This is a genomic window from Dyadobacter sp. HNCC25DJ183, assembly GCF_056895175.1.
The window spans coordinates 230,686-288,356 of the sequence record NZ_JBXHAP010000001.1; the positions used below are offsets into that span (position 1 = coordinate 230,686).

Sequence of the window (57,671 nt, forward strand, 5' to 3'; positions counted from 1 at the left end):
TTTACCGACAACAAAATGGCATTTGTAGATCCCAACTTCTTCCAGGTATTTACACTGCCTTTTGCACACGGTAACAGCAAAACGGCATTGGCCGACCCCAATGCGATTGTGATCAGCGAAGCACTTGCCCGGAAATTCTTCGGGGATAAAAATCCGGTCGGTCAGCTGCTTACATTCAAAGGCTCACGCGATAAGGCGAGGATTGCGGGCGTTTTTAAGGATATACCAAGAAACTCCCACTTCCGTTTTGACATATTTGCTTCCCTGATCAACTCCGGCGAGGCGAAATCTACCTCGTGGATGCAATCAGAGTTCTTCACTTACCTTGTTCTCCCCGAAGGCTACGATTACAAAAAGCTGGAAGCCAAATTGCCGGCGACAGTCCGCAAGTACATGGGGCCGCAGGTTGAAAATGCATTCGGAATGAGCTTTGACGAGTTTGAGAAGAAGGGAAACATGATCGGGCTGAAATTGCAGCGGCTCACGGACATTCACCTGCATTCAGACTTCCAGTACGATCTCGGCGACAATGGAGATGTGCGTTACGTGTACATTTTCGGTGCGGTCGCAACGATCATGCTGATCATCGCCTGCATTAATTTCATGAACCTCTCTACCGCAAGCTCATCGAAGCGTGCCAAGGAAATTGGGGTACGGAAAGTAATGGGCTCCGAGAAAAAGGAGTTGATCTGGCAATTTCTGACAGAGTCCACATTGGTGACATTCCTGGCGATGACGATCGCTCTCATAACGGCGATCATCGCATTGCCGCTGTTTAATCAGCTGGCAGATAAAAACCTGCGCATTGACTTACAAACGTTACCTGCATTGTGCCTGTACTTTGTTTTGTTCGGACTTTTCGTCGGGCTCTTTGCGGGAAGTTACCCGGCCTTTTTCCTTTCTTCATTCAAGCCCATCGCTGTTTTGAAGGGAAATATCAGCTCGGGATTTTCGAGGAATTCAGCCAGTTTCAGCATGCGCAGCGCGCTGGTGGTATTTCAGTTCTGCGTTTCCATTGTACTGATTATTGGCACAATGGTCGTATACAATCAGCTCCGGTTTATTCAGAATAAAAAACTGGGTTACGATAAAAGTCAGGTGCTGGTACTGCCGGATACCTGGGCTTTGGGTAAAAATCAGGAGGCCTTCAAAGAGGAAATGCTGGCCGACAGTCGCATTGCGCAGGTAAGCTCATCGGGTTACTTACCTGCTGGCCCCTCCTACAATAACAACTATTCGATATATCCCGAAGCAAAATCGACCGAGCTCGTGAAAACGCTGCGGTACGATGTTGACTTTGACTATATCCCGACGCTGGGCATGCATATCCTGGAAGGACGTAACTTTTCACGCGAGTTCGGGACGGATTCTTCGGCTATCATCATCAATCAAACCGCGGCGCGGATGCTGGGCTGGAAAGAAGGCGCATTGAACCACACGGTCAGCAACAGCGACAATGCAGGAAAACGCTCGACTTACGTGGTGATCGGCGTGGTAGAGGATTTCCACTTCCGCTCTTTTCACGAACCGATCACACCATTGGTGATGGTTTTGGGAAAAGGCTCCGGCACAACGATCGCCAAGATCAAAACCAATGACATACCTGCATTGATTTCGTCTCTCGAAAAGAAATGGAATGCATTCAAACCAGACCTTCCATTTACCTACTCTTTCCTCGACGACCGTTTCAATGAAACCTACAAAGCCGAGCAAAAAACGGGTAAGATACTAGGGCTGTTTGCCGGACTCACCATTTTCGTCGCCTGTCTGGGTCTGTTCGGGCTGGCTACCTTCACTGCCGAGCAGCGGACGAAGGAGATCGGGGTGCGCAAAGTACTCGGTGCATCGGTACCCGGCATTGTGGCACTGCTTTCGAAAGATTTTCTGAAACTGGTTGGCATTGCCCTGGTACTGGCAGGTCCGCTCGCGTGGTGGCTTATGGACAAATGGTTGCAGGATTTTGCTTACCGTGCCGATATCGCCTGGTGGATGTTTGTACTGGCCGGAGCGCTTTCTGTCGTGATCGCACTATTTACGGTTTCTTTCCAGTCTGTAAAAGCCGCACTGATGAACCCGGTGAAATCGCTGAAATCGGAGTAAAAGCTGGAAAATACCTTTGGAATAATTATTTAACGAAAGTCGCCATCACTAAATCAACAACTGCCATGGCGCAAAATGAAGAAGTAATCGAAGCGCTCAACGATCTGATCGTCATTAACAATGACCGGATCGCGGGGTATGAAAAGGCTTACAGCGAAACGAAAGAAATAGAAACGGACCTGCGGTCGATGTTCAATAACCTGGCAGACCAGAGCCGGGCGAATGTAGCGGACCTGAACAATTTAGTAAGAAGTCTGGGCGGAGAGCCTGAAACAGGTACGATGACTTCCGGTAAGCTGTACCGGGTTTGGATGGATATCCGGTCGCTTTTCAGCTGGGATAACAGACGCGCAGTGCTGGAAAATGCAGAGGGCGGCGAAGATGCAGCCAAGAAGGCCTACGACGAGGCTGTCAACGCTGTTGCATTCCCCAAGGAAGTTATGGACCTGCTCGTCAAGCAACAGTCGGCGATCCACAATGCGCATGATACGCTTAAAAGAGAGCGGGACCGGCAAAGGGACCTTCCGCAATATCCTCTTACCACCTGACAAAAGCCGGTTAATAGCCGGCTTTTTTGTGCCCAATGGGGGGATAGAGCTCCACATCAATACTTTTTGAAAAAAACTTTTAATTTCCTGTAACCTTTTCAGCATTTCCCAGTTTCCACGTCAGAATCACCACAAAAAAGAGGCAGTCGCTTGAATACGCTCACAGACAATTCATTGATGCTACGGGTAAAAGCCGGCGATCTGGATAAGATGGGCTTGCTGTTTGAGCGCTATAACCGGCCTCTTTTCGCGTTTTTCTATCACATGACTCACAACGCAGACCGGAGTGAAGACCTGGTACAGAATGTGTTTTACCGGATGCTCAAATACAAGCATAATTTCACCGGCGAAGGCGAGTTCAGGTCGTGGATGTACCACCTGGCAAGAAACGTACTGAACGATTCGATTCGTGAAAACAAGGGGCGGAACAATGTTGATGTAAACGATGTGGCCGATCAGCTTGGCGGAGGTACCTCGGCGGATAGTGGTTTTGAAAAACAGCAGGACAAGGATTTCCTGCACCAGGCAATGGCGGGCCTGAGCACCGAGCACCGCGAAATCCTGATCATGAGCCGCTTTCAGGAGCTAAAATACGAGGAGATAGCCAAAGTGCTGAACATCAATGAAGGGACTGTGAAAGTGCGTGTTCACCGCGCTTTGGGGGAATTAAAGAAAAAGTTTTTTACCAATGAAAGAAGATAAACACATACGTTGCGCGCAGTCCAGGGAACACCTGACCGACTGGCTGCAAAACCGCCTCAGCAAAGCGGAGCAAATGGATATGAACATGCACCTGGCGGAATGCCTGGAGTGTCAGGAAGAGTTTGCGGCAGATAAACAGCTTTGGGATAGTCTGGGTAAAATGTCCGTTCCGGAACCAGGTCCGGCCATGCGGCTGAACTTCTATGACATGCTTGAAGAGTTTAAAGCCGCTGAACAGAAAACACCCCGATTTTCATGGCAGGCGCTGCTGGAAAGGATTCAGGAGCTGGTAGTGCCGCAATGGGCAATACAGCTGGGTTTCAGCCTGCTTTTGGTAGCACTGGGCGCGGCAATCGGGTACAAGGTAACCCAGCGCAACAGCCAGGCTGCCGCTTACCAGCAGCAAATAGAAACCCTGGCCGCGCAGGTACAGGATATGAAAAGCACAATGATGCTTTCATTGATTGAAAATCCGTCGGCAACGGAGCGGCTGCGGGCGGTAAGTTACACCAGCGAGATCGCCCAGGCAGACGAACGCGTGATCGATGCGCTTTTTACCACACTCAATAACGATGACAACGTGAATGTGCGGCTCGTCACGCTCGAAGCGCTTACGCAGTACGCCGACAATCCGCTTGTCCGCAGCGGGTTGGTGAAATCACTTTCTAAACAGGAATCGCCGATGGTACAGGCTGCATTGGCCGACGTGATGGTGAAGCTGCAGGAAAAACGCTCCATCAAAGCATTGAAATCACTGCTCCGGAAAGAGGGGCTCGACAATCTGGTCAAGAATAAAATCGAACAGTCGATCAAGGATTTATCTTAAACATCCATCATCTATTTATCAGCCATGAAACTTTTTGCAATCCCCCTGCTGGCGGGAGCGGTACTCTGCTGTACCCAGGCCCCGGCACAAAACCTGGAATTTAAGGAGCATATCAGCAAGGAATTCGCCGTTCCCACTGCGCCCGGCAGTACGCTCGCTATTTACAACATCAATGGGTTTATCAAAGTGGAGGGATATGCCGGTGATAAGGTGATCCTGGGAGTGGATAAAAAGATTACTGCCAAAACAAGCGAGGTACTGGAACAAGGCAAGAGCCAGTTTAAACTAAGCTATGATCAGAAAGCCGACAGTATCATCGTGTACATCGCCGAACCTTTCGACTCGCGCCCAAACCGCGGACGTAGAAACTGGGAAGGTCCAAAAATCGAGTACAATTATGCGCTGGATTTTACAGTGAAAGTCCCCTACGCAATGAGCCTGCACGTTTCGACGGTTAATGGAGGTGACGTGACGGTGGACAATGTGACCGGTCCGCTAAGTGTCAGTAACGTAAACGGCGCGATCCGCGTCGCCAATGCGAAGGGTACCGCCAGGATGCGGACAGTCAATGGAAATGTTGAGGCCAACTTTCTGACACTGCCGCCCGGGGAGTCCGACTTCAAAACGCTGAATGGGGATATCAGGATCACCTACCCTGCGGCACTTTCGGCCGACTGCCAGTTCAAGAGCTTCCACGGCGAATTCTACACCGACTTCCCCAATGCAGAACAGCTGCCGGCCCGCGTGGTGAAGAATCAGGTTAACGACGGGAACAAAACCGTGTACAAGCTGAATACCGAAACGTATATCCGCATTGGTCAGGGTGGGCCCACTTACAAGTTTGAAACATTTAACGGTAATATCTATCTCAAAAAGCAATCATAAGTAACGATGAAAACCAACCGATTTATAACCCTCGCACTAAGCATTTCACTGGTTATCTCCGGCAATGTGGCTGTTTTCGGACAGGCGAAAGAGACCATTACGGTACCACTATCTGACCCGTCCAAACCCGGCAGCCTGAAAGTAAACCTCCTCAATGGAAGCATCCGGATCAGCGGCTATGCGGGCAAGGAAGTAGTGATTGAAGCCACGGGAAAAGCACCCGAGCAGAACGATAAGCCCAAGGATGAAAACGCAGCAGGAATGCGGCGCATTGTTCCTTCGAGCGGACTCGAACTGACGGCAACGGAAGAGAACAATTCGATTAAAATTACTTCCCGGTTTGTAAACAAACCCATGAACCTGCATATCAAAGTACCCCAGAAATTCACGCTGAAAGCGTCCACTGTAAACGACGGGGATATCATCGTGGAGAATGTAGATGGAGAGCTGGAAGTAGCCAATGTCAATGGGGAAATTTCACTTACGAATGTATCCGGCTCGGCGGTTGCCAACACGATCAACGGGACGCTGAAAGCTACCTTCAAAACAGTCGATGCGAAGTCGCCGATGGCGTTCTCAACACTGAACGGAAACGTGGATGTGACACTTCCGGCAACTGCGAAATTCGATGTAAAACTGAAATCCGACCGGGGTGAAATTTACAGCGACTTCGACGTGGAGGTTGACAAAAGTCAGCCGCAGGCGACGCGCACTTCAAAGGATGGAATGTTCAAAGTTTCGCTTGAAGACTGGGTAAAAGGAAAGGTAAATGGAGGCGGAAGCGAGATCATGATGAAGAATATGAACGGGAATATTTACGTGAGAAAGGCGAAGTAAGCCCGCTGAGATTTTGACGTACGGAAAAGATTTTCTTTCCCGTACGTTTACTCGATCGTAGCGCCCAGCTCGAAGAGCATTTTAGAGAGCTCTTCGAGCTTTTTTGTTTTCACACTGGCCAGTATCTGTTCCGACATTGCCTCGGCAGAAACAGCCGATTCGGTCAGCACTTTCTTACCTGCATTGGCCAGCTTCACATAGCTCACCCGGGCGTCACGGCTGTTGGCCTCCCGGCGTACCATTCCCAGCTTTTCCAGGGGCGACAACATGCGGGTAATTCCCGATGCGGTAAGACCAATTTTCTCCGCCAGATCCGTGCGCCGCAGCTTCTCATCAGGCGCCTCCCCGAGGTGATAGAGGATCATAAATTCATTCAGACTTAGCCCATGTGAACTCAGCTTTGAGTCGAACTTCTTGAAGATCAGCGACTGTACGGTGGTGAGGTTGAGAAAGAATTTCAATGATTGAGAAATTGCCGCCATATACTTGATTTAAACTTGAAATGTACTTGAATAATAATTGATATATACTTGATTACTCAAATATATATCAATTAAATTGAAATCCTATGATCCTATTAAACAATTGATTAAGATTTTGATATTCCAAGAAAATGTTTCACGTGGCACTTCTAGCCTGAATGTGCGCGGAGCAGCTGGCGGTAGCTGTTGAGGATTGCAGATTTGGAAATAAAGCCGACAAATTCGCCGTTTGTCTTCACCACAGGCAGATTCCAGGCGCCCGATTCGTCGAACTTTTTGACGACACTTACCACGCTGTCAAAGTCGCTGATCACGACCTCGGGCTTCTTCATAAGCTGCTTTACTTCGAGCAGATCGTAGGCGCCCGGATTGAAGAAAAGCGGGCGGATATCGTCGAGCGAAATGATACCTGAAAGCTTGTTTTCGGAGTCGGTTACTGCGATGATATTCCGGTGTCCTGAACGCACCATATCGGCCAATTCCTCCCTGCTTGCCTCGCAATGGATGACTTGGATATCCTTATCGATAAGGTCGAGGACGTGGAGCAATGAAAGCAAATTCCGATCGTGCTCACGGGTGAAAATCTTGCCTTGCTGTGCGAGTTTTTCAAGGTCTGGCGACACGGATGAAAACCATTTTGCAATTGAAAAAGAGATCACCGAAACGATCATTAACGGGATAAAAAGATCATAGCCGGAGGTCGATTCTGCAATCAGAAATATGGCTGTCAGCGGCGCATAAAGAACCCCGCTCATTACGCCCGCCATTCCTACGATCACGAGGTTATTTACGGGCACGTCGCTCACTCCCGCCTGCACGCAGAGCAATGCAAATACATAGCCGAGCGAGCCGCCCGCGAAAAGCGACGGCGCAAAATTTCCCCCGTTCCCGCCGCTGAAAATCGTGATGGAAGCAGAGAATGCTTTGAGCAAACAGATCACCGCCACAAACACAATAACGACCCAGTCGCGGTAGCCAATGAACCTGAAAAAACTGTTCTGCATAATGCCCTGCATCTGTCCGTTCGTGATCGCTTTGATGGTATCATAACCCTCACCAAACAGCGGCGGATATAGCACGCAAAGCACCGAAAGAACACCCCCACCAACCATCGCTTTTTGAATGCGCGTCATTTTCAGGTTATGGAAAAATTGGTCGATCGTTTTTGCAATCAACACAAAATACCGGGCGTACAAGCCGCAGAGAATTCCCAGTACGAGGTAGTATGGAATGTTGTGGTAGTCGAAAGGATTTCTGGTCTTGAACTGGAATAATACCTCCTCCTCTAAAAGGATTTTTGACACCAAACTCCCGCAGACAGCAGCCACAACCAGCGGGATAAAATCGGAGAATACAACGCCTGTCAGGAGGATCTCGAATGCGAACATCATCCCGGCAATGGGTGCATTGAATGCAGACGCGATACCGGCTGTTGCACCAGCGGCAAGCAGCAATGTACGCTCGCGGTAATCGAGCTTGTAAGTACGCGCGAAGTTGGAACCAATGGCTGCGCCTGTCACGGCGATCGGGCTCTCCAAACCGGCCGAGCCGCCGAGCCCCACGGTGATCGCGCTTTGCACGATTTGCGAATACATTTTGACGGACGAAACAATGCTGGAATTTTGCGCGATCTCGTAAAGAATGGCGCCGATCCCTTTTCTGTCCTGGCCTTTGAAAAGGAATATAACCACCAGCGTAGTGGTCACAATTCCCAGGAACGGAAACAGTATGTAGAAAAACACCTGCCGCTCGAAGTGGACTTTGTCGGTGATGATGTAGTGTATGTAATGCACCAGCTCTTTCAGCAGCACGCCCGCCAGGCCGCAGGTTACTCCCACCAGGACACCCGACAGGATCAGGAACTGTGTGCGGTTAAGCACGCTTTTTAGCCAGAACAGCAGGATTTCATAACTCTTGGCTTTCCTGAGACTGTACCGGGCAAAATCTCTCCTGTACTTTAAAAAATGATAGAACTTCTTAATGTTGACTTTATTCACTGTTCAATGTTAGGTCTGCGCCCGTGACCTGCGGACAATATGAAGGTGGCATTTAGCCAAAGCAATTACGTGTGTACTTATGCTAGCAAAATATGTTCCTGCAAGCGCCGGATTACAACAAAAAACCCGTCGGGGCTGCCGACGGGCTTTTGCACTTGATAAAGGCTGGTTTAATTAGCTCGTGCAAGCTGCACTTCCAGCCTGATATCTACATTCCTTTCATTGTTGTTATATCGCGAGCCGCCTGTTCCGATACCCACGCCCATTCCGCCGCCCATTCCGATACCGCCGCCCAAACCAATGCCGATCCGCGGACTGAAACCCGACTGGGAAGATTGCCCTTCCACTTTGATGTTTACACCCAGCATGGAAGTTTCCTTTGCATTTACAGCCATCAAACTGAACGGGATCACGATCTGCTCGGTAAGCTCGCCGTTTTTGTCCATCAATATGCGCGACTTAATGCTGCCGTCGGGCACAACCAAGTTGATAAAATGCTGACCGCTTTTGTCTTTCCAGACTGCTTCTTTATTGTATGAATCAAGCAGCAGATCAAGTCCCAGGCTGTTAGGCAGGTCCGTATCAATGCGCTTCAATGCTTTCCTATCTTCTTTCATCACCACCGGAAAAAGCAGCGAATATGCTTCTTTTTTCTGGCCTTCGGGACTGAATGCAATCTTCAGGCCGCTGCTCAGTATATTCTGGATCGTCGAAGGATCTTTTGTTTTAAGGGTAATGTACACGAACTGATCGTCATTGATGATCCCATATTTCAACCTCGATCTCTGATCCTGCTGGTCAGGTTTCACTTCATCCACATACGTAAAAGGTGCATTCCACTTTGACTCGTAGGTCATTGTTTTTGAAGAACTACATCCGAAAAGGGCGGCAAGCAATACGATACTCCAACTGTTCCTGATATTTTTCATTTGTTTGGCTTAATCACGATTTATTTACAATGGATTAACGAAATCCTGCATTTAAACATTACGAAAAAGCGCAACAAATCGTTGCAGATGCGCATTTCAGGAGGCAGGTGAAATGAGCCTGCCGATTTTCTGGTGCAATTTTTCGGGTTCAAATGGCTTCGAAAGCGTGTCGTTCATTCCCGCTTCGAGCGCCTGCTGGATTTCTTCGGGCAATACGGTCGCTGAAAGCGAGAGGATCGGTACAGTTACTTTCAGTTCGCTCCTTACCAGCCGGGCTGCTTCAAATCCATCCATTTCGGGCATTCTGGTATCCATGATCACGAGGTCGAATACCCGCTGCCGGAGCGTCTCCACAGCTTCTTTTCCATTCACCACGAGCGTTGTGTCCAGCTGCCAGGCTTTCAGGTATTTTTTGAGTAAAAGCGCATTGATCGGGTTGTCTTCGGCTACCAGTACTGTTCTGCCGGCAAACGGCGGCAGATTCTGGAATGAAACCACGGGCTTTGCCTCGGCGGCTTTTTCATTCGCATCGGGCAAAATCAATGTAAAAAAGAACTCGCTGCCTTCGTTTGCGCGGCTGTTCACTTCCAGCTCGCTTCCCATCAGCCGCGCGAGCTTTTGGGAGATCGTGAGCCCGAGCCCGGTACCTCCGTACTGGTGGGATATGCTCTCCGAAGCCTGTCCGTATTCGGAAAAAATGTTCGATAGCTGCTCGCCCGACATTCCGATGCCGCTATCCTCTACGCTGAACCGGATCTTGTGCCCGGAACTTGCCTGCGCGACGTGGCTAATTTTCAGCTTAACCCCGCCCTGAACCGTAAACTTCAATGCATTGCCGACCAGATTGAGCAGGATCTGATTGAGCCGCATTCCGTCCACCAGCATGCAGTCAGGCACTGCGTCGTCCACTTCCAGGTCAAGCGAGAGCCCTTTTTCATCGGCCTTGAATTTCATCAGGTCAATGATACCCCTTGCCAATACACGCATATCCGTTGAGGTAGGGATAATGGAGAATTTGCCTTCCTCTATCTTCGAAATATCAAGTATATCGTTCAAAATGTTGAGCAGAGAACCCGAAGATTGCCGCAGCATATCGATCAGTTCCCGCTGCTCTACCGTCAATGCACTTGCGGAAAGCAGGTTACCCAAACCGATAATCCCGTTCAGCGGCGTGCGTATTTCGTGGCTCATATTGGCCAGAAAAGCTTCTTTGCCTTTGCGTGCGCGGTCGGCCTGCTGCTGTGCGTCGATCAATGCGCGTTCGTGGGCCTTTCGCTTTTCGATATCGTGCAGGTTGATAAACAGCAGCCTGTTCTTGAACATAATGCGCAGTTCAAGCCACACAGGCTGGCGCAGGCGACCATAAAAGCGGTCCTCGATCACGATGGTATGTCCGCCGATATAGCTCTTTTCAACCAAAACCTGACGCAGCGCCGACGTATCCGGCTCAACCAGCAGTTCCAGAATAGAAATGCCGACCAGTCCATTTGGTGAAATGCCTAAAATCGTTTCTACTGACGGATTAATCGAGAAGATCTTGCCCGTTTCAGCTTCCACCGTCGCGATGATATCGGGTGAATTGATGACGATCGTCGCGTAGTTTTCAAGCAGCTTGTTCTTATCCCGGATCTCTTTCTGACTCCTCGCCAGGCGTATCAGCGAGTCGACTTTCGCATTGGTGATAAATGGATCCAGCGGCTTGTACAGGTAGTCAATCGCGCCGGTTTTTAATCCGCGTACAGCGTAAGTAGTCTCTTTCGAAATAGCGGTTACAAAAACAATAAGAATTTCCTTTGTTTTCGGATTGGATAAAAGCGTTTCTGCAAACTCAAATCCATCCATTCCCGGCATTTGAACATCTACCAGCGCCACTGCAATATCATTTTCCCAAACCATTCTCAGCGCTTCGTTCGGGGAGGTTGTAGCAAAAATTTCAATGTCGTCCCTGCTGAGGATTGCGCGCAGCGAGATCAGGTTCTCCTCTCTGTCGTCCAGCAGTAATATCTTGGTATCTTCCATGGCTAAGTTGAGTGAGTATGCAGTATTTCTTTGATTGTATTTGAAAAATGACCGCGGGACAGCACCTTATGCCCGCTATATTGTTGCAAAGCCGCTTCCGGCATGCGCTTTGACTCAGCATCGGCAGGATCAAGCACATAGGTTGCGCTGCCTCTTTCAGCTAGTACTTTCAGCCCAAAAGCCCCATCTGCGCTCGAACCGGAAAACAGCATGGCCGCTTTGACAGGAATGCCGGAAAACGCCGCCGATATAAATGTCGCGTCTATCGACGGTCTTGAGAAAAAATCCTTTTCAGAAGAATCATAGTAAAACCGCTTGTCGGGACCAATCAGGAGGTGATAGTCGGGTATGGCGAAATAGATGCTATCGGGCTCGACGGGATCCAGATGCTGCGGTTCACTCATAAATACATTTGTTTTATTTTTAAAAATGCGGGGAAACACAGCTGAGCTGGCTTTTCCCCTGTGCAAAACAAAAACGGCTGCGAAAGACAGCGGGCGTTCAAGGATTTGTAAGATTTCCTCAAAAAGCACCATGCTCCCGGCGGATCCTCCAAAGAGAACCAGGCTCAGCGGGTTTGTTATGCCATGGTTCATTTAATTTTCTGGTAAATATTCAGTGAACTATCTACAACCCTGAAATAATCTTCCAGTCCTGAATATCGCAGCGTTTCCCGCTTTCCGAGACAAAGAAAGCCCAGAACGCTCAAACTTTCATAAAGCAGCCGGAATACGCGCTGCCTCAATTCCAGCGTAAAGTAGATCATTACATTGCGGCAGCTGATAAACTGGAACTCATTGAACACGCCGTCGCCTGTCAGATCGTGTAGCGAAAACACGATATTTTTCCGGATTTCGGGCGAGATCACCGCTTTGTTGTACGATACGTGGTAGTAATCAGATAATGAATGCTGACCGGCTGCCTGCATGTAATTTTCAGAAAAAGTACGCACACTGCTGAGCGTAAAAACACCTTCCCGCGCGGCGGTAAGTACCTTATTGTTTAAATCGGTGGCGTAAATGAGCGAGCGGTCGAGGTACCCTGCCTCTTTCAGCAGGATCGCCATTGAGAAGGCTTCTTCGCCCGACGCGCAGCCTGCAACCCAGAGTCGCAGCGCCGGATAGGATTCCAGGTAGGTGAATACTTCACTTCTCACCTTCACAAAATAGTCAGGATCGCGGAACATCTCCGAGTAGTTGACCGTCATTTCCTGGATCAGATCATATACGATCCCTCCACCGGGTGCAATGTGCGCGAGCAGCTGCTCCATATCCATTCGCTTGCTCGTGAGGTACCTGCTCGCTCTTCTCAAAAGCGACGGACGAGCGTAACCCGAGAAGTCGAACCCGGATATTTTCCTGATTTCCGCAATCAGAATTTCAAGATCTGAATATTCCATTAGTACCATGTTCAACCAGCTTGCAGCCAGACTTTGATCAGCGACAACAACTTGTCAATATCAACCGGCTTGGAAATATAATCGTTTGCACCGGCTGCCATGCATTGCTCCCGGTCGCCCTGCATTGCTTTCGCAGTCACGGCAATAATGGGCAATGTGGCCCAGCGGCTGTTTTTACGTATTATCCGCGTTGCCTCTATCCCGTCCATTTCGGGCATCATCACGTCCATTAGTACCAGCTCGATATCGGAGGAATCTTCCAGCTTCTGAATTGCTTCTTTTCCATTCGCCGCAATCTCAATTTTAAAGCCCGCATCTTCGAGTACCGCGCTTAATGCAAAAATGTTACGCATATCGTCATCGGCCAGCAGAATCTTCCGGCCAATAAATGCATGTTCCGAATAAACCACGCTGCTTTTAAAGGTATCCTGCTTGGGGGCCGCGGGGGTTGGTTTCGCTGGCTGTACCTTTTTGAGGAACAGTTTCACCTCGTCCAGCAGCCGGTCATTAGACTTCTTCGTTTTGATTACCACCGGGTGCGAATACTTCATGACCCGGCTAAGATCAGCCTGCGAAAGGTCTTCGGCTGTATTGACAACCACCGGAATGGATGTGAGCGCAGGGTTCTTCTTGATCTCGTCCAGCAGGTCCAGCCCATTCATATCGGCAAGCCGGATGTCGAGGATAATGCCGTCAACATGTTCGCGGGCCAGAATCGCCAGCGCGTCCGAAGCCGAGTAGGCATAGAGTACGAATATGTTGTTTTCGGCCAGGAACTCGCCCAGATACTTACTCTGATAAGCATCATCTTCAATCAGCAGGATCCGGTGTTTTTCAAGGTCTTTGCCTTCCAGTTTCAACACATTAAAAATACTCAGGGCTGACTTCTGGTCTACCGGCTTTTGCATAAACCCGATCGCACCTTCTTTCAGCACGTCCGAGTCAAGGTAATCGCCTGAGGATATTGTGTGAACAGGAATGAGCCGCGTCTTGGTGTCGGCTTTGAGTTCTCTCAAAACTTCGTCGCCGGACATATCCGGCAGGTGCATATCCAGGATAATGGCTGTTGGGTTGAATGTCTTCACCAGTTCGAGCGCCGTTTTTCCATCGGCGGCAAGCTGCACCTGGAAGCCGCTGTCCTGCGCTTTGGCAGCCATATCGGCAGCAAAAACGGCATCGTCTTCGATCAGCAGCAACCTGTTTTCTTTCAGCTCCCGCGCCACTTCCGGCATCGCAGGTTTGATCTCTACCGCTGGTTCAGCAGGCAGCTTTTCTGCGGCTCCGTTCTGTGCAGCGGGGATTTTTAATGTAAATACCGAACCTTGCCCAGGCTCGCTTCTCAGCGAAATAGAACCTTTGAACAAATTGGCAAGCTCGCGGCTGATGGAAAGTCCGAGTCCCGTGCCGCCATATTTCCGGCTGGTTGAACCATCTGCCTGCTGAAATGCTTCAAAAATCGCCTTCTGCTTTTCTTCCGGTATCCCGATGCCCGAATCCGCTACCTCGAAGTGAATGAAGCCGGCGATCTGCCGGATTTTCAGGGATACAGTTCCTGGTGCGGATGTGAATTTAATGGCATTCGAGAGCAGGTTTCGGATGATTTGCAGCAACCGCACGTGGTCTACAAGCATGACCTCGGGGCAAGATTCTTCTTTTTCCAGGTGTAGGTTCAGTCCCTTGTTCTCGGCTACTTTCTGGAAAGTATTGGCTACCTCCGACAGGATCAGTCCCGTACTTACCTCTTCATGGATTAGTTCAACCTTTCCCGATTCCACCTTTGCCAGATCCAGGATATCGTTGATCAGTGTAAGCAGGTCGTTGCCTGAATTGTAGATTACCGATGCATAACGTTGTTCTTCCTCACTGAGCCGCTCTCCTTTATTTTCACCCAAAATCCTCGAAAGAATAAGGATACTGTTCAATGGCGTACGCAGCTCGTGGCTCATATTCGCAAGAAACTCGCTTTTAAAACGGCCGCTTTTTTCAAGTTCATCCGCTTTAAGCTGTATCTGGTCGCGGGCTGCTTCAATGGTACCTTTCTGTTCTTCCAGCAGAAATGCCTTTTCTTCCAGCTCAGTGTTAATCTGTTTGAGCTCTTCCTGCTGTACCCGCAATTCCTCCTCCGAGACTTGCAGCAGCGAAGTTTGTCTCGTCAGCTCTTCATTGGTTACGCGCAGCTCTTCCTGCTGACTTTCAAGCTCCTCGGCCTGTAACTGCGTTTTTTCGAGCAGCTCGTTAGCCAGCTCTCGCGCCCGTGCAGCCATAATAGACACCGCAACGCTGTCGGATATCATTTCAAGTACCGTCGCTACTTTATGGCCCGGCTCTTTGAGATAACCTATTTCAAGTACGGCTTTGATCTGTCCACCAAATGCGATGGTTTTCAATAGTACTGCGGCCGCATCAGTCTGCCCGCTGGCCGTTTTCAATGCGAGGTAGCCTGGCGCTACGTCAAGCTTTTTAAAGGGGATCTTTTCTTCCACGATATGCCCCAATGTTCCGTCGCCGACGCGGAAAGATTTAGGTGCCGGGTTTGCTTCACTTGTTCCGTAGCTTGCCGCAAGTTCCATTGTATCTCCCGAGCGGGTAACAATGTACATAACAGCCACATGCGCGTCCGTCAGCTCCACCAGCTTGGCAATCAGCTTGCGTGACAGCTCAGCCAGGGTCGGTTCTCCCCTCACCGTCTCCGCCGCCTTGACGGCCGCATCCAGTATCCAGTTTTTCTCCTGATCTACCAGCGAAAGCTGTTCCAGTTGCCGGTTTGCCTCCAGCGTCTGCTTTTCCGACGCTACCTGCGCATTGTAAGTACGCCTTATGAAATAATACAGCAGCAAAATCACAAAAAGGAAAGCCGAAGAGCCCATCAGGATGTATTGCTTTGCCTTTGAAGAACTTACAGTTGCATTCTGCTCGCGTTCGACGAGTAAGCCTTCTTCCAGGTTCTCTATCCGCCGGAAGCTGAATTCAAGCTGGGAAGACACGCTTTTGCCGGCTAGTACCAGCTGCCTGATCGTGTCCTGTGCATAGTTGCCTCCCTGAAGAAAATCATATTGCCTGTCCATCAGGTCCAGCCGCGTTTGCAGCAGCATTGACAGGGAGTCAACCCGCGCAGACTGGACACTGTTGTCGCGCACGAGCTTCCGCAGGTCGTCCAGCTCCTGCCAGACCAGCTCAACGGACTGTAAATAGCCTGTTTGAAAAGAATTGTGTTTGGTGATAGCATACCCGCGCACATTGGATTCCGCGGTAAGAAGCTGATTTTTGAGCGAAGTGCTTGTCCGCATTACTTCTCTCGTGTGGTACACCCAACCTGTATTTTCAAGTTGTATCCTGATTGCATTATAAGAAGTAAATCCTACAACCAGTACGAGTAAGATGGAAAAAGCGATCCCGAGGAAAACCTGTCGTTGGAAGGTTAGGCGCATGGATGAAATATGTTGTGAGAAATCCGAAAGGATATTTTTTGTGAATATCCGCAAAAAATATCCATTTACAGCCTGTCTCACAGACAATATGTAGCCTTTTATAAAGTTTTGTCTACACCTGACAATGGAAGTAATTCGCAGCTTACATTTGCAAAATATTGGCTTTCAATGAGGTATCATTTTCATTATAACTTATCTACCCATTCTGCAACTTGCTTCTGAAGATCTACTACTACACCGCGTGATTGCTTGCCGGTGGATTCGTAAGCTTTGATCACCTTTCTTAAATGCCGTGCCGGTTCCGTCATGTCCTGACCGCCAGCGAATAGCATGAACGCAATAGAACTATCAGGCATTTGTACAGCCCGGTCAATGTGCAGGAGTTTTCCGCCCGGCATCAACAGGTCGCGGTTCATCTGAACCTGGTTCTGATCGCTGTATAATGTACTTAATGCAGGATTTTCCAATAGTTTCAAAGCCGCTGCTCTGATTTCAGAACCTTCTTTTCTTGTAAAAATACCCTCAGTAACAAGTCTTTCCATCACAACCGGCAGCTCGGAAACAGACTTTAATCTGGTAAAAAGATACTTTAACTTTTGTGTGCGATCATTTTTAGACTCAAATGTATCCACATCGAAAATGCGATCGGCCATTCGTCTCAGCCGCATGGAATCGGTTCGGTCGTTGCTCAATACCGCCTCCATTACAAACGGTGTGGCCTCTGAACGTACGTGTGCATGTTTTGGGCTGGAATTGGCTTCCGCTATGGTATAAACGGAAATGTTTTCATCCCATTCCGGCTTGAAATCCTGCTGTGAAAAATAGTCTTTCAGCCAATTGTTGATCTGGCTGCCCACATTCCAGTTTCGTTCTCTTTTGGCCAAAATATACAGGCGCTGTACAGGACGGGTGAATGCAACGTAAAGCAAGTTTAGATTTTCGACCAGCACACGCGTTTTCTCATTCTGGTACTGCTCTGCCGCCTTCGTATTTTCCAGCTCCTTGATAACCGAAACCATAGAAGTTTTCAGGCTTTTCGGATCATAACCCGGCGATTGCGCCAGATGCAGCTCTTCATAATCCATTCCTTCCAGGTCAAGCCACAGCCGGTCGAGCCTTGCATTGGGGGTCACCTTCCAGTTAGCATAAGGAATGATAACAGCCGGGTACTCCAATCCTTTGGATTTATGGATCGTCGTGATCCTCACAGCGTCGGTACCTTCCGGGATTGTAATGGACAGCTTGTGCCTTGCAGTGTCCCAGTAGGTCAGGAAATCGCCCAGGTGGTTGCTTTTACGGTTACCAAATTCCATTACCACGTCAAGGAAACGGAACAGGTATTCGGTTTCAAAACCCTGTTCAAGCAAACCAAAACGTTTCATCAGCTGCTCGCTCAATTCAAAGACGGAGAGCTGCCGCAACCTGAATGAGGTCAGCTGAATGTTCCACCGCCTGAAATATGCCAGGAATGAATCGAGCCCTTTCTCTTCTACCAGCCCGCGGATCTGCTCATAATCGGAAGGAGCGGGCGCCTCTCTCCGGATAATGTGGTGGAACAGGTAGGCAGCCTCGTACCGCGCGAGCCGGTGGTCGGAGCTGTGCAGTACCTTCATAAATGAGATAATGAAATGCACGGAGCGGGAGTAGCTTAGCGAAAGTGCGTCGTCGGAAATCAGCGGGTACCCTGCCTCTTTCATAAAGTTCGCCAGCGCGGTGGCTTCCTTTTTCCGCCGGCACAAAACCGCCATATCCCGCCAATTGTATCCCTCTGATCTGAGCTTTGAGACAATTTCAAGCGTGCGCCTGATCATGTTGTCGACAGCACCTTCTGTATCGGCATTATCGTCTGCATTCTCCGCCAGGTCCATAAATTCAACTTCCACATGCCCGCCCACAGGCGCTTCATCAGGGATTTCCTGCTGGAAGTTCTGATCGTAAACTTCCCTGATCAAAGGATATTCGTCGCCAAGCAAATCGGCCACAAACCCGAAAAATGAATTGTTGAATGCAGTGATCTCACGGTAACTGCGCCGGTTCACTTTCAGGTGATTTACATTCAAATAGTTATTCAGACTGACGAGCCGCTCTGCATGGAATGTATTGTCACCAAAAACAGAGGCCAGCTGCATTACCTGGCTTTGTGCGAGGTTCAGGATCAGGTCCATATCTCCGCCACGGAACCGGTAAATGGATTGTTTCGCGTCGCCGACAACCAAACTGAAATAGCCGCCCGACAATGCATTCTCAATCAGCGGCAGCAGGTTGGCGAACTGCAATTTGGAGGTATCCTGGAATTCGTCGACCAGAATGTGGTTGTATTTTTCACCTAACCTTTCAAAAATAAAGGGTACCGGTTCCCTGGCCACGATTTCGACGATCTTGCGATTGAAATCAGAAATATGTACCTGGTTATTTTGCCTCAGCAGAATATCAAATTCCTTCCTGATCTCTCCAAGCAATGAGAGCTGGTAAATGTGCTTTTCAAGCTGGTTATAAAGGATTATCTTACCTGATTCAGCGGTACGCATGTTCTCGATCTGGTGAAAATAGTTTTCCAGATCTGTTCTTACACGCTCGATTTCATCTTTAATCAGAACAGCCGTTTTAGCACCATACCATACACCCTCTCCTATTGTCTTGTAAACATAGGAATTCGGCTCAGCCCAGAGTTTCTTGTTTTCGGAGCGGTCCCGAAAGAACCCGTAAATGCCGCGCCCGCTCTGGTGGAAGTCTTTTTCTGTCAGGAATGTTGACTGGATCAGCTCAAATGCATGCTGTGCCAGTCGCAGCATCGTCGCCTCTTTCTCGCGAACGTAGCCGCGCATCTGGTTCCGGATTGCGATCCAGTCTTCCATTTTGAGGTTTTCCACGCGCTTCATCTGCAGGTAGCTCTGCTCATTCAGCAATGTGCCCGAAGTTTCGCGGATCTGCATTGGCAGCGTGCCCCAGCTTTTACCTTCTTCGGCATTCTCGCGGTAGTATTTTTCGACTATATCCGTAAGTACCTCCTCGCCCTCCTGCCCGATCCGGGACAATAACCTGTCGACCGCATCGTCAAGCAAATCACTGTCGAGCTGGGTTTCAAAAATGAAAGGGATACCTAGCTCATCTGTAAAACTGCTGATCAGCCTTTGTGTAAATTTATCGATGGTCATCACCGAAAAATCCGAATACCGGTGCAGGATCTGTCCAAAAACAGCATTTGCGCGCTGGCTGATCAGTTTCGACGCTTCGTGGAGCAATTCGGGATCCTGTTCTGTATCGGGATAAAGCTCACTGATCACATCCTGCATCATCGGGTGCAGCTTGCCGTTTTGTGGCTGCCAATCTGCAAAAGTGCGCAGCATCAGCAGAATGCGGTCTTTCATTTCTTTTGCAGCCGCATTGGTGAATGTTACTGCAAGAATGTTCTTGAAATAGGTATCTGCACTGTTGCTTAATGCCAGTTTCAGATATTCTTTGGTCAGCGTGTAAGTCTTACCCGAGCCGGCCGATGAACTATATACTTTAAACACGTGCGAAATCTTTTGAAAAACCGATCAGGAAACTGCCGGGCAAATTACATAAAAAAAGCAGGTATAAACCTGCTCGTTTGACTCTGGAAATGCTTCTTGCTGCTATAAGTTGAAACGGATACCAGCAGAAAGATTAGGACTCAGGTAGAATGGACGCGGTACGAGTTCCAGATAGGTGCCGCCTTCCAGGAAAACAGAAATGCGGTTATCGGGAATGTAATATTCAAACCCGCCCAGTACTGAACCTCCTAGTGAAATGTCCTTTTCGTAATTGCCGCTCAACCTTTTCGGGTAAGCGCGGCGACTGTTCAGCTGCCCGCCCAGTCCGTAATATACGTGCACTGTTTCGGAGTTGAAAACCGGAGTGTGCCACAGGTAATGCACCTGGAGGGAAACGCCCGTATTTTTGTAAATACCCTCGTCGCCGCGGTATTTCCGGTCTTTGGACAACACGCCGCCGTAAGTACCAATGGTAACATCAAGTGCGTGAATGTTGTTGAAATATTTACGGATGTTGACACCGGTTGGCTCGCCTAATTTGAAACCGACTGCCCAGTTGTCATATTGGGCCTGTGCCATTCCGAAACAAAGCGTACAGATAAACGTCAAGGCTAATTTCTTCATAATTGTTTTTGATCGGGGAAATGGATATGCTGAGTATGCTATGCAATAACGTTTTTCTGTTGGAAATTCTTTAAAGATTCGATCAAAACTTCGTTTTCTTTCTTTGTTCCGACCGTAATCCGCAGACAACCTTCACAAAGATGTACGCGTGACCGGTCGCGCACGATGATCGCCTCACTGATCAGGTAGTCCATTACTGCCTTCGCATCTTCGAACTGAACGAGCAGGAAGTTGGCATCAGAAGGGTGAATCTTCACAACCGAGGGTAATTCCAGCAACATTTCCTGCAAAGCGCCTCTTTCGGAAAGAATATCAGTTACCATTTCATCTTTCAGCGCCGGATTTTGCAAGCCTTGCAAAAGGGCATTCTGGGCTGGCAGACTGATGTTATAAGGTGGCTTGATCTTGTTCAAAATGCGGATCAGCTCAGCGGAAGCAAAGCACATACCAATGCGAAGTCCGGCCAATCCCCATGCTTTCGAGAAGGTTTGCAGAACGACCAGATTCGGGTACTCGTCAAGCCGCTGAACCCACGAAGGTTTATCGGTAAAATCAATGTATGCTTCGTCTACTACAACCAGCCCATTGAAGTTTTTTAAAATCGTTTCTATGGCTTCATCCTGCATATTGTTCCCCGTAGGGTTGTTGGGAGAGCAGATCCAGATGATTTTCGTGTGTTCGCCCACTGCATTCAAAACCGCTTCAACATCAATATGGTAATCGCTGGTAAGCGAAGCTTTATCAATGCGCACATCGTGAATGGAGGCGCTTACTTCGTACATTCCATAGGTAGGCGGCATGATGATCACGTGATCCTGCCCCGGCGTACAAGCCGCGCGCGTCAACAGGTCAATCGGCTCGTCACTCCCGTTTCCCAGAAAAATGCGGTTGGGTTCTACGTGTTTAATCTTTGAGATCAGCTTCTTGATTTCGGACTGATAAGGATCCGGGTAACGGTTATAATCTTCGTTTGTGACAGATCCGTAAGGGTTTTCGTTCGCATCCAGGAACACACCTTCGTGCCCGGTATACTCGTCTCTTGCAGAAGAATAAGGGGCGAGCGTGAGGATGTGCGGCCGCAGTATTGTTTTTAGGTCAAAAGTGTTGTTCATTCCAATTGTACGGCGTTATGCCGTTTTTATTTTTTCAAGGGAGATGTAAATAATCTCAGATCAAATTCAAAAGGTTCCTTTCCAACTACCTGAATCGAACTGGCGTTCTCATGCGCAGGATTGATCAGGAAATTGTATTCCGACTTGACTATAATTGATGGTACCCTGCATAAAAGCGAAGTTTTACCCTTTGCCCATTCATCGCCCATATCTTTGGTCCATTGCTGTTCTCCCTGCCAGTCCTGTATCATGTAAGGTACCGTCGAAGTCGCCATTGAATCGGGTACGTACAGCACCACGATCACATACTCAGGCGGCGGCACCGATTTGTTCAAATGCACCAGCACTTCAAGCATAGCGAGCGAGCGATGGGAGGCTGTGTATAACATGTGGTGTCCCGGTGAGTTCCACCTGCCCCCATGCCGGAATGCGCCAATGCCCGTCAGATCGTCCTGGTACTCCACCCGTGAAATCCGAAACAGCTCCATCAGGCAAAAATACCATGCTCAATACGCCCCAGCTCGGTTTTGATCAACTCTATACCTGCGTGGGTTTTGAGAAAATGGATCGGACATTCGTTGCCGAGAGAAGGAACCGGGCTCGTAAGCCAGCTCTTGAAATAGTCTTTTGACAGGACGTTAACCCCGACGGAGAATAGATCTGCCAATGCAATCAGATGATCAGAAACTACATTGCTGAGTAAATCCTCTTCCTCGTAGCGTTGCAGGTTCCTTGAAGTTACCGGCAAAAGGTCGATTATTTCTTTTGGATCCATGCCAATCGAGCTTGCCAAATGCTGAATAGAAGCCTTGGGTACGCCATTGGTGGCGAGATAAGCCAGGTCAAAATCATTGTTGACGCGATATTTGAGAACTCCGTAGCCGCCCAAACGCTCATTAACCATTCGTACTGTCATACGTTCATAAGGAAAAATGTCCCTAAATATACGACATTTTTCCTGCTTCAAAAACAATCATTCAAGACTTTTCAACCTCAAACTAACTGCTTTCCGGTGCGCTTCCAGCGATTCTGCTTCTGCCATTCTTTCTACGGTCGGACCGATATTGCGGATACCTTCTTCGGTAATGTGCTGCACTGTGATTTTTTTCACAAAACTATCTACCGACACGCCACTGTAAGCTCTTGCGTAACCGTTTGTCGGCAGCGTGTGATTGGTACCGGATGCATAATCGCCGCAGGATTCAGGTGTATAGTTACCCAGAAATATAGATCCTGCATTAACGATCTTGTCAGCTACCTTCTCCGCATTTGCCACACTCAATATCAGGTGCTCTGCGGCATATTGGTTCAACAAATCAATGGCGTCACTTTCATTATCCAGCAAAATGGCCTTGCTATGGGTAATCGCTTGTCCGGCAAAATCCCTGCGCGGTAATTCTTCGAGCTGCGAAGCAAGTGCCAGGTTCACCGATGAGAGCAGTTTCTTGCTCGTGGAAACCAGCAATACCTGGCTGTCGGGCCCGTGCTCTGCTTGTGACAAGAGATCAGAAGCAACGAATGCGGGAACTGCGGTATCGTCTGCATAAACCGCTACCTCAGAAGGTCCGGCCGGCATATCAATGGAAATGCCCTGACTGTTCACAAGCATTTTGGCAGCAGTAACGTACTGGTTTCCGGGGCCAAATATCTTATAAACTTTGGGGACAGTCTCCGTTCCGTAAGCCATCGCGGCAATGGCCTGCGCGCCTCCTACCCTGAAAGCTTTGGTCACGCCGACAAGGCTGGCCGCGTATAGTATGGCAGGATTGTCGGAAGGTGTACACAAGATTATCTCCTTACATCCAGCTATTTTCGCCGGTATACCCAGCATTAACACGGTACTGAACAAGGGTGCCGAGCCGCCGGGAATGTAAATGCCGACTTTTTCAATACCCACACTTTTGCGCCAGCAAAAAACGCCCGGCATTGTCTCGATCTTTTGCGGGGCTTGCAGCTGCACTTCGTGGAACTTGTAAATATTCGCATAAGCCTGTGCAATGGCCGTTTTCAGCGGCTCGTCAAGCTGGCTGGCGGCGCTGGCAATTGCCTCTTCTGAAAAAGCAATTTCTTCCAGTACCACCTTATCAAATTGCAGGGTAAGGTCCCTGATCGCCTGGTCGCCTTCCTGCTTTACTTTTTCAAGAATGGGGAGAACCTTGGCTTCAATATCCTTTGTTTCCTGGACCGGGCGGGTAAGCAGAGAAGCCCATTGGTCACGGTCCGGAAATGGAATGATGTTCATAGTCAAATAAATAGTGCAACCGTTTGGCCGGTTATTACTGAATCATTTTCTCGATAGGTATTACCAGAATACCCTCTGCGCCTGCCTGACGGATCTTTTCAATGTTTTCCCAGAATTCGTTTTCATTGATCACCGAATGCAGTGAGCACCAGCCTTCCGTCGCCAGCGGCAGAACAGTCGGAGAACGCATGCCTGGCAGGAATTTGGAGATGGTCTCAACCGCCTCGGTAGGACAGTTGAGCAGGATATATTTATTGTTTTTAGCTGCCTGAACCGATTTGATCCGGAACAAAAGCTGATCCAGCAGGTTTTGCTGCGTCGCCGAAAGTTGCTTGCTCGCGATCATCACCGCCTCAGAGCGGAAGATCGTTTCAACTTCTTTCAGCCCATTGCTCAATAATGTACTGCCGGAGCTGACAATATCGCAAACCGCATCGGCCAGTCCAATGCTGGGCGCGATTTCAACAGAGCCGCTGATCTCATGGATCTGCGCAGTGACGCCGTTTGAACTCAGGTATTTTTCCAGCAGTCGCGGATATGTGGTTGCAATGCTTTTTCCTTCCAGGTCCTGCACACCTTTATACTGATGCTCGCGCAAGACGCCGATAGACAGCCTGCACTTTGAAAAACCCAGCTTGTGAACCGTATCAACGTTTTTATCCGATTCTTCCGAAACATTTTCGCCTACGATGCCCAGATGCGCCACACCGTCTTCCACATAACCGGGAATATCATCGTCCCGAAGGAAAAGAATTTCGGCGGGGAAGTTGGTGGCGTCTGTTTTCAGCTTGCCGGCTCCGTTATCAAACCGGATTCCACATTCTTTGATCAGCTTCAATGAATCTTCGCTGAGCCTTCCTGATTTCTGTATTGCAATTCTTAGAATTTCGTCGTTCATTTTTAATGCAGCTGCCGGGCAGCCAGTGAAAAGTGCCTAATTAGGGTTTTAAATTGCCTGGGTTATTGAAGGTATGATATCTTCCAAATGTAATTTCTGCTGTTCGCCTGTCTTCATATTTTTAAGTGTCAGTAAGCCCGACTGCATTTCATCGGAACCTACGAGGATCACAAACGGGATGCTTTTACGGTCTGCATAATCGAGCTGCTTCTTCAACTTGACAGAATCGGGATAGATCTCCGCATTGATTCCGGCATTTCTGAGTTTGGGTAAAATCGTCAGACCGTACTTAAATGCTTCCTCGTCGAAGTTGGAGATCATCACTTTGGTACTGGTTTGCTGGCTCTCGGGAAAGAGGCCCAATTCTTCCATTACATCATAAATGCGGTCGACGCCGAGCGAGATACCTACTCCTGAGATCCCCGGAACACCGAAAGTACCTGTCAGGTTATCATAACGGCCGCCGCCAGAAATACTACCTATCTGCACATTTTTCGCTTTAACCTCGAAAATAGCGCCCGTATAATAGGAAAGGCCGCGTGCCAGGGTAACATCGAACTCGATCTGCGGGTTTTCCAGGCCAAGCAATTTCACCATCGCCCAAACTTCTTCCAGTTCCTGAATACCTTTTAACCCGATCTCTGAATCAGCAAGCCAGCTTCTCAATTCAGCAAATGGTTCTTTCTCGTTTGACAGCGCGAAAATCGGCTCCAATGCAGTGACACTTTGCTCGGAGAAGCCTCTTTCAAGCAGCTCTTCCACTACCTTTTCCTGACCTATTTTGTCCAGTTTATCAATAGCCACACAAAGTGGTCCTTCCATTCCGTGTGCACCTACTTTGTCAGCAATGCCCGTGAGTATCTTGCGGTTATTGATTTTAACCACAAAATCCTTGATACCAAGCGCAGGCAATATATCATGTAAAAGCGTCACGATCTCAGCTTCGCAAAGCAGTGAATCGGTCCCTACCACATCGGCATCGCACTGGTAAAACTCACGGTACCTGCCTTTCTGAGGGCGATCGGCGCGCCAGACGGGCTGGATCTGGTACCTTTTAAAAGGCATTGCCAGCGTACCCCGGTTCATTACCACATACCGTGCAAACGGAACGGTCAGGTCGTAACGCAGTCCTTTTTCAGAGATTTTAGTAGTCAGCGGCTTGTAGCCTGCATTCCAGTCAGTGTCGGAAAGCTTGCCGCTGAAATCGCCCGAGTTAAGTATTTTAAACAACAGTTGGTCACCCTCATCGCCGTATTTACCCATTAAAACAGACAGGTTTTCGAATGCGGGAGTTTCCAGGGGCAAAAACCCGTAACGTTGAAAGGAGCGGCGGATCGTATCAAAAATAAAGGTCCGCTTCACCATTTGTTCTGGACCGAAGTCACGGGTTCCGCGGGCAAGGGATGGTTTACTCATTATTATATTGGATCAAAAAAAGCCCGCCTGATTAGCTGAGCTGCACATTTAAGATGCAGCCCGGACCAGTGCCCGGCAAGGCGATTTGATAATGGTTTGGCGGCTGGCTGGGTGGCAAAGTTAGCCAGCTTATGCAATATTTGTGATGATAGCCTGCATTATTTAACAGAAAATGATTAATTTCGCGGCTCTTTCACAAAACAATATTTTACAATGGGAGTTACGGAATTGAAACGTAAAGGACGCAGAAACAAGGCGGTAGCTAATAACCGTACTGCTAAGATCAAAGATCTTTTACGTAAACCAGAGGTTCGCAATGTCGATGTGGAGGCAATCAAGGCGCAGTTTGAAGCTAACAAAAAATAAAATTGGCCTCTCCTAAATTATTCAACTAGTCCTGTCAATCTGCTTTGATAGGGCTTTTTGCTTTTTTGGCCGATTTGGATTTCCCCGATGATTTGGTGTTGACCTTGCGTGTGAGCTGACGCATACTCCGGCGGGTCTCGCGGCGGACGTGCAGTAAAATCCGGAAACGAAGCGCCTCGCCGAACATAATCAGTCCGCCATTGATCAAAGCCAGACTGTACAAACCAAGAACAACCCACACCTGAGTAGGCTCGCCAATACGCCGCTCGTGGGCAGCCTGGCTGAGCACGGTAAGACCAAAGCTGAAAAGAATCAATCCGCATGGAGCTAAAATCATCCATTTTGTGCGTGTTGACATTTTCTTTATCAGTCTTTTACCCGGTGGTTTTGGATCAATCGATGGAATCATTCAGTTATTTTGGAAACTTATGATCCTAAAATTATTAATTTTTAGTTAATTGACTTAATGAAATCCATCATTAGTTTAGTATTAAGGTACATTCCCAGACCCTATCTGCAATTGGTCGGACACTGGGCAGCACGTTTTCTGAGTATCTTCTATATCGGCAACAAAGTTCAATGCCCCGTTTGTGATAACCATTACCGCAAGTTTCTTCCCTACGGACGGAATACATCCAGCCGCGAAAATGCATTGTGTCCCGGCTGCCTTTCACTGGAACGCCACCGCCTAATGGGCTTGTACCTCAGACAAAAGACCAACTTTTTCACGGCCAACCTGAAAGTACTTCACGTTGCGCCCGAATACTGTTTTATCGACAGGTTTGAAAAAATGAAGAACCTGGATTACATCACGGCGGACATTGAATCTCCGCTGGCGAAGGTTAAGATGGACATTCATCAGATCCCTTTTCCTGATAACACATTTGATGTTGCTTTTTGTAACCACGTCATGGAGCACGTGGACGATTATGTGTTAGCAATGAGTGAGTTACATCGTGTATTGAAGCCCGGCGGCTGGGCATTGATCCAGTCTCCTCAGGATATGAAGTATGCGACAACGTACGAAGATCCTACGATAACAGACCCGAAAGAGCGCGAGAAGCATTTCCTGCAAAACGACCATCTTCGCCTGTTCGGACGCAACTATAACCACGAGCTCGAAAAAGGCGGATTTAAGGTTATAGAAGACCGTTTCGTAATGGAAGAGCTTTCGAAAGCGGAGGTAAAAAGATATGCGCTACCCGAGGAGGAAATTGTTTATTTCTGCCAGAAGTAATGAGTTTATGAGTCTGGGAGTTCATGAGTCTCGGAGTTTATGAATTCAAAGTATAAAATTCACTAGTTAAGCATAAGTTAAGAGGCAGCTTCCCCGGAAACTGCCTCTCTTTCGTTTACTCCAAACTCATAAACCTTAAACTCATAAACTCCAACCTCCTTTCAGGAAGGATATTCAATGGCAGCGCCGGTTTCCCGGTGGGATTTTTTCTCCCAGATCCGTTTCCAGCCTTCCTGTAAAAACCCGGTCCCATATCCAAAAAGCTGCACAAAAGCGGCCCCTATCGAAAGAAAAGCCACATTCAGCTGTTTTGTTTTGATCAATGCATCAGTAAAAAGCAGCAGCACATAGAAGAGCAGGAATGCAGCTCCGAGATAGAAAAAAGGTTTGAACACAAAAAACCAGACCGGAATGCTGCACACCGCCAATGTAAAAATGAGCGGAAAAGCGTGTACCAGCTTTAATTCATCCGGGTAAAACCGTGCAATGTTAATGCGGGCCCTGCCGAAAAATTTGAGCTGACGGAAAAACGGGATGAACTTCGTCCTGCGCTTGTGGTAAATAAAAGCTTCCGGGATCAGCGTGGACCGAAAACCCAGCCGGATCGCCGCAATGCTAAAAAGGATATCCTCCCCCATTCTGCTTGTCAGAAACCCGCCTGTTCGCTCCCAAACCTGCCGCGAAAGTCCCATATTGAAGCTGCGTGGATGAAATGTGCCGCCCATGTTCGACTTCTTCCCGCGAATCCCTCCCGTTGTAAAAAGCGAAGTCATGGAGTAGCTGATCGCCTTTTGAATGGGTGTAAAAGACGGGTGATCAGTATCTGGTCCGCCGTACAGATCAACATAGCTGGTATTTAAGTGGGTGTCTACTATCTGCAGATAATCCGGTTCTATCAGCGCGTCTGAGTCCAGCAAGATAAAGTAATCGCCCAAAGCACGTTCAAAACCGTGATTCCGGGCGAAACCTTGTCCTCCATTCTCTTTAAAAAAATACTTGATATCAAGCTTTCCTTGAAAGCCAGCAACTACCGAATCTGCCCTAACCTTTGAACCGTCTTCAACCACGATCACTTCAAAATGCTTGATTGTCTGCTTTGCCAGGCATTCCAGCAATTCCTGCAACTCGTCCGGGCGATTGTAAACAGGGATAATGAAGGAATAAAAGCGCATTTCGGAGGTTGTAGTTAGATAGACAGTATTTCTTTCAATGATTCTTCGTTCGCCTGAATGATCAGATCCAGGTGGCGGTCGGTCAATGCAGTGGACAGGAACATACTTTCAAATTGGGACGGACCCAGGTAAATTCCTTTATTGAGCATCGCGTGAAAGTACCTGCCGAACAAAACCAGGTCGGACGTCTTCGCGGAAGGAAAATCAGTTACCTGCTGGTTGGTGAAGAACAACGTGTACATCGAGCCGATCTGATTCAATGTATAGTCCAATCCCAACTTTTGCATGGAACCTCTGAAACCATCAGCAAGCTTCTCTCCTGAATCTTCCAGTTGTGCATATACTTCCGGATGTTCATTGAGGTAGTCCAGCATAGTTAAGCCTGCCGCCATCGCAATGGGGTTACCAGACAATGTACCTGCCTGATACACAGGCCCTGCTGGTGAAACCCAGTTCATGATCTCAGCTCTGCCGCCGTAAGCGCCCACCGGCATTCCTCCTCCTATTATTTTTCCTAACGTTGTTAGATCAGGCGTAATCCCGAACCTTTCCTGTGCGCCGCCTTTCGCGAGGCGGAAACCGGTCATTACTTCGTCAAGGATCAATACAATTCCTTCTTCATCACAAATTCTCCGCAAGCCTTGAAGGAAACCCTCTGCGGGTAGTACACAGCCCATATTTCCTACAACCGGCTCCAATATCAATGCGGATATCTTGTTCTTGTTTGCGTCCACCAGTTGCTGAACTGCTTCCAGGTTGTTGAATGGAGCGGTCAGCGTATCGTTTGCAACCCCGCTCGTCACACCCGGACTGTCGGGAGTACCGAAAGTAGCGGCACCGCTTCCGGCAGCAATGAGGAAGCTGTCCCCGTGACCGTGGTAGCATCCTTCAAACTTGATGATCTTATCCCGTCCTGTAAAACCGCGCGCTACCCGAATAGCCGACATAGTGGCCTCCGTACCCGAGTTCACCATTCTGACCTTCTCAATGGAAGGTACCATTCCTACAATGCGCTCTGCCACCTCAACCTCGCGGCGGGTCGGTGCGCCAAAGGAAAATGAATGCTGGATCGCATCAGAAACGGCCTTTTGGATGAGCTCATTGGCGTGACCGAGGATCATCGGTCCCCAGGAGTTAATCAGCTCAATGTATTCATTTCCGTCCTCATCATATATGTACGGACCTTTGGCAGATTTAATAAAGATAGGCGAACCGCCTACTGCACGAAATGCCCTCACAGGAGAGTTAACCCCGCCCGGAATGTATTTCTGCGCATTCTCAAATAAGCTTTGACTTGTTGAAGTATTCATTCTGGAATCGTTGGATTATCTGTCTACCGGCACCCATTTGGAACCGTTGAACTTCAAAATAGGTGTTATCTGGTTCTCGTTTGATTTTGTGTAGTCAAAGCCTGTCAACAGGTATTCAGTGTCGCCGTATTTTCTGGCTTGAAGCCCGTTGCTGATTTTGTCTTTGTACTTGTGTACCATTCTTGCAAAAAACGTAAGCTGGTCGAATCCCTGATAGGAATATACCGAAGCAAACGTATTCGTTTTGTTCCAATAGCTTTTTTGAAACTGGCGAATGCTCTCTTTTTCACGGTCCACATAATCCGGTTCGATCAGGGTAAGTCTTGAACCGAAGCGTGAAATGCGCGACTGCTGCTGATTGAAGCTGGTGGCTGTGGCGATAACAGGTGTCGCAAGCAACTTGCGGCTATTCAATACTTCAATCAGATTAGGACCGGAAGTACCGTCGGAAGAGAATAATGCAACGTGGGAAGGCTTGCTCGTCTCAAATGAAGGAATATTGTTTTCCAGCCACTCGCGGTCAGACTGGATCTTTGTCGTAGCGAGCACCCTTCCACCCTTCGCTTTCCATTCAGCTGCGTAAGAAGCCGCCATTGCCGAATCTTTGGACGTGTTCCCATAGTAGATCGCGGCAGATAACCCGGGTACTGCTGACTTCATATACTGCGCAGCACGCTGAGTCTGGTACGCAATGGAAGGGTGCCCCAGATAAATGTTGGGAGAAGACTTAAGCAAATTCGCATCGGTCGAAAGCGGGTTGACCATAATCGCATTGCTGGCGGCTATGAATTTCGCGGTCACATCAAACGTATTCGCGTAAAGCGGCCCGATTACAATATCCGACTGCTGAAAATTCTTGTTGCTGACAATGTTCTCCATTGGTTTCGCATCGTTGCTCACGTCGTAAGCCCAGAGATTAACCTGAATGCCCTCCGTAGCGAGCTGGTCTTTAGCCATTACCAACCCCAGGTAGTAATCGTAGGCAAACTGATTTGAACGCCGCTTCGAAGTCGTGAATTCGTCCAGCCGGAATGGTAACAGCACTGCCACGTCGAGGTAACCTTTTGTCCATTGCCCCTCCTGCTTCGGAATGCTGCGCCTGGGCGCTTCCTCTGCGGCAGCTACTTTTTCCTTGTTACTGAACTTGAATTGCTTTTGCAGCTGTGCCGCGTATTGCTGGTCAACGCTGGTTGATTTCGGAGATTTTTCGACAAACTGGATCAGGATCAATGCAAGATCGCGATCAGTGGGATATTGCTTCTGCAAACTGACCAAAGTGGGCAGATCGCCCACTGTTGCCAGGTAATGCTGTTTCAAACCCTGTACATCCTTCGCCATCGAAGTGTCCTTGATTTTCAGCAGCTGTTCCAATCCCTCATTGATCTGGCCCGACTCCAGCCCGATTGCGCCGAGGAGATAATAAACATCATTGATCCGGTTCCAGCCCGGATAGCGGCTTTGCAGCTGGACCAGCATCTGGCGGCTTTCGCGGTACCTTTTTAGCTGGTAAGCCGACAATGCATAATAGTAATGCGCGTAAGGTGAGTAGGAAGTTTTGACACTTGCATTCGTCAGTGGTGCGAGCTTTTCGATGGCAGCAGCATATTTGCCTTGCTTGTAATCGTTAACAGCAGCCCGGTAACGTGTTTCCGACGGAGCAGGCGCCTGTGCTGAGGCAGGGCGCTGCGAGAAAGCAAATACCGCCAAAATCACTAAAATGAAAACTCTCATCAGATTTGTGGGTCAGTGATTGGATCAAACAAAATAAGAAAACTTGTTTGAAGAGAAAAAAACGGGCAACATTCCCGGTTGGAAATATTGCCCATATATTACGATTCTAAAAACCTTTTATTTCTTTTTCGAGCGTTTCTCGAGTTCAGCCTGCTTCTTTTTCGCTTCGTCTGCTGCCTGAAGTGACTTCTCCAGATACTTTTGGAACTTCGTCTGCTTCTTCTCTCCGTTCGCGTTTTTGCGTCTGTTTTCTTCCAGGATTGACCTGATCTTGTCTTCGTTTACAAAGCGTTTGATCAACAACTGCTGTGCGATCGTCACAACGTTTGAAACAAAATAATAGAATGTAAGACCAGCCGGGAAAGAGTTCAGAACGAACATGAACATCAGCGGCATAATGTAACCCAACATTTTCATGTTCACAGGTCCGGGCTGCGTAGGCGTGATCTGGTTATTATAATAGGCATAACCGATACTGGAAGCAGTCATCATCACAGTGAATAAGCTGATGTGGTTACCAACTCCGAAGGGAACTGTAAACGGCAGTTTTATGAATGAATCGTACGTCGACAAATCGCTTGCCCACAGGAATGATTGCTGCCGTAATTCAATGAGGTTCGGGAAGAGGAAGAACAGCGAGAACAGGATCGGCATAGTAGCAAGTACCGGGATACAGCCGCTCAACGGACTTACGCCCACCTGCTGGTAAAGCTTCATCTGATCTTGTTGCTGCTTCGCCAGGTCATCCGGATTTTGTGCGCGGATCTCTTCAAGCTCAGGCGCAAGCAGCTTCATTTTCGCCATGCTGATATACGATTTGTAAGTCAGCGGTGTTAAAAGTGTTTTTACAAACAACACCAGCAAAATGATCAGCAAACCGTAGTTGCTCACAAACTTTTCAAGGAAATTAAAAAGCGGAACAAGGAAAAACTTGTTGATCGGCTTCAAAAATGCATAACCAAGGTAAACGTTCTCGTCAAAATTCTCTGCCTGCACTTTGTCTACCAAATGGTAATCGTTTGGCCCCAGGAAGAACTGGAACTTGGCCTCTCCCTTTTGGATCGATGACATCGGGATACCCGCCGAAACACGCATCGTTTTCACGATCGTTGAATCATTCGGGTTCACATTCGCATTCAATGCGACATTGTTAAATGGATGTTTGTCGGCGATCAAACCAGCCAGGAAGTATTTGTGCTTGATGGTAAACCACTTCACCGGATCAGCTGTTTTTTCCTCTTCGTTTGCAGTAGGGCTGGTGGGCAAGCTCAGCAGTTCGTCCGTGTAGTAGTTGATTGTCACCACTTCACGGTTTTTCTTCATGTCGTTCTCAAGTTGCAAAAGGTCGTTTTGCCAGTTGAAAGTCACTGACTTATCACCCAATCCAAGTCCGTTCGACTTAATGCTGTAATCAATCACATACCCAGCTCCGTGCACCACGTAGGTCTGCTCAACAAACTGGTTGTTTTTAAGGTTAACCCGGTAAGTAACAATTGCCGAATCCTTCTCTGTCAGCTGCTGATCCTGCGCGTCTGTTGAGAAGAACACATTGGTAAGTGTCACATCACCTGTTTGCGTAGGGAAGTCAATTTTAAACTGGTTATGTGCCTCTGAGATAAGATAGAGGGGCTTTTTGTCGTAGGTTTTGTATTTCTTCAACATAACCTCTTTCAAAACCCCGCCTTTGTTGGTAAAAACAACGCGGGTATCCTGCGTTTCAATTACCAGGTCCTTTGCTTCGGCTTTTGCAACAGAATCACTGCTTGTAGAGGTATTACTGGAATCGGAGGCTGATATCGGAGTAGCTGCTGCTCTTCTTACTGTATCTGATCTGGTTTGCTCCACAGGCGTTGGTTCCACCGGTTTCGGAACCAGGATCTGGTAGCCAATCAGCATTAGCATGATAAGTACTAAGCCGATAATAAAATTTTTATCCATTATTTACTTAAATTGTTAAAAGAGAAGTCCCCAAGGGACGGCAAAGGTAATAAGTTTTTCCTTTATCGGTTTGCCGCTCAGCTCATGGAAGGATTTAACGATTCCACTGATTTTTTCTGAAGGGAATAATCCAGCGCCGCCTTCACGAAGTTGACGAAAAGCGGGTGCGGGTTCATTACCGTACTTTTTAGCTCAGGGTGAAACTGCACACCAATGTAAAATGGGTGACTCGGCAGCTCAACCATCTCAACCAGGTCGTTCTCGGGATTGATACCTGTTGCCAGTAATCCTTTTGCTTCAAAATCTTTGAGATACTTGCTGTTGAACTCATAGCGGTGGCGGTGGCGCTCGCTGATATTGGCTTTGCCGTAAATACGGTGGGCAAGGGTATCCTTTTTGATCTTGCAGGCATAAGCTCCCAAACGCATGGTACCGCCTTTATTGGAAATATCTTTCTGATCTTGCATCAGGTGAATAACCGGGTGGTCAGTTGCCGCATCCATTTCAACGGAATGCGCACTCTCCCAGCCCAGCACATTGCGGGCATATTCAATCACCGCCATTTGCATTCCCAAACAGATCCCGAAGAAAGGTATGTTGTGCTCACGGACAAACTGGATCGCTGCGATTTTTCCTTCAATACCTCTCTCACCAAAACCGGGAGCTACCAGTACGCCATCCAGGTTTTCAAGTTTCTCAACTACATTGTCAGTAGTCAGACTCTCCGAATGGATCCATTCGATATTTACCTTGCATTCGTTGGCCGCACCTGCGTGAATAAACGATTCTACAATGGACTTATATGCGTCATGCAATTCCACGTACTTACCTACGAGCCCAATGCGAACGGAGTCAACCGGATTTTTCAGTCTTGACAAGAATGTTTTCCAGGAATCCAGGTCCACATCTTTATCATTATAAATATCCAGCATATACAATGCACGCTGATCGAGGCGCTCTTTGAGCATCAGCAAAGGCACAGCATAAATTGTGTCCGCATCCATTGCTTCGATCACCGAATTCACCTGAACGTTACAGAACAAGGCTATTTTCTTACGGATATCGTAAGGAAGCGGGTGTTCACTGCGACAAACGAGGATATCCGGCTGTATACCCGACTCCTGCAACATACGCACTGAGTGCTGGGTTGGCTTGGTTTTAAGCTCGCCTGCCGAGTTGAGGTAAGGGATCAGCGTGAGGTGGATAACCAGTACATCATGCTCGTTCATCTCGAACTTCACCTGGCGCACTGCTTCGAGGAAAGGAAGTGACTCGATATCACCGACACAACCTCCGATTTCAGTGATTACGATGTCGTAATCGCCTGTCTGGCCGAGCAGAAGCATGTTTCTTTTCAGCTCATCGGTAATGTGCGGGACAACCTGCACAGTCTTCCCAAGGAAGTCGCCGCGGCGCTCAGCTGTAATGACATTGTGGTAAATACGTCCGGTAGTGACGTTGTTGGCCTGTGAAGTACGAACGTTCAGAAAACGCTCGTAGTGGCCGAGGTCCAGGTCAGTTTCGGCACCATCGTCGGTAACATAGCATTCGCCATGTTCGTACGGATTCATGGTACCTGGATCAATATTAAGATAAGGATCGAACTTCTGAATCGTGACTGAAAGCCCTCTGGCTTGCAGCAATTTTGCTAATGAAGAGGCAATTATTCCTTTGCCTAAAGAAGATGTAACACCGCCCGTAACGAAAATGTACTTCGCGGTCTTTTGTGCTTTAGCAGCCATAAGACGTTGCTGTTTTTCTATGATTACGGGATACAAAGATACACGATTATTGAAAGAATCTTAGCCGCACCATTTTAAATGTTCACTCGTACAGACTAATCATTTGTCAGTCTGATGAGTTATGAAATATAAATATTTTACGACAGCTGCTACAATGAAGCAGTTGAAGCGCAATCATCTATGATTTTTCGTTAAATGCATCCGAAATGTTTCTTTATAAAGTAAATTGAAAATTATCCGGAGCACTATTTCTACAAGCGATTCCGGGTCTTTTCGTCCAACCCTTAAACCCATTTCTTCCATGCGAAAAAAATTACTGCTTGCTGCATTGCTTTTGACGGGATCCGCCGTTTCTGCCCAAAATGCACCAGATCCGAAAGCGCCGCTCAACATCATTGTATTCGGTGCACACCCCGATGACTGCGACCTTGGCGCAGGTGGCATCGCCTCCATTTATTCCTCCATGGGACATAAAGTCAAGTTTGTATCGCTGACAAATGGTGACGCCGGTCACCAGGATATAGGCGGCGGTGAGCTGGCGCGGCGCAGGCTCGCGGAGACCAAGGAAGTAGCGAAGCGACTAGGTATCTCTTATGATGTGCTGGACAACCATGACGGAGAGTTGTTCCCTACGCTGGAAAACAGGTTAGCGGTCATCCGGAAGATACGAGAATGGAACGCGGACGTTGTAATTGCGCCGCGCACGAACGATTACCACCCCGATCACCGTAACACGGGCGTGGTTGTGCAGGATGCTGCTTACCTCGTGATTGTACCTAATATACTTAGCAGTGTGCCGCCGCTGACCAAGAACCCGGTTTTTCTATACTTCCGCGATCGCTTCCAGAAACCAAATCCATTCCGTCCCGACATTGCCATCGATATCACGAATATTCTTGCTAAAAAAGTAGATGGACTGGATGCACATACCTCTCAGTTTTACGAGTGGTTACCCTGGACAAGTGGTGATCTTGCTAACGTCCCGAAGGATCCTGCCGAGCGTAAAAAATGGCTGACTTCCTCTATGGAAAAACGCTCATCAGTTACCCCGGAAATCAGGACTTCACTTGAAAAATGGTATGGTGCAGACAAGGCGAAGGATATCCGGTTTGTTGAAGTTTTTGAGATTTGTGAGTACGGCAAACAACCCACGCCGGAAGAAATCAAGCGTCTCTTTCCAATGCTACCGCGGTAGCATTTTGAATGATTAAATGAAAGAATGACTGAATAAATCTCTATTCTATCATTCTTTCATTCAATCAAACAAATTAGAATATTCCACGAAAAGATTTGCGCCAAAATCCTCTTCACGCAATCATTTACTACGATAACCTGTCTTTAAAACTTTCATAGCCGAAGCTCCTGATCAGCTTAAATTCTTGATTTGATTTCCACATACCAATGGAAGGTAAGTTAACACCGTTAAATGTAGTGGTCTTTACCATAGTGTAGTGGATCATGTCCTGAAATATAATTTTATCGCCTATGTTCAATGGCTGATCGAAGGAATAATCGCCCATGAAATCGCCTGCCAGACAAGTCATCCCTCCCATTCTGTAAGTTGGTTTACCTGCTACCGGTTCCTGGTGTGCACCGGTGATAACGGGCTTGTAGGGCATCTCCAAAGTGTCGGGCATATGGGCTGCAAAGGACGTATCGAGGATTGCTACCTGAATTCCCTGACTATCCATTACATCGAGCACCGTTGTCACCAACTCGCCAGTTCGCCAGGCTATTGCAGAACCTGGTTCCAGTATGACCTGTAAGTCGTATTTCTGACGGATAGTACTAACTAATGCAATTAGCTTCTCAATATCGTAACCTTCCCTAGTCATTAAATGTCCGCCTCCCATGTTCAGCCACTTGGCCTGATGCAGCAAATCACCGAATTTTTCCTCCAGAGCGACCAACGTTCGCTCCAAAGTGTCTGATCCATTCTCGCAAAGTGTGTGAAAATGGATACCTTCTATACCTTCCGGCAGTGTATCGGGCAATTTATCGCGTGTTACCCCCAGCCGCGAGCCTGGTACACAGGGATTGTACATCTCTGTTGCTACTTCTGAATACTGGGGGTTTACCCTGATCCCGCATGAAAGTGCATGATTTGGGTTTACAGATCTAAACTCCTCCACCCTGCTCTGGAAACGCTCCCATTGACTCAGTGAGTTAAAAGTAATGTGACTGCTCCTCTCCAGAATCTCTGGAAATTCACTATCCAGGTAGGCTGGCATATAAGTATGCGCCTTCACACCAAGGAAATCATTGATCAGCTTCACCTCATTCAAAGAACTTGCAGTAGCACCGCTCAGGTATTCCTTTACAATTGGAAACGCGCTGTACATTGAAAATCCTTTCAACGCAAGAATGATCTTGCAGCCTGCTGCTTTCTGGACACCGTCAATCAGTTGCAGGTTTTTGCGGAGCAGTTCCTCTTCCAGCACAAAACAGGGCGAGGGTATTTGGTTATAGTCTATCGGCATTTTATAAATGAGTGGATATCGAATCGTAAAAATGTAATGTTTATCTAGTTTTGTACGCAAAATAAGGGCTTTGAGTTTCCGCTTTTACAATCAAATTGATTTTCCTGTAACATTATATATATGTCCTTTCTCGTCCTCGATATAGAAATGACCGGCCCGGAGCCAGGCTGGAATGAGATTATCCAGATTGGTGCGGAGTTTTTTGACGATAGCTGGACCTCCAAAGGCACTTACCTGCAAAACGTGTATCCCGAGAACGAAGAAGCGTTTTCAGTCAAGTCGGAGGAAGTACACGGACTTTCGATGATCGACCTTGAAGATGCTCCGATGATTTACGACGTGCTGCCTGAATTCGAGAAGTGGATCAAGAAAATGAATGCGGGCAAGCCGGGGCTTTCCAATGTGATCATTTGCGGGCAGAGTGTGATCAACGATATCAACTTTCTCCGGTTTGCTTACAGAAGCGAGAAAATGAAATGGTCGTTTTCAAACAAAATGCTCGACCTGCACACAGTATCCTATCTCTTCTTCCAGATCATGGAAAAGAACGGCAAAATGGTCCCGCGCTCGCTGAGTCTGGGTTCCGTGGCAGGATACTTTGGTTTCGAACGCGAGGAGGACACGCACAATGCATTGGAAGACGCGCGTCTGACGGCCAAATGCTTCAAAGAGTTTTTTAAATTGATCGACCGAGTCAAGTTCATATGATCGACTATAATCCCAAAGAGTGGTTTCGCTACATATTCTATTTTCAAAAAGGGGATACTGTCCGCAAGCTGACGCCGCTGATCCTGACCATCGGCGTGTATTCGGCAGTGGTAGCTTACCTGGTGCTGATTTACTTCGACCTCGGCACCAATACCGATCTGAAAAATATCTCGCTCATGCATTCGCTGCTGGGTTTTGTAATCTCTATGCTGCTGGTATTCAGAACAAATACAGCTTACGACCGCTGGTGGGAAGGCAGAAAGCAATGGGGATCGCTGATGAACAACAGCAGGAATCTCGCGCTTAAAATCAGTGGGCTGCTGCCGGAAGGACACCGGGAGGAGCGGCTTTTCTTTCAAAAGATGATCCCGAATTATGCATTCGCACTCAAAAATCACCTCCGCAGCCAGTTCCGCCCGGAAGAATTTCAGGAAACGCCAGGTATGAACCACGAATCGTTGCAAGATAGCGGCCACGTTCCCAATCAGATTGCGGCGGCGATGTTCAGCAAGGTCATCGAGCTCCAAAGAAACGGGACTATACTGCCGGAACATACCATTCTTCTGAATAATCAGCTTGAAGCATTTACCGACATTTGCGGCGCCTGTGAAAGGATCAAGAACACTCCTATCCCATTGTCTTACAGCTCTTTCATCAAAAAGTTTATTTTCACCTACTGCCTTACCCTGCCGATCGGCTATGCATTCAGCCTGCATTTCCTCGTGGTCCCTTTCGTTATGTTCGTGTTTTACATTCTCGCGAGCCTGGAAGTAATTGCGGAGGAAATTGAAGATCCGTTCGGTGAGGACAGCAATGATCTTCCCGTTGATCGTATCTGCAGTGGAATTCAATCCTCAGCCCTGGCACTGCTGCAATGACAATTTGCACGCCTGCTCCACAAATCATTAGAAAGTGGTTAGAAACTCATTAAATTTTTAATGCTTCTATAAAATTTTTCCGGGTGCAGAAAAAACCTGTTTTTAGGATATTTTAAATTTTCTTAACAACCTATTGTTCAGAAGAAACCCATTTTCTCTTTTCCTGCATTTCTACTTAAAAAACGGCTTAAAATTGAAGCTGAATTTCTCCTCGAAGTAGTTTTAGGAGAGTATTAATGAATTTTACAATCATCCTTTAAGGTATTAAATTAGAACAAACCCCAATGAAAAGGGTTGAGTTGAAGTACTTTTAAATTGAATGTAAAATGAAAAATCTAAAATTTCTTGCTGCAGCAGTTGCAGCTATAACTATACTTAGTTTCCAGGCAAAAGCCCAGTCTATCGTTGATCCCGGCATTTCGGTGCACAATTACAAGCATCCAAACAAGGCTGCAGCAGCGAAGGCGAATAGGAAGAACACAGTCGAGGTTGCCAACCTGAAAACTGTTGAGCGCGCCGGCAAATACCAGCGCAGCAAATACATGAGCACCACGCCAAAGTATGCGCCAAGACCCGCTACCATGGTGGTAATGCGCGAATACAAGGTAGAAGGCGTGCAGCTTAATCCATTGACTTCGCCACGTAACTACAAAACCCAGAATGTTCTGGCACCTGTGCGTGACACGGTACAAATGGCTGACAATGTGAACAGCGCAGACGGATCAACATACCCGACAGTAGATTAGCCGCAATAATCCTGTCAGGCAAGGCCGGTCCTCCGGGACCGGCTGCTTAGGTTAACAAACTGTTTCTAAATCCAAAAGGCAAAGAGCCACGCACATCGCGCTGGCTCTTTGCCTTTTATGGTTTTAAAGATTGTTTAAAATTGAAAAAGTATGAAAATTGTAAGTTCTTCCTTCGTTTAATGAATTTTTAACAGGTATCAGTTGTGGTGAATATTTGAATTTCATAATTTCAACACATGATACCGAGCGAGACCGTAGCGCATTTTTACCAGACGCACCCAGCTGCCAAAGGTGTAGAACGCCCGGACAGTACTTCCCGTAACGAAGAGCACATCAACGTTTTCTCCCGTGTATTTTGCCCGAAATACACTTCATATGCGCGCCGGGATTTTTACAAAATATCACTGATCATCGGCAAAGGGGTCATTTCTTACGGAAATCACCAGATTGAAATTGATAAGAATGCATTAGTGTTCTTCAACCGCAACGTCCCCTATTCCTGGCAGGCAAAGTCCCATGAGCAATCCGGATTCTTTTGCCTCTTCAACGATCAGTTCCTGAGCAGTATGAGCAGGTCGGCGACTGTAAATGATTGTCCGATACTCCGGGCAGACAGTATCCCGGTCTACTTCATCAGCGAAGAACAGCAGGATTATCTGTTACGGATCTTCGGCAAAATGCAGGAGGATATCGCTTCCAGCTACGCACACAAATACGATCTGATGCGGAATTACGTGAATGTGCTCGCCCACGAGGCCATGAAAATGCAGCCTTCCGAGCTCAACGACATTCACGCAAATGGGTCGGCGCGACTTTCTGCCTCATTCCACGGCCTGCTGGAAAGACAGTTTCCCATTGAATCGCCTGAGCACAAGCTGCAACTTAAGACAGCCAAGGACTTTGCTGCGCGCCTGGATGTACACGTAAACCACCTCAACCGCGCATTAAAGGAAACAACTGGCAAAACCACCACGGATCACATCATTGAAAGAATTATGGTCCAGTCAAAAGCAATGCTGCGGCACTCGAACTGGAGCATTGCCGAAATCGCATTTTGTCTTGGCTTTGAATATCCCGCTTATTTCAACAATCTCTTCAAAAAACAAACCGGTATCACCCCCAAGTCGTACCGAACCAATGAAAGATATAGTGTTTGAATTTTATAATTTATTGTTTGATTGTAGTACATAATACCTGCGACTGAGATCTGATCCGCAGAACGACGAAAGCATAGCTCCTAAACCCCGGTGCAAACCCGGACCTACTATATGTCGAAACGTTTATTTCACTTACTCCTGCCCTTTTATTTGCTGAATCCCGGCGCACAGGCCACCGCGCAGGTACTTAGCCTGCACGATGCAGTCGAAACAGCACTGACCAACTACGGTACCATCCGCGCGAAAACCAACTATCTCGGCGCTTCAAAAGCCACCGTGGCGCAAAGCCGGAAAGATTACCTTCCCAACCTAAACCTTTCTGCGCAGCAGGATTACGGAACTGTAAACGGACAGAACGGCCCGCTTTACGGGATGGGACTTGCGGTAGCTTCTTCGGGTCTGCCGCTGGGCAGCCAGAACTGGAATGCCGCATTCGGTGCATTGTACCTGACGAATGTAAACTGGGATTTCTTCGCATTCGGAAGAGCCCGCGAGCGGATCAACGTAGCAAAGTCTACAGTTGTGCGCGATGAAAGTGATCTGACACAGGAACAATTTCAGCACAGCATACGCGTAGCCGGCGCTTACCTGAACTTGCTGGCGGCACAAAGGCTGGTCCGATCGTGGGAAAACAACCTTGAACGCGCCAATGCATTAAAGAATGTGGTAGTAACCCGCGCTAAAAACGGGCTGATCCCGGGCGTAGACTCCTCGCTCGCCAATGCGGAGGTATCCAATGCAAAGATCAGCATTACCCAGGCGCGCGACCTGGAACAGGAACAGGCGAATGTACTCGCGAGGTTAATGGGTGTTACCGAACAACGGTTCATGCTTGACAGCACTTTCATCACGAGAATGCCCAGACTGGTGGCGGATACCATACCTAAGCTGGAAAACCATCCCCTGCTCCGGTTTTACACAAACCGGGTCGCGGTAAGCGAGCAGCAAGTGAAGTATATCCAAACGCTGGGAATGCCGGTTTTCTCTTTCTTTGGCGTGTTTCAGGGTCGGGGCGCAGGCTTTTCCTCCAACTATGCGGTGGATCAGCGTGCTTTTACACAAAACTATCTGGAAGGTATCAAGCCTGTTCGATTCAACTATCTGCTGGGTATCGGCGCTACCTGGAATATGACGAACATACTTCGCACGCGGCAGCAGGCGGTGGCGCAGGGATTTATTTCAAATGCATTGAAAGAAGAGTATAACCTGGCTGAACAGCAGATCAAAAACCAGCTGCTTTTATCAGAAAACAAAATCAGGAATGCAGCCGCCAATGCGCAGGAAGCGCCGGTACAGGTAAAATCAGCGTCCGATGCCTATCTGCAGAAGAGCGTGTTGTACAAAAACGGATTAAGTAACATCGTCGACATGACACAGGCACTATACATTCTGAACCGCGCCGAGACTAATCGCGATATCGCATTGAACAACCTCTGGCAGGCATTGCTGCTGAAAGCCGCGGCGGCGGGAGACTTCGGCATTTTTCTGGAACAGTGACATTTGGTCATTGGTTGACCATAAATAACAAACCTTTACCCCTTAACTAATGGATTTAATCCGCTTTGCGCTGCGTAAACCGATCACGATCATGGTTGTAGTGGCGGGTCTATTCTTTTTCGGTATCAATGCAGTACGGAACATCAAGATTGACATTTTCCCCAAGCTTGATCTGCCCGTTATGTACATTGCCCACCCGTTTGGCGGATATACCCCCAATCAGATGGAAACCTTTTTTGCCAAACAATACATCAACATCCTGTTGTATGTCAATGGTATAAAGAGCATTGAGACCAAGAACATCCAGGGACTGACTTTGATGAAGATCAATTTCTACCCGGGAACCAATATGGCGCAGGCTTCGGCTGAGCTGAGTGCATTTACGAACAGGGCGCAGGCTATTTTTCCTCCCGGCTCCAACCCTCCGTTCATTATCCGATTCGATGCCTCCACATTGCCTGTGGGGCAGCTGGTACTAAGCAGTGAAAAACGCTCCAACAATGAGCTGCTCGATCTTGCGAACGTGTACGTACGCTCCACATTTACGTCCATTCCCGGCTTGGTTTCAGCTCCCCCTTTTGGTGGAAATATCAGGACTATTGTTGTAAAAGCCGATCCCGAGCTGATGCGCTCGCATAATATCTCTACCGATCAGCTGGTAGAGGCTTTGCGCGTGAACAACCAGACGGCGCCTTCGGGTAATGTGCGGATCGGTGATAAAAACTACATTACGCCCACCAACACCACGGTTCGGCACGTAAAAGATTTTGAAAACATTCCTTTATTCAAGGGTACTGTTCAAAACCTCTACTTGCGAGATGTGGCAACGATCGAGGATGGTGCGGATATTACGGCTGGTTACGGGCTTGTGAATGGAAAACGTTCGGTATACCTCAGCATTGCCAAAGGCGCAGATGCTTCCACCTGGGAAGTAGTGCAAAACCTGAAAAAGGCGATGCCGCGCATTCAAAGCACTTTGCCGGAAGATGTGAAGATCAGCTACGAGTTCGACCAGTCGACTTACGTAATGAACTCCGTGAAAAGTCTGCTTACGGAAGGTGCGATCGGCGCGGTACTTACCGGATTGATGGTGTTACTCTTCCTGGGCGATCCCCGCGGTGCATTGATCGTTATTTTAACGATCCCAACCTCCATTATTGCAGGTGTTTTGTTCCTTAACCTGTTTGGGCAAACGATCAATATTATGACGCTGAGTGGATTGGCGCTTGCTATCGGGATTCTGGTTGATGAAAGTACGGTAACCATCGAGAACATTCACCAGCATCTCGATATGGGAAAACCCAAGGCGCTTGCGATCTGGGATGCCTGCCAGGAAATTGCATTCCCCAAGCTGCTGATTCTTTTCTGTATCCTGGCCGTATTTGCGCCTGCATTTACAATGGGCGGCATTCCGGGCTCCTTGTTTCTTCCGCTCGCGCTGGCGATCGGTTTCAGTATGATCGTCTCTTATTTTCTCGCGCAGACATTCGTTCCGGTGATGGCCAACTGGATCATGAAAGTCAAGCACCACAAAAAGGCAGACGGAACCGAGATGACCGACTCCGAAGAATTTGCCGCTTCGGGCCTGAGCAGAAATAAAGACGAGCAAAAGGAAACACTCGTTAACCGCGCGGATTTTGACCAGGATGGTAAAATAAGCTTCTTTGAGCGTGTAAGAGCGCGATTCATGCGGTTTATCGAAAGAACTATCCCCTTCCGCAAGCCTATCGTTGTTTCTTACCTGATTGTCACTACCGCACTTGCAGCCTGGATGCTTGGAACGATAGGGAAAGATGTACTTCCAAAGGTGAATGGGAGCCAGTTTCAGGTGCGGTTGCGTGCGCCTGAGGGGACCCGCATTGAACGGACAGAGGAGAAGACTTTGAAGACCATTCAGGCGATCAAAGATATTGTGGGTGCGGAAAATGTCTCGGTTACCTCTGCTTATGTGGGCCAGCACCCAGCCTTATTTTCTGTTAACCCCATTTATCTCTGGATGGCAGGACCGCAGGAAGCGGTGTTGCAGGTTGGCCTAAAAGAAGGTTTTCATACCAATCTGGATGAACTGAAAGAGAAGATCCGGGCCAGCGTTCGCCGCGATATTCCTGATCTCAAACTTTCATTTGAACCCATTGAACTCACGGATAAGATCCTGAGCCAGGGCTCTCCTACGCCGATTGAGGTAAGAATGTCGGGACGTGACAAGAAGCTGAATGAAAAATATGCGCAAAAGGTAATTGCCAGGCTGAGCCAGATCAGTTACCTGCGTGATATCCAGCTGGGACAATCGAATAAATATCCTTCCATTAATATAGAAGTAGACCGGATTCGCGCGGCGCAGCTGGGTGTGGATATGAATGATATTTCAAGATCGCTCACAGCCTCCACGTCGTCTTCGCGTTACACGGATAAAAATATCTGGGTGGATGAAAAAGGCGGGTTCAGTTACAGTGTGCAGGTCCAGATTCCTGAGAACAAGATGAATAACGTCAATGAGATTGGCGAAATACCCTTGCTCCGTAACTCCAACCGGCCTGTGCTCGGTGATGTAGCCACTATCACGCCGGATACCACATACGGTGAAAACGATAACCTTGGTTCAATGCCCGTGCTCTCGGTGACTGCCAACTTGAATAATACCGATCTGGGGATTGCGAAAAAGGACGTAGAAGCTGCATTGGCTGATCTGGGCGAGTTACCCCGCGGACTTTCTGTTGAGCTTGTCGGACTAAGTCAAACGCTGACCGATACCCTGGACAGTCTTCAAAATGGGTTGGTTGTAGCTATTGTTGTCATATTCCTGATGCTAGCCGCCAATTTTCAGTCCTTCAAAGTATCAGCAATTGTACTCGCAACGGTTCCGGCGGTGGTACTCGGCTCCCTTGCATTGCTGATGGTAACCGGCTCCACGCTGAACCTGCAATCTTATATGGGCATTATTATGTCGGTGGGCGTATCTATTTCGAATGCGGTTTTATTGATTACCAATGCAGAACAGCTGCGTAAGCACAGCGGCAATGCCATTGAAGCAGCCAAAGAATCTGCCGGTTTGCGACTAAGACCTATTGTAATGACCGCTGTGGCGATGGTGGTGGGTATGATACCCATGGCGAGCGGTTTGGGAGAAGCGGGTGACCAATCCTCGCCACTTGGCCGCGCGGTGGTCGGCGGACTTGTTGCTTCCACATTTGCCGCATTGTTTATTCTGCCGCTCGCATTTGCCTGGGGACAAGGTAAAGCCAGTACCCAGAGTGTATCCCTTGATCCTGAGGATGAAGAAAGCAAATATTATGTTCCAACAACCCGGTAATCCTTTTTGAACCCGATACATCATGAGAAATAATCAAAAACTAATCACCTCTTTCCTGGTTGCAGCTTCGCTGACTGCCTTTCAGGGTTGTGGTCCGTCCCAGGCGGAAAAGGAAGAGGCGGCGAAGGCAGAGAAACCAGCCGAAGCGCCGGTACTTGAAACTGTTACCGTTCAAAAGAAACAGTTGTCTTCCAATCTCCAAATTCCAGGCGAACTGATTCCTTTTCAGCAGGTTGACCTTTATGCGAAGGTCAGCAGTTTTGTAAAAAAGCTGCATGTCGATGTGGGAAGTGAAGTGAAACAGGGACAACTGCTTGCATCTATGGAAGCCCCGGAACTTACCGCCCAGCTTACGACGAGTGAATCGCGGCTGAAATCCCAGGAGGCAATTTATAAAGCCAGCAAAGCAAATTATGAAAGGCTGCTTGAAACCAGCAAAACGCCGGGGACTGTCTCACAAAACGATCTGGACCTTGCATTAGCTAAACAACGATCTGACCTGGCGCAACTTGACGCGGCGCGCTCCACAAGCAGGGAGATCACCGACACCAGAAATTATCTTGAAATACGTGCCCCTTTCAGTGGTGTCATTACAGCCCGCAATGTGAGCGCAGGCGCCTATGTAGGGCCAACGGGCAAAGGTTCTGAATTTCCGCTGTTCACATTGGTGGAGCAACGGAAGCTGCGGCTCGTGGTGAGTGTTCCCGAGGCTTATACCAGCTACTTGAAAGGCAACAGCGCTGTTCAATTCAAGGTAAGGTCGCTCCCGAACCAGAACTTTACAGCGAAAGTCACCAGGCTTTCAGGTGCACTAGACGCACGTTTACGCTCGCAAAGAACAGAAATGGACGTGATTAACAGTGATAGAAAACTTTTACCCGGTATGATCACCGAAGTTTCCATTCCTCTGAGTGCAGGTGCTGCCTCGCTGGCTGTTCCAAAGTCTGCCGTACTCAATTCCACGCAGGGTACCTTCGTAATTCGGGTAGATAATGGACAAGCAGTATGGATTCCGGTTAAAACGGGCACCAGCAGCGACGATCTGACTGAGGTTTTCGGGGAGATTCAGGAGGGTGACGTGATCGTGAAGGTGGCTAATGAAGAGATACGGAACAACTCCGCAGTGAAGATTTGATCAGCTTTGGGAAAGGAGTTTAAAGCCGCTTTTCATTTAACACAATTCTTAATTTAAAACCGGCAAGATCGGTATTAACTTCCTGGCAGAGACCATTTTTGTATAGATAAACGCCCTGCTTGCCGTCAGGCAGCACCACGCCATACTTTCCTTCGGATATCTTTTTGACACTGCACATTTTCCCATAACGTTCTGAATAGACTTCATTCACATTAACCGGCTCCTTATAATAGAGGCCGGTTATTGTGCTTTTTATGGGCGCATTGAGCTCAATTCTGGGCTTATCTTCCCCGTCTTCTCCCGAAAACAGCACTTCGTACAAGGATTTGGTGCTGCTTTTCGTCTGGGTTTTCTCCTTTAAATCTCCATTCACATGGTGCGAACAAGTAGCAGATACCAGCTTTCCCTGCACATAATTGGTCTGGGTTGCATACTTTCCTTTATAAAACATGATCTTGAAATCAGACTCAATCCGGTGTGTTTCACTGTTATCTGCCGCCTTATCATCAAAAACACGGAGGGAGCCGATGGTGCGGCCTGCTACGATCACATCATATAAAGTTTGTGCATGACAAAGTGAACTTGCCAGCATTGTAAGACCGAAAAACAGTGAACCCAAAACTTTCATCCTCGTATGGTTTAGAACTAATATGGTGTGCGATTGATATATAACAGTACAAAATTTGTTCCTATTGCCCTGAGACGAAAAATAATGGGCCGACTGTCCTCGTTAAAACCAGATTTACCCGGCTCCTGTTAGAAGATACCGAATTTTAATGTCAGGTTGTAAGATATGTTACTAAGATCCTTGTCGCTCAGGCCATTGCCTTTTGCATTGAAGGTCTGCCTGTAAGATACGCCCGGACTAAAACGCATCCACTTTAATAAGTTAAATTCAACCTGCACACCCGGCTCCATTACGAAGAAGAAGCGTGCGTTTTCATCGCCGTCGTGATCATCCCAGTCGTCGTTCCAGAAGTTGTCATTCCAATCATCATCGTCGAAGCGATCGTACTGCAATGTAAATCCTGAGCCCGTAAGCAGGTTTACATTCACATGCACTTTCCTGGTAGAAGCTACCACATATTCCGTCATTAGACCGAACTGGCCATACAGATATGACATTTTATTAGCGGCAAAATTCTGATTTACCAGCGGGACAGGAATATAGTTGGTCGTAGCAGCCCCACTTACGCCGAGCATCAGTTTTCTATTGATAAACCAGCCTCCGTAAATCTCCGGCATACTGGCAAAGCTGCCGTTTATTCTTGTAAACTTGTTAGATAGTGCAACATAACCACCAGACTTGTGAATCCCGGAGTTTTTAAAAATGGTCTGATTTTCCTGTGCCGCAACCTGGTTAGTTACAGCGGTGTACAAAATGATTGCGAGTAGTAAGATTCCCTTTTTCATAAAGATTGCGTTGTTTCCTACCAGACAATCCAGGAACAGCCTCCCCCTATCCGCAATTCAATTTTACATCAGATTTACATCAGATCATTTAGAAAGTGAGAAATCGAGCTGCTGTATCAATGCAGGATTTTCAGGTGATAATGTAAAAAACACCCGGATATCGCCCCGCTCTCCTTTTAACATAAAGCTGCCCCTCAGGTTATTAGCTGCAACCATATCTGACGACCCGCTGATTTTGCCAATCTTTTCCAGCAATTGATCCAGCTCTTTCCTGCGATGCGAAAGCGACCTGTCAGGGAAAAAGTTTTCCGCGAAAATCCCGCTTTGCTCTGCATTCTGCCAGCCGGGCAACATGGAAGCGAGCTGTTGCTTTCGTTGTTTGAGGATATCGGAAACCGGTAACGGAAGTGGTTTCAGACCGGCCAATGTGATGATCGTATCCAGAACAGCCGTATTAATGTTCGCCATTCCCGCGTATGTCCTGTTTGCATAAGCAATGATACCGATACCATAGTCGGGCAGGATCTGCCACTGGCTGCCAAACCCGGGTAATCCGCCGGTATGACCTATTCCGGTACGTCCGGTGCAATCCTGGCTCCAACGCAGCCCATATCCGTAGCCGCTCGTCATGGCGCACGCGCGACCACCCGGATACTTGTAAGATGCATTCAGCCCGCTGAAATTCCACGGCATCTGCATTTCCCGCACATCACTGCGGTTCACAGGCCCAGCCTCCGGCGCAGAACTGGGCGGCCATACGGACAAATGGAATGCAACATACTTACTGAAATCTTCAATGGAGGTGATCAGTCCGCCCATTGCCCCATAAGCTCCGTCGTGCAACAGCTCCTCCTCTTTCCAGGTGTCGTCTTCGTACCGGTAACCGTGGGCGAGCAGGTTTTTGGGAGCTTCGGTGTATTCCCAAATGGTATGCTGCATACCCAGCGGCTTAAAAATCTTTTCATCTATATACTGCTGATAAGGTTTCCCCGAAACCACACTGATGATCCTTCCGAGCAATGCAAACCCGAGATTGCTGTATTCATAGGTAACACCCGGCACATTGGAGAAGGAAATACCGCTCTTGATCAATGCGATCAGATCTTCATCCTTGTCATTCAGCTGGCGGTCGCCCCAGGGATTGTCTTCCGGAAAGCCCGCAGCGTGGGTCATTAAATGTCTGATGGTAATCGGCGGAGCGTCGGTGGTGGTTGCACGCATTGTTTTCAGCTCCGGGATGTAGAGATCGGCAGGATCGTCGAGCTTCAATTTACCTTCTTTCCGCAGTGCCAGAATTCCCATAGCAGTCGCACTTTTCGACATGGACGCGATCCGGAAAAGCGTTTCAGGAGTTGCTTTTGTTGAAGTGGCTACCTCCGAAAACCCCTGTCCGCCCGATAACAGCAGCTTCCCATCTACTACTAACCCGAAAGCAAGTCCCGGGAAATGGTTTTTTTCTGCATAGTCTTTGTAAAGCTGTTCAATCACCGGCAGCGTGGCCCGGATGCTGTTAAGTCGCTCGCCCTGGGTAGACTGTGCGTTGGTAAGGAGGGGTAAAAGGGAGGTAAGTAGACCGAAAGCAGCTTTTTTCATGTGCAACAGGAGTTATGTATGAAGGACAATTTAGCAAATCCTCCTGCTAAGGCACAATCCAATATCAATAAATTACACGTTCTTTCTTTTGTACAACACTTACCTATTTATATCATTTAAAAAGTACAAGAATTCTGAAACTAAATCTGCTGATATACGTTAATTTTGCAGTGTAGATGATGCATTTGAAAAGAGCAGTACAATTTCTGCTACAAACACCCTTTCAGAATTTCCTTAAAAAAGTTATATAAAAAGCAATTACAAAACACCACTGGGCTTTGTCCCGAATGAAAAAAGAAAGTCATGAATTATTCAATTTTTGCACCCTCAGATTCCAGAAAGTATTTGCGCCTTGCGGTAGCGGCTTTCTTCTTTGTTCAGGGGCTGAGCTTCGCCGCCTGGGCAAGCCGCATCCCGGACATTAAAAACATGCTCCATTTAACAGAAGGAGGCTTAGGTACCGTATTGCTTGCATTGCCGATCGGGTTAATGGCCAGCCTGCCGATTTCAGGTTGGATGGTAACCCATTACGGAAGTCGCAAAATGGTGCTCATCGGCGCTATTCTATATGCTACCACATTGGTTTTCATAGGTTTTGTAACACGCACGGAGCAACTGGTCATTGCGCTTTTTGCCTTTGGTTTGTGGGGTAACCTTACCAACATTGCCATTAATACACAGGCGGTTGCCGTTGAGCAGCTTTACGGAAAGTCGATCATGGCCTCATTCCACGGATTGTGGAGCCTTGCCGGGTTTGTCAGCGCGATGATCGGTTCGCTTTTTATCTCGATCAACGTTCCTCCCCACCTTCATTTTACATTCATTGCACTGGCCGCATTCCTAATCATTTTTACGGCTTACAAACATACAATGCCCGAAAGCGAGAAAAATTCAGGCGAATCTCAGCCACTTTTCGTGAAGCCTGACCGTGACCTGCTCACACTTGGATTGATCGGCTTCTGTGCGATGGTTTGCGAAGGAGCGATGTTCGACTGGAGCGGCGTTTATTTCCAGGAAGCGGTACACGTTCCTGCCTCCATGACCACGCTGGGTTATGTCGCTTTTATGGGTACAATGACAGGCGGCCGCTTCGCCGGTGACTGGCTCGCCAACAAGCTGGGAAGAAAAACCATGCTGCAGATCAGCGGCACATTAATGGGTACCGGACTGGCTGTTGCAGTACTTTTCCCCTACCTAGTACCGGCCACTTTCGGTTTTCTGATGGTTGGTTTCGGTGTATCTTCGGTTGTTCCGCTGGTATATAGTGCAGCAGGTAAGTCTACCACCATGTCAGCGGGAATGGCGCTGGCCGCGGTTTCTTCAATCAGCTTCATCGGCTTTTTGATCGGGCCTCCATTGATAGGTATAGTAGCGCAGTTTGCAGACTTGCGCTGGTCTTTCGCGATCGTTGGTGTGCTGGCCTCGCTTACCGCTTATCTTTCAACCAAGGCGAAACTGATCAGCTAGACTGCTGGTATAAAAATTTGAATTGGGATATCGGATAACGGTATCCCTTTTTTTGTGTTATAAATGAAAACTCCCGCACTGCTCCTGATCATATTTTTTGCGCTAATTGGTAATGCTGTCAATGCGCAGAAAGACACGCTACGCAACCTGGATATCAATCTGGAAAATTATGAATATCCCTTTCCGGTATCTTATGTAGAGTTCGAATCGCAGGCGGAGAAGCTCAGAATGGCGTACATGGTCGTGAAACCTGCCCGTGGTAACGGGAAGAGCGTTATGCTGCTGCATGGGAAAAATTTCAATGGCGCGTACTGGGAACAGACAGCCAAAGTGCTTTTGGAGAGAGGGTTTCAGGTCATTATTCCGGACCAGATTGGTTTTGGTAAATCCACAAAACCGCTTCATTTCCAGTATTCATTCCAGGAGCTGGCAGCAGGGACAAAGCGCATTTTAGACAAACTAAATGTTACAAAAACGATCGTCTTAGGCCACTCGATGGGCGGAATGGTCGCAACGCGATTTACATTGATGTATCCCGAAACAGTCGAAAAGCTGGTTCTGGAAAACCCGATCGGCCTGGAAGATTATAAGGTGAAGGTACCCTATCAATCAATAGACAAATGGTACATGAGCGAGTTGAAGGCTGATTTCAATTCAATTAAAAACTACCAGCTGAGCAGTTATTATGACGGGAAATGGAAGGAAAGCTATACCAAATGGGTGAACCTGCTTGCGGGATGGACATTGAATAAAGACTATCCCCGCATCGCCTGGAACTCTGCCCTGACTTACGATATGATTTACTCGCAGCCCGTCTGTTATGAGTTTGCGCAGATCAAAGTGCCAACCCTGCTGATTATCGGTCAGCGCGACCGCAGCGCCGTAGGCAAAAACCTGGCGCCTGAAAATGTAAGAAAAACACTGGGCAACTACCCTGAGCTGGGCCGAAAAACAAAAGCAGCAATCCCCAACAGCGAACTGGCGGAGCTGGATAACAGCGGCCACCTGCCGCATGTTGAGGATTTTGACCGGTTCATAGGCCCGCTTGTGAAATTCATTGAAAAGCCCTGATTACATTAATCTCGCTCAGGCGAAGAACTGCTTTACATAGTTTCGGCTGGTTAGGATTGCACTTTGTACATCCTTGATACTGCCTTCATAAGCTTTGTCTTCCACCTCGATCACCACCGGGCCGCGATAACGTACATCTGTTAATGCAGCGAAGAATGCCCGCCAGTTTACGTCGCCTAGTCCCGGCAGTTTGGGAGAATGGTATTCCAGCGGGTTCGCCAATATCCCTACTCTATCTAATTTACTTTTGTAAACCTTCGCATCTTTTAAATGTACATGATGCAAACGTGATTTATAATTGTAAATTGGGTAAGTTTCATCCATCATCTGCCAGATCATGTGAGACGGGTCATAATTCAATCCGAATATAGGGCTTGGAATAATCTCGAACATTCTGTCCCACACAGCCGGACTGATCGCCAGGTTTTTTCCTCCTGGCCATTCGTCGTCTGTAAAGAACATCGGACAGTTCTCAATAGCGATTTTGATATTATTCTCCTCTGCTACCTTCACCACCGCGGGCCACACATCTGCAAAGCGGGCCAGATTGTCCTTGATACTCTTGGACGGGTCTCTTCCTATAAAAGTAGTAACAACCGGAATGCCCAGCTTCGCCGCTCCCCTGATCACTTCCTTAATGTGTTCGAGGAAGTATTCAGACTTATTCGGATCGGGATCCAGCGGGTTCGGATAGTAACCCAATGCCGACACAAACACGCCGGCTTCTCTTAGGGTATGTTTGATTTCCGAAATGCGAGCGGGAGTCAGGTTGAGCACGTCGATATGCGTAACACCTGCATACCTTCTGGCATCGGCATTGTCTGACGGCCAGCACATCATTTCAACACAGGAAAACCCGTGATTGGCAGCAAACTGCACCACATGTTCAAACCCAAAATCGGCAAGTATCGCGCTATTAAAACCTAATTGAAGCATATTGAAGATGTTTTTGTGGTAAACTTCAGTAAAAAAGCGGCACTGTTCAACAATTCACCCTGAATCCATCCAAATTTTCGGCGCCTTTATCAATTCAGGCTACCACTGGTAATTATCACCGCACCTGATATCCTCCAAATTTTAGTAATATTGACCTGGTAAAACCAATGAATTTTAACCAGTTATACACGATGGCAGACTCTGAACCGGGTATTGGAAAGAAAATACTCAGCTTTTTTATCAAGGAGAGTGAAGAACCAGCCAAAGCTGTTCCGGTGACCAAGCCAGCGGCTGAACAGCCAGGGCAGACCGTCGCACCTACTGTGCCGAATGTGGCGGGCACAATGAACATTGACCGCAAGTTTGTTGAACACTTTGTAAGCCTGCTCGAAAAAGCCAACCTTCCCGGGCCCGACTATTTTGAGTATAAACAGGCTTTACAAAACATGGAAGGCCTGGGACTCGGAGAAGAAAAGCAGTTCCAGGCAGCCTGGGCGAGTTTCAAAGCAATGGGCGGCGCAAAGGAAACTTCCATTCTGCAATCCTCTGCAAACCAGTACCTGTCTATCCTGGATAAAGACCGGAGCTCATTTTTGAAGGATGTAGAAAAAGCAATTAAAGACCGGGTCGGTGCATTGCAGGACGAGCAGAAGCGACTGGAAGAATCAAACGGCTCCCTGGCGCAGCAATTGGCTGACATTCAGAGGAGAATAGATGAAAACAAAAACCGCCTCGGACAAATTTCAGGTGAGGTAGCAGAACAAAGCGCAAAGATCAATGCGAACAAAGACAGTTTCGAGATTACATATCTCAGCTTTGTTGAACAAATTAAATCGGACTTGAACAAAATAAACCAGTATCTCAAATAACCTGACTTCTCGAAAAATGGCAACACCAGATTTTACACAAATAGGCGGATCGCAGGAAGATACTTCGAAGCGGTCTTACTGGAGTAAACCCGAGGGAATTACCTCGCTCCTTTTTATAGGTGGCGTCGGCGCGGCTGCGCTTTACTACTGGAACAAAATTGCCGCATTCCTGATCGAGGTGACGCAAAACACTTTGTACCTCGGCTTTTTAATGGCCGTACTCGCGCTGGTCATCTTCCTGTTTACCAGCAAGGATGTGCGCACTGCTGTTTTCTTCCTTTTTAAAACATTGATGAGGAAAATCACCGGGCTGGTTATCAAACTGGATCCGATCGCGATCATGAAAATTTACATTGATGACCTGAAAGAAAAGCGCGAGAAAATGCAGGGACAGATCAACACACTCGCAGGTCAGCTTGTGAAACTGAACAAGAATATCAATGAGAACAACGAGCGGATCAAGCAGAAGTTTGCAGAGGCTAACAAGGCAGGTACCATGCTTGACAGACCTGGAATGAAGGAAACTGCTTCGCTCGCAACGATTGAAGGTGCAGGCTTGCAGGAGATGAACGAGAAGCTTTTCCCGCTTCAAAGGAATATGAAAACGGTTCTTGAATTTATGGAAAAGGTGAACAAAAGCGCCGATTACATTATTAAAGAGACCGAAATCAAAGTGAAGCTGAAAGAAGCCGAGTACCGGATCGTGAAGGAAAGCTCCAATGCATTGCGCACGGCGATCAGTATCTTCAAAGGTAACCCGGACAAGAAGTTTTATTTCGACGAGTCAATGGAGTATATCCAGGACGATATGAGCCAGAAGCTGGGCGAAATGAAGCGCGCAATGGACCTTTCACTCGACTTTATTAACGGTGTCGACGTGCAAAACGGGCTGTTATCTGATAAGGGACAAGCTATGCTTGAAGCTTACAACTCAGGTCAGTTCAAGCTGATCCAGCTCGACAGTCCACAGGCACCTTCAAGCCGGCCAACAGAGGTACCTAAGGATTCAAGCTACCGCGGGCTGCTCGACTAACCCATTCTATTCAACTATTTAACATTGTTCATCTTTAACACAAACCCATGAAAAGACTCACAGTAGCTGGCCGCCTGATTATCACGGCGCTTATTTTAGGAGCAATATTTGTAGGATATAAGTACCTGGGCGGTCAAAAAGCGCTCACCCAAATGGCCGAAGACCGCGCCGAGAACCCAGAAAGTCAGGCCACAACCGCTGGTGAAGACGAAAGCGCCCCAAGCGAATCCACTGCCGGGAATTCAGAAGCAGTTACCTCCGACGCAGCCGCATTCAGCTATACCGCTCCAGCGCCGGTCGACGGGAAACTGAAAGGGGTTGTTGAGCTTGGCGCAAGCGGATTCAATTCTTTTATTATCAAAGTAGATAAGCAAAAACACTGGTCACTGGAAAAGTCCGAGTTTGGGAACAGCCTGGTGACTGAGAATATGGCCACGGACGAGGATATCCGCGTGGGTCTTAAAAAGTACATTGGCGGCATGCTCGACTTCGGTGTGGGCAGCAAAGACATCCATTTTGTGGTAAGCTCCGGTGCCGCGAAAGCCGAGGTAACTCAAAAGATCACGCGTGTGTTGAAGTCGATCGGTTATGTGGTAAACCAGGTAACTGCCGAACAGGAAGGTCAGCTGGCACTTAAATCGGTACTGCCTGCGGAGTATGCGGATAAGGCATTTGTGGTGGACATTGGCTCAGGTAACACCAAGATCTCCTGGATTGAAGGTGGTAAAGTTTCTGCGCTGGAATCCTATGGTGCGAAGTACTACCAGGACGGAGCCGACGATTCGAAGGTGTACGAAGAGGTATCCTCAAAATCAAAACAGATTCCGGCTGATAAACGTAAAACCTGCTTTATCATCGGTGGTGTACCTTTCGAAATGGCGAAGGAAGTACGTAACGGAAAAGAGCGTTACACCACGCTAAGCGAGCCCCTGGCTTATTCGAAACTGACCAATGCGAAATCAAAAGCAGGAGTTAACATTTACAAAGCTGTGAAAGACGCCACTGGCTGCGACCAATTCGTTTTCGACTGGGACGCTAATTTCACGATCGGTTTTCTTTTAAATCTCTGATTTGAAGGAGGGGGAAAGGGAGGATGGAGGAAAGGGAGGATGGAAAAAGATGGATACTATGAATTACAAATGTAATTTATATTTGTAATTCACAACATTAAATCACAATCTATCCATCGTCCCCTTTATCCTTAGTCCCCTTCTTCCCCTTCCTCCCTTCCTCCCCTTCCTCCATCCTCCTCTAACTACCCCTACCAGACGAACAAAAAAGATGACGCTAACACAACTATTTCAATACATTTCCTCAAATCCCTGGCCTGCTGTGGCCTTTTTTGCTTTAATGCCGGTCCTCGCCTGGTTGGTTGGTGAGTTGGCAAATGGGAGCCGCGATGTTCAGTTCTGGAGTTATGTGTATGCGGTGCTGGTATATGCGGTTAGTATCCCCGGGATTTTCGCATTTACGCTGAATATCTACCTTTTTCTCTTTGAAAGACAGAGTATCTGGCAGGCCAACATCATTTTGCAATTCCTGCCGATCATTTCGCTCGCGCTGACACTAATGCTGATCAAGCGCAAGATACCTTTTGCATTAATACCCGGTTTTGGCAAAATTTCCGGATTTCTCACGCTCATTGCTGCGCTTATTGGTTTGATGTGGTTTTTCGACCGATTGCACTTAGTAGCATGGACTTACGTTCCGTTCTCTGTGATTTTGATAGGCTTTGTACTCACTTTGCTGGCTATTAGATTTGCATGGAGCAAACTGTTCTGAAATCCGGTACATATATCCAAATCTCCGTAAGGGCTGAACAGAAGCTTGCAGCCCGCAAGCTGGTGGAGCATTCGCTGGCGCACCATCGTGTTTCTAATATTTGGGACAAAGCACAGGCGTTACCCGCCAGCACAAGGATGC

Annotated in this window: 49 protein-coding genes (2 of these 49 only partly in view); 23 read left to right on the forward strand and 26 right to left on the reverse strand. The window is 47.9% G+C overall.

Annotated elements, in window-relative coordinates; translation table 11 throughout:
- The 6 genes from AC1XTG_RS00870 to AC1XTG_RS00895 form a co-directional block, all read left to right on the forward strand.
- A protein-coding gene (locus AC1XTG_RS00870) for an ABC transporter permease (RefSeq protein ID WP_484840644.1) crosses the window boundary here: on the forward strand, positions 1 to 2,100 show its 3' portion. The gene continues 333 nt to the left of window position 1, outside the view; the window shows 2,100 of its 2,433 coding nt (coding positions 334–2,433); the start codon falls outside the window, past its left edge; its stop codon occupies positions 2,098 to 2,100.
- A 65-nt stretch (positions 2,101 to 2,165) separates the two neighbouring features.
- A complete protein-coding gene (locus AC1XTG_RS00875) occupies positions 2,166 to 2,648 on the forward strand; it encodes a ferritin-like domain-containing protein (protein WP_056287948.1) in 483 nt (160 codons plus the stop codon).
- A gap of 177 nt (positions 2,649 to 2,825) precedes the next feature.
- Positions 2,826 to 3,350 (forward strand): RNA polymerase sigma factor, encoded by a 525-nt coding sequence (locus AC1XTG_RS00880; protein ID WP_056287946.1) that lies wholly within the window; start codon positions 2,826 to 2,828, stop codon positions 3,348 to 3,350.
- On the forward strand, positions 3,337 to 4,176 hold the full coding sequence (locus AC1XTG_RS00885; protein WP_484840645.1) for a HEAT repeat domain-containing protein: 840 nt from the start codon (positions 3,337 to 3,339) through the stop codon (positions 4,174 to 4,176). The genes AC1XTG_RS00880 and AC1XTG_RS00885 overlap by 14 nt, the downstream gene beginning before the upstream one ends.
- Positions 4,177 to 4,200: 24 nt before the next feature.
- The gene (locus AC1XTG_RS00890; protein WP_484840646.1) at positions 4,201 to 5,061 is read left to right on the forward strand and encodes a DUF4097 family beta strand repeat-containing protein; all 861 of its coding nucleotides are present in this window, start codon (positions 4,201 to 4,203) and stop codon (positions 5,059 to 5,061) included.
- A 6-nt stretch (positions 5,062 to 5,067) separates the two neighbouring features.
- Positions 5,068 to 5,898, forward strand: coding sequence for a DUF4097 family beta strand repeat-containing protein (locus AC1XTG_RS00895; RefSeq protein WP_484840647.1), 831 nt, complete (start codon positions 5,068 to 5,070; stop codon positions 5,896 to 5,898).
- 47 nt (positions 5,899 to 5,945) lie between these two features.
- Here AC1XTG_RS00895 and AC1XTG_RS00900 read toward each other — a convergent pair whose 3' ends face one another.
- From AC1XTG_RS00900 to hisS, 15 genes are all read right to left on the reverse strand, one after another.
- A complete protein-coding gene (locus AC1XTG_RS00900) occupies positions 5,946 to 6,380 on the reverse strand; it encodes a MarR family winged helix-turn-helix transcriptional regulator (protein WP_056287935.1) in 435 nt (144 codons plus the stop codon).
- Positions 6,381 to 6,529: 149 nt separating this feature from the next.
- Positions 6,530 to 8,377 (reverse strand): chloride channel protein, encoded by a 1,848-nt coding sequence (locus tag AC1XTG_RS00905; protein WP_056287933.1) that lies wholly within the window; start codon positions 8,375 to 8,377, stop codon positions 6,530 to 6,532.
- A gap of 170 nt (positions 8,378 to 8,547) precedes the next feature.
- Positions 8,548 to 9,306 carry a hypothetical protein gene (locus AC1XTG_RS00910; RefSeq protein ID WP_484840648.1) on the reverse strand — a complete coding sequence of 253 codons (759 nt, stop codon included), beginning with the start codon at positions 9,304 to 9,306 and terminating at the stop codon, positions 8,548 to 8,550.
- Positions 9,307 to 9,402: 96 nt separating this feature from the next.
- On the reverse strand, positions 9,403 to 11,325 hold the full coding sequence (locus tag AC1XTG_RS00915) for a response regulator (protein WP_056287929.1): 1,923 nt from the start codon (positions 11,323 to 11,325) through the stop codon (positions 9,403 to 9,405).
- A 2-nt stretch (positions 11,326 to 11,327) separates the two neighbouring features.
- On the reverse strand, positions 11,328 to 11,921 hold the full coding sequence (locus AC1XTG_RS00920; RefSeq protein ID WP_056287928.1) for a chemotaxis protein CheB: 594 nt from the start codon (positions 11,919 to 11,921) through the stop codon (positions 11,328 to 11,330).
- A complete protein-coding gene (locus tag AC1XTG_RS00925; RefSeq protein WP_229238702.1) occupies positions 11,918 to 12,724 on the reverse strand; it encodes a CheR family methyltransferase in 807 nt (268 codons plus the stop codon). The genes AC1XTG_RS00920 and AC1XTG_RS00925 overlap by 4 nt, the downstream gene beginning before the upstream one ends.
- Before the next feature lie 11 nt (positions 12,725 to 12,735).
- Positions 12,736 to 16,152: a response regulator gene (locus tag AC1XTG_RS00930; RefSeq protein ID WP_484840649.1), complete on the reverse strand. Its 3,417-nt coding sequence runs from the start codon at positions 16,150 to 16,152 to the stop codon at positions 12,736 to 12,738.
- A 185-nt stretch (positions 16,153 to 16,337) separates the two neighbouring features.
- Positions 16,338 to 19,667, reverse strand: a complete 3,330-nt coding sequence (locus tag AC1XTG_RS00935; RefSeq protein ID WP_484840650.1) for a UvrD-helicase domain-containing protein — start codon at positions 19,665 to 19,667, stop codon at positions 16,338 to 16,340.
- Positions 19,668 to 19,769: 102 nt separating this feature from the next.
- Positions 19,770 to 20,291 carry a hypothetical protein gene (locus AC1XTG_RS00940; RefSeq protein ID WP_056287915.1) on the reverse strand — a complete coding sequence of 174 codons (522 nt, stop codon included), beginning with the start codon at positions 20,289 to 20,291 and terminating at the stop codon, positions 19,770 to 19,772.
- A 38-nt stretch (positions 20,292 to 20,329) separates the two neighbouring features.
- The gene (hisC, locus tag AC1XTG_RS00945; protein WP_484840651.1) at positions 20,330 to 21,403 is read right to left on the reverse strand and encodes a histidinol-phosphate transaminase; all 1,074 of its coding nucleotides are present in this window, start codon (positions 21,401 to 21,403) and stop codon (positions 20,330 to 20,332) included.
- 26 nt (positions 21,404 to 21,429) lie between these two features.
- Positions 21,430 to 21,891 (reverse strand): RES family NAD+ phosphorylase, encoded by a 462-nt coding sequence (locus AC1XTG_RS00950; protein ID WP_056287910.1) that lies wholly within the window; start codon positions 21,889 to 21,891, stop codon positions 21,430 to 21,432.
- Complete coding sequence (gene parS, locus AC1XTG_RS00955; RefSeq protein WP_484840652.1) at positions 21,891 to 22,319, reverse strand: type II RES/Xre toxin-antitoxin system antitoxin; 429 nt, start codon at positions 22,317 to 22,319, stop codon at positions 21,891 to 21,893. The genes AC1XTG_RS00950 and parS overlap by 1 nt, the downstream gene beginning before the upstream one ends.
- 57 nt (positions 22,320 to 22,376) lie before the next feature.
- Positions 22,377 to 23,645: a histidinol dehydrogenase gene (gene hisD / locus AC1XTG_RS00960; RefSeq protein WP_484840653.1), complete on the reverse strand. Its 1,269-nt coding sequence runs from the start codon at positions 23,643 to 23,645 to the stop codon at positions 22,377 to 22,379.
- Between the two features lie 34 nt (positions 23,646 to 23,679).
- The gene (hisG, locus tag AC1XTG_RS00965) at positions 23,680 to 24,543 is read right to left on the reverse strand and encodes an ATP phosphoribosyltransferase (RefSeq protein ID WP_031527974.1); all 864 of its coding nucleotides are present in this window, start codon (positions 24,541 to 24,543) and stop codon (positions 23,680 to 23,682) included.
- 48 nt (positions 24,544 to 24,591) lie between these two features.
- A complete protein-coding gene (hisS, locus tag AC1XTG_RS00970; RefSeq protein ID WP_056287904.1) occupies positions 24,592 to 25,959 on the reverse strand; it encodes a histidine--tRNA ligase in 1,368 nt (455 codons plus the stop codon).
- A 213-nt stretch (positions 25,960 to 26,172) separates the two neighbouring features.
- Between hisS and AC1XTG_RS00975 the strand changes: the two genes are divergently transcribed.
- Positions 26,173 to 26,325 (forward strand): hypothetical protein, encoded by a 153-nt coding sequence (locus AC1XTG_RS00975; protein WP_166444435.1) that lies wholly within the window; start codon positions 26,173 to 26,175, stop codon positions 26,323 to 26,325.
- A 34-nt stretch (positions 26,326 to 26,359) separates the two neighbouring features.
- Here AC1XTG_RS00975 and AC1XTG_RS00980 read toward each other — a convergent pair whose 3' ends face one another.
- Entirely contained in the window at positions 26,360 to 26,683 is a 324-nt protein-coding gene (locus AC1XTG_RS00980) for a hypothetical protein (protein ID WP_484840654.1), read from the reverse strand.
- Between the two features lie 108 nt (positions 26,684 to 26,791).
- On the opposite strand from AC1XTG_RS00980, the gene AC1XTG_RS00985 reads away from it, so the two are divergent.
- The gene (locus AC1XTG_RS00985; protein WP_484840655.1) at positions 26,792 to 27,562 is read left to right on the forward strand and encodes a class I SAM-dependent methyltransferase; all 771 of its coding nucleotides are present in this window, start codon (positions 26,792 to 26,794) and stop codon (positions 27,560 to 27,562) included.
- A 161-nt stretch (positions 27,563 to 27,723) separates the two neighbouring features.
- Here AC1XTG_RS00985 and AC1XTG_RS00990 read toward each other — a convergent pair whose 3' ends face one another.
- From AC1XTG_RS00990 to pyrG, 5 genes are all read right to left on the reverse strand, one after another.
- The gene (locus AC1XTG_RS00990; protein ID WP_484840656.1) at positions 27,724 to 28,734 is read right to left on the reverse strand and encodes a glycosyltransferase family 2 protein; all 1,011 of its coding nucleotides are present in this window, start codon (positions 28,732 to 28,734) and stop codon (positions 27,724 to 27,726) included.
- 14 nt (positions 28,735 to 28,748) lie between these two features.
- Positions 28,749 to 30,044 carry a glutamate-1-semialdehyde 2,1-aminomutase gene (gene hemL / locus AC1XTG_RS00995; protein WP_056287895.1) on the reverse strand — a complete coding sequence of 432 codons (1,296 nt, stop codon included), beginning with the start codon at positions 30,042 to 30,044 and terminating at the stop codon, positions 28,749 to 28,751.
- 15 nt (positions 30,045 to 30,059) lie between these two features.
- The gene (locus AC1XTG_RS01000) at positions 30,060 to 31,775 is read right to left on the reverse strand and encodes an ABC transporter substrate-binding protein (RefSeq protein ID WP_484840657.1); all 1,716 of its coding nucleotides are present in this window, start codon (positions 31,773 to 31,775) and stop codon (positions 30,060 to 30,062) included.
- 117 nt (positions 31,776 to 31,892) lie between these two features.
- Positions 31,893 to 33,713, reverse strand: a complete 1,821-nt coding sequence (gene yidC / locus AC1XTG_RS01005; RefSeq protein ID WP_484840658.1) for a membrane protein insertase YidC — start codon at positions 33,711 to 33,713, stop codon at positions 31,893 to 31,895.
- Positions 33,714 to 33,790: 77 nt separating this feature from the next.
- A complete protein-coding gene (pyrG, locus tag AC1XTG_RS01010) occupies positions 33,791 to 35,455 on the reverse strand; it encodes a CTP synthase (protein ID WP_056287891.1) in 1,665 nt (554 codons plus the stop codon).
- Positions 35,456 to 35,756: 301 nt separating this feature from the next.
- On the opposite strand from pyrG, the gene AC1XTG_RS01015 reads away from it, so the two are divergent.
- Positions 35,757 to 36,650, forward strand: a complete 894-nt coding sequence (locus AC1XTG_RS01015; protein ID WP_484840659.1) for a PIG-L deacetylase family protein — start codon at positions 35,757 to 35,759, stop codon at positions 36,648 to 36,650.
- Positions 36,651 to 36,777: 127 nt separating this feature from the next.
- Here AC1XTG_RS01015 and nspC read toward each other — a convergent pair whose 3' ends face one another.
- The gene (nspC, locus tag AC1XTG_RS01020) at positions 36,778 to 37,935 is read right to left on the reverse strand and encodes a carboxynorspermidine decarboxylase (protein ID WP_484840660.1); all 1,158 of its coding nucleotides are present in this window, start codon (positions 37,933 to 37,935) and stop codon (positions 36,778 to 36,780) included.
- Between the two features lie 120 nt (positions 37,936 to 38,055).
- On the opposite strand from nspC, the gene AC1XTG_RS01025 reads away from it, so the two are divergent.
- From AC1XTG_RS01025 to AC1XTG_RS01055, 7 genes are all read left to right on the forward strand, one after another.
- Positions 38,056 to 38,643: a 3'-5' exonuclease gene (locus AC1XTG_RS01025; protein WP_056287888.1), complete on the forward strand. Its 588-nt coding sequence runs from the start codon at positions 38,056 to 38,058 to the stop codon at positions 38,641 to 38,643.
- A complete protein-coding gene (locus tag AC1XTG_RS01030) occupies positions 38,640 to 39,521 on the forward strand; it encodes a bestrophin family protein (RefSeq protein ID WP_056287885.1) in 882 nt (293 codons plus the stop codon). Before AC1XTG_RS01025 ends, AC1XTG_RS01030 begins: the two co-directional genes overlap by 4 nt.
- 326 nt (positions 39,522 to 39,847) lie before the next feature.
- Positions 39,848 to 40,267, forward strand: coding sequence for a hypothetical protein (locus AC1XTG_RS01035; protein WP_056287882.1), 420 nt, complete (start codon positions 39,848 to 39,850; stop codon positions 40,265 to 40,267).
- A gap of 236 nt (positions 40,268 to 40,503) precedes the next feature.
- Entirely contained in the window at positions 40,504 to 41,424 is a 921-nt protein-coding gene (locus tag AC1XTG_RS01040) for a helix-turn-helix domain-containing protein (RefSeq protein ID WP_484840661.1), read from the forward strand.
- 111 nt (positions 41,425 to 41,535) lie between these two features.
- Positions 41,536 to 42,921 carry a TolC family protein gene (locus AC1XTG_RS01045; RefSeq protein WP_056287878.1) on the forward strand — a complete coding sequence of 462 codons (1,386 nt, stop codon included), beginning with the start codon at positions 41,536 to 41,538 and terminating at the stop codon, positions 42,919 to 42,921.
- A 49-nt stretch (positions 42,922 to 42,970) separates the two neighbouring features.
- A complete protein-coding gene (locus AC1XTG_RS01050; protein ID WP_484840662.1) occupies positions 42,971 to 46,231 on the forward strand; it encodes an efflux RND transporter permease subunit in 3,261 nt (1,086 codons plus the stop codon).
- 22 nt (positions 46,232 to 46,253) lie between these two features.
- Positions 46,254 to 47,366, forward strand: a complete 1,113-nt coding sequence (locus AC1XTG_RS01055; RefSeq protein ID WP_484840663.1) for an efflux RND transporter periplasmic adaptor subunit — start codon at positions 46,254 to 46,256, stop codon at positions 47,364 to 47,366.
- 19 nt (positions 47,367 to 47,385) lie between these two features.
- Here AC1XTG_RS01055 and AC1XTG_RS01060 read toward each other — a convergent pair whose 3' ends face one another.
- From AC1XTG_RS01060 to AC1XTG_RS01070, 3 genes are all read right to left on the reverse strand, one after another.
- Positions 47,386 to 47,994: a DUF6134 family protein gene (locus AC1XTG_RS01060; protein WP_056287872.1), complete on the reverse strand. Its 609-nt coding sequence runs from the start codon at positions 47,992 to 47,994 to the stop codon at positions 47,386 to 47,388.
- Positions 47,995 to 48,122: 128 nt separating this feature from the next.
- Positions 48,123 to 48,779 carry a hypothetical protein gene (locus AC1XTG_RS01065; RefSeq protein ID WP_484840664.1) on the reverse strand — a complete coding sequence of 219 codons (657 nt, stop codon included), beginning with the start codon at positions 48,777 to 48,779 and terminating at the stop codon, positions 48,123 to 48,125.
- A gap of 84 nt (positions 48,780 to 48,863) precedes the next feature.
- Positions 48,864 to 50,372, reverse strand: coding sequence for a serine hydrolase domain-containing protein (locus tag AC1XTG_RS01070; protein ID WP_484840665.1), 1,509 nt, complete (start codon positions 50,370 to 50,372; stop codon positions 48,864 to 48,866).
- 303 nt (positions 50,373 to 50,675) lie between these two features.
- Between AC1XTG_RS01070 and AC1XTG_RS01075 the strand changes: the two genes are divergently transcribed.
- The gene (locus AC1XTG_RS01075; RefSeq protein WP_056287867.1) at positions 50,676 to 51,839 is read left to right on the forward strand and encodes an MFS transporter; all 1,164 of its coding nucleotides are present in this window, start codon (positions 50,676 to 50,678) and stop codon (positions 51,837 to 51,839) included.
- Between the two features lie 63 nt (positions 51,840 to 51,902).
- Positions 51,903 to 52,910: an alpha/beta fold hydrolase gene (locus tag AC1XTG_RS01080; RefSeq protein WP_484840666.1), complete on the forward strand. Its 1,008-nt coding sequence runs from the start codon at positions 51,903 to 51,905 to the stop codon at positions 52,908 to 52,910.
- Between the two features lie 15 nt (positions 52,911 to 52,925).
- Here AC1XTG_RS01080 and AC1XTG_RS01085 read toward each other — a convergent pair whose 3' ends face one another.
- Positions 52,926 to 53,846, reverse strand: a complete 921-nt coding sequence (locus AC1XTG_RS01085) for a sugar phosphate isomerase/epimerase family protein (RefSeq protein WP_484840667.1) — start codon at positions 53,844 to 53,846, stop codon at positions 52,926 to 52,928.
- Positions 53,847 to 54,037: 191 nt separating this feature from the next.
- On the opposite strand from AC1XTG_RS01085, the gene AC1XTG_RS01090 reads away from it, so the two are divergent.
- The 5 genes from AC1XTG_RS01090 to AC1XTG_RS01110 all read left to right on the forward strand — a co-directional run.
- The gene (locus AC1XTG_RS01090) at positions 54,038 to 54,715 is read left to right on the forward strand and encodes a hypothetical protein (protein WP_484840668.1); all 678 of its coding nucleotides are present in this window, start codon (positions 54,038 to 54,040) and stop codon (positions 54,713 to 54,715) included.
- A 16-nt stretch (positions 54,716 to 54,731) separates the two neighbouring features.
- A complete protein-coding gene (locus tag AC1XTG_RS01095; RefSeq protein ID WP_484840669.1) occupies positions 54,732 to 55,748 on the forward strand; it encodes a hypothetical protein in 1,017 nt (338 codons plus the stop codon).
- Between the two features lie 47 nt (positions 55,749 to 55,795).
- A complete protein-coding gene (locus AC1XTG_RS01100) occupies positions 55,796 to 56,818 on the forward strand; it encodes a hypothetical protein (protein WP_484840670.1) in 1,023 nt (340 codons plus the stop codon).
- A 211-nt stretch (positions 56,819 to 57,029) separates the two neighbouring features.
- Entirely contained in the window at positions 57,030 to 57,530 is a 501-nt protein-coding gene (locus tag AC1XTG_RS01105; RefSeq protein WP_484840671.1) for a hypothetical protein, read from the forward strand.
- Positions 57,512 to 57,671 carry the beginning of a hypothetical protein gene (locus AC1XTG_RS01110; protein ID WP_484840672.1) on the forward strand. It continues 503 nt past the right edge of the window, so only the first 160 of its 663 coding nucleotides appear in the window; its start codon is at positions 57,512 to 57,514; its stop codon lies beyond the right edge, outside the window. The genes AC1XTG_RS01105 and AC1XTG_RS01110 overlap by 19 nt, the downstream gene beginning before the upstream one ends.

Coding starts and splice junctions, on each gene's coding strand:
- AC1XTG_RS01100 (WP_484840670.1), top strand. CDS start 55,796: ATGAAAAGACTCACAGTAGCTGGCCGCCTGATTATCACGGCGCTTATT.
- AC1XTG_RS00975 (WP_166444435.1), top strand. CDS start 26,173: ATGGGAGTTACGGAATTGAAACGTAAAGGACGCAGAAACAAGGCGGTA.
- AC1XTG_RS00940 (WP_056287915.1), bottom strand. CDS start 20,291: ATGAAGAAATTAGCCTTGACGTTTATCTGTACGCTTTGTTTCGGAATG.
- AC1XTG_RS01050 (WP_484840662.1), top strand. CDS start 42,971: ATGGATTTAATCCGCTTTGCGCTGCGTAAACCGATCACGATCATGGTT.
- AC1XTG_RS01080 (WP_484840666.1), top strand. CDS start 51,903: ATGAAAACTCCCGCACTGCTCCTGATCATATTTTTTGCGCTAATTGGT.
- parS (WP_484840652.1), bottom strand. CDS start 22,319: ATGACAGTACGAATGGTTAATGAGCGTTTGGGCGGCTACGGAGTTCTC.
- AC1XTG_RS00895 (WP_484840647.1), top strand. CDS start 5,068: ATGAAAACCAACCGATTTATAACCCTCGCACTAAGCATTTCACTGGTT.
- yidC (WP_484840658.1), bottom strand. CDS start 33,713: ATGGATAAAAATTTTATTATCGGCTTAGTACTTATCATGCTAATGCTG.
- AC1XTG_RS01015 (WP_484840659.1), top strand. CDS start 35,757: ATGCGAAAAAAATTACTGCTTGCTGCATTGCTTTTGACGGGATCCGCC.
- AC1XTG_RS01065 (WP_484840664.1), bottom strand. CDS start 48,779: ATGAAAAAGGGAATCTTACTACTCGCAATCATTTTGTACACCGCTGTA.
- hemL (WP_056287895.1), bottom strand. CDS start 30,044: ATGAATACTTCAACAAGTCAAAGCTTATTTGAGAATGCGCAGAAATAC.
- hisC (WP_484840651.1), bottom strand. CDS start 21,403: ATGAACAACACTTTTGACCTAAAAACAATACTGCGGCCGCACATCCTC.
- AC1XTG_RS01075 (WP_056287867.1), top strand. CDS start 50,676: ATGAATTATTCAATTTTTGCACCCTCAGATTCCAGAAAGTATTTGCGC.
- AC1XTG_RS00925 (WP_229238702.1), bottom strand. CDS start 12,724: ATGGAATATTCAGATCTTGAAATTCTGATTGCGGAAATCAGGAAAATA.
- AC1XTG_RS00875 (WP_056287948.1), top strand. CDS start 2,166: ATGGCGCAAAATGAAGAAGTAATCGAAGCGCTCAACGATCTGATCGTC.
- AC1XTG_RS01030 (WP_056287885.1), top strand. CDS start 38,640: ATGATCGACTATAATCCCAAAGAGTGGTTTCGCTACATATTCTATTTT.
- AC1XTG_RS00985 (WP_484840655.1), top strand. CDS start 26,792: ATGAAATCCATCATTAGTTTAGTATTAAGGTACATTCCCAGACCCTAT.
- AC1XTG_RS00910 (WP_484840648.1), bottom strand. CDS start 9,306: ATGAAAAATATCAGGAACAGTTGGAGTATCGTATTGCTTGCCGCCCTT.
- hisS (WP_056287904.1), bottom strand. CDS start 25,959: ATGAGTAAACCATCCCTTGCCCGCGGAACCCGTGACTTCGGTCCAGAA.
- AC1XTG_RS00880 (WP_056287946.1), top strand. CDS start 2,826: ATGCTACGGGTAAAAGCCGGCGATCTGGATAAGATGGGCTTGCTGTTT.
- nspC (WP_484840660.1), bottom strand. CDS start 37,935: ATGCCGATAGACTATAACCAAATACCCTCGCCCTGTTTTGTGCTGGAA.
- AC1XTG_RS01105 (WP_484840671.1), top strand. CDS start 57,030: ATGACGCTAACACAACTATTTCAATACATTTCCTCAAATCCCTGGCCT.
- AC1XTG_RS01090 (WP_484840668.1), top strand. CDS start 54,038: ATGGCAGACTCTGAACCGGGTATTGGAAAGAAAATACTCAGCTTTTTT.
- hisD (WP_484840653.1), bottom strand. CDS start 23,645: ATGAACATCATTCCATTTCCGGACCGTGACCAATGGGCTTCTCTGCTT.
- AC1XTG_RS00920 (WP_056287928.1), bottom strand. CDS start 11,921: ATGAACCATGGCATAACAAACCCGCTGAGCCTGGTTCTCTTTGGAGGA.
- AC1XTG_RS01095 (WP_484840669.1), top strand. CDS start 54,732: ATGGCAACACCAGATTTTACACAAATAGGCGGATCGCAGGAAGATACT.
- AC1XTG_RS01035 (WP_056287882.1), top strand. CDS start 39,848: ATGAAAAATCTAAAATTTCTTGCTGCAGCAGTTGCAGCTATAACTATA.
- AC1XTG_RS00950 (WP_056287910.1), bottom strand. CDS start 21,891: ATGGAGCTGTTTCGGATTTCACGGGTGGAGTACCAGGACGATCTGACG.
- AC1XTG_RS01040 (WP_484840661.1), top strand. CDS start 40,504: ATGATACCGAGCGAGACCGTAGCGCATTTTTACCAGACGCACCCAGCT.
- AC1XTG_RS00980 (WP_484840654.1), bottom strand. CDS start 26,683: ATGTCAACACGCACAAAATGGATGATTTTAGCTCCATGCGGATTGATT.
- AC1XTG_RS01070 (WP_484840665.1), bottom strand. CDS start 50,372: ATGAAAAAAGCTGCTTTCGGTCTACTTACCTCCCTTTTACCCCTCCTT.
- AC1XTG_RS01060 (WP_056287872.1), bottom strand. CDS start 47,994: ATGAAAGTTTTGGGTTCACTGTTTTTCGGTCTTACAATGCTGGCAAGT.
- AC1XTG_RS00885 (WP_484840645.1), top strand. CDS start 3,337: ATGAAAGAAGATAAACACATACGTTGCGCGCAGTCCAGGGAACACCTG.
- AC1XTG_RS01025 (WP_056287888.1), top strand. CDS start 38,056: ATGTCCTTTCTCGTCCTCGATATAGAAATGACCGGCCCGGAGCCAGGC.
- pyrG (WP_056287891.1), bottom strand. CDS start 35,455: ATGGCTGCTAAAGCACAAAAGACCGCGAAGTACATTTTCGTTACGGGC.
- AC1XTG_RS00890 (WP_484840646.1), top strand. CDS start 4,201: ATGAAACTTTTTGCAATCCCCCTGCTGGCGGGAGCGGTACTCTGCTGT.
- hisG (WP_031527974.1), bottom strand. CDS start 24,543: ATGAACGACGAAATTCTAAGAATTGCAATACAGAAATCAGGAAGGCTC.
- AC1XTG_RS00915 (WP_056287929.1), bottom strand. CDS start 11,325: ATGGAAGATACCAAGATATTACTGCTGGACGACAGAGAGGAGAACCTG.
- AC1XTG_RS00930 (WP_484840649.1), bottom strand. CDS start 16,152: ATGCGCCTAACCTTCCAACGACAGGTTTTCCTCGGGATCGCTTTTTCC.
- AC1XTG_RS01085 (WP_484840667.1), bottom strand. CDS start 53,846: ATGCTTCAATTAGGTTTTAATAGCGCGATACTTGCCGATTTTGGGTTT.
- AC1XTG_RS00990 (WP_484840656.1), bottom strand. CDS start 28,734: ATGCGCTTTTATTCCTTCATTATCCCTGTTTACAATCGCCCGGACGAG.
- AC1XTG_RS01000 (WP_484840657.1), bottom strand. CDS start 31,775: ATGAGAGTTTTCATTTTAGTGATTTTGGCGGTATTTGCTTTCTCGCAG.
- AC1XTG_RS01055 (WP_484840663.1), top strand. CDS start 46,254: ATGAGAAATAATCAAAAACTAATCACCTCTTTCCTGGTTGCAGCTTCG.
- AC1XTG_RS01045 (WP_056287878.1), top strand. CDS start 41,536: ATGTCGAAACGTTTATTTCACTTACTCCTGCCCTTTTATTTGCTGAAT.
- AC1XTG_RS00900 (WP_056287935.1), bottom strand. CDS start 6,380: ATGGCGGCAATTTCTCAATCATTGAAATTCTTTCTCAACCTCACCACC.